Source organism: Arsukibacterium perlucidum DSM 18276 (assembly GCF_000382165.1).
Taxonomy (GTDB): domain Bacteria; phylum Pseudomonadota; class Gammaproteobacteria; order Enterobacterales; family Alteromonadaceae; genus Alishewanella; species Alishewanella perlucidum.
This window is the reverse complement of record NZ_KB907711.1, coordinates 57,672-115,342: the sequence shown is the minus strand read 5'-3', so window position 1 is coordinate 115,342 and position 57,671 is coordinate 57,672. Positions and strand designations below refer to the sequence as shown.

Here is a 57,671-nt window from a genome sequence, read left to right as displayed (position 1 = left end):
TCATACGGGCTGCTGTGCGGCCTTTTTCATCGCTATGCTGAGCAACAGTCGTCAGGGCAGGATAAGCTCGCTCAGCTTCTTCAATACCATCGAAACCAACCAGCTTTAAATCTTCCGGGATCTTTAAACCGAGTTGTCTGGCTACACTCATTGCACCAAGCGCAATCCGGTCGCTCATACACAACAGCAATGTTGGCCTCGGGTGTTGGGTCAGTGCTTCTCGTGCTGCAATTTCTGCATAGTGATGGTTGTTAACCGGTATATGCCAGATTTGCTCGGCACTGAGTTCACGGTTTAAATCAGCAGCGGCCGCCAGATAACCATCAAGTCGACGGCGGGAGATGGCTTCATTTTGATCATACAGCTCGTGGCTTTGCATCCGGCAAACCCGGTTTGAATCAAGTAAGCGCAGGCCCAGTACTGCAACCTTGCCAGCTTGCTGCTGCAGGGCATAGTGGGCAATATCATAAGCGTAGCGATAGTTATCGATGTTAACTGAGCCCATGCCGGTTAAGTTACAATCAACACTAATCATCGGCTTGCCGCTTTGGAAAACGCGCTCCAGTTGTTCGTGATTTTTAGGGCTGCCATAAATAATAAAACCGTCAGGTAGTGCTTCAGCGGTGCTGTGAACCGCTTTGCTGCCCGACAACAGCAGCATATCTTTGCCCTGTTGCTGCAGTACTTCAGCAATGCCTTTGATTAGCTGGTTTGCTACCGGATCACTAATGGAATACTCCAGGGTGTCAGACAATAAAATAGCTATCATGTCTGAGCGACCTGTGCGTAAGCTTCGTGCGGTAGCATTCGGGCCGGTAAAGCCCAATTTTTCGCTTTCTTTTAAAATATGGCGTCTCAGATCAGCAGATAGTTGATCCGGGCGGTTAAATGCATTGGACACGGTAGCAATTGACACACCAAGGTGTTTTGCCAATGACTTAAGCGTAACGTTCGCCATGTATTAACTAATCCTTATGCGAATAGTTCTAATCAATAATTCCACAAGCACTTTAATACAGTTGAACTTAAACGTTAAGGGTTATTGTTGCGAGCGATGGGATAAGGGTTGATAGCAGAAAAAGCGGCTGCTTTTGCAACCGCTATCAGATGATGGCTTAACGTAGTTTAGAACTGATAACGCAAACCAACTGAGGCAGTGCGGCCATTAATAGTGCGCGCCGTGATAATGCCATTTTCTGGAACACTGCCTTGCTCCGCTTCAGTAATACCAATGGTATCAAACAGGTTATTAACGTTCAGAGAAAGGGTCAGGTTTTCTGCCAGTTCATAATTTGCAAAAGCGTTAAGCTGAGTATAACCGCTGAATTTTAAGTCATTATTATCCTGAGCATAAGAATCAGTGGTACCAACCAGGCTAATACCGACCTGAGCGTTATCCATGGTGTAACGTGCCAGTAAGCTATAGATCATATCTGCCTGGCGCCTTGGCGTATTGCCAACGACATCTGGGTTTAACGCATCACTGCTGATTTCAGCGTCAGTAAAGGTTACTGAACCACGGAAATCAAAGTCGCCGATACGGTAGCTACTTTCTAACTCGATACCTTTAGCTTTATAAACCCGGTCGAAAAAGAGCTGAGTTGTAGCTTCAAAGTTTTGCTCATCGGTTTCAGCAAAAAACAAGGTGGCAAACAAGTTAAGGTTGCCATGGCGGCTTTTACTACCAATTTCATATTGTTTTACTTCGTCAATGGCATCTTCACGTGCTACTGAGCCATCAGCATTAACTTTACCAAACAACAGGCGGTCAGCATTAGCGCGGGCGCCTTTACTAATCCGGCCAAACATTGCCCAGTCGCGATTGAACTGGTAATTAGCACCGGCAGAATATGAATTGTAACCCCAGCTGTAATTGACCAGTTGCGGGTTGGCTAAATCAATACCGGATACACTTTGCTCAATTTGACTGATAGCGCCATCGTTGTTCATATCGCGGCTGCTTTGCGAAGCACCGGCATAAGTACCGGTGGCTTTGCCGTTATCCCGTCTTACACTGGCATCAAGTGACCAGTCACCAAACGCCCAGCCAACGTTAATATAGGGCGCTGTTGTACTGTATTGGGTGTCATAGTTACGTTGACAGCAGTTGCCCCAGAAAGGAACGCCATACGCCAGCTGGCCTTGTTCTGAGAAAGCAGTCCCATCCGCGGCGTTAACATTTAATAGTTCAGCATTATTGCCTTTCAGGGCCATCAGGTACGAGTTCCATAGCCATGACATACTGATAGTTTGATCAGCCATGTAATAACCAAAGGTGACATCGACGTCGCCAAAACTTCTTGCCAATTTAAGATCATTTACCATGGAGCCAAAGTCATTGATTTCAACATCAAAGGTATGGATCCGCATAGCGTCTGCTGCCGTGTAGTTCTGGCCAGCCTGGGGGCCTACTGCATAAGTAAGCGTCGAGTTATTTCCGGCAATACTGTCTGCAATGCCCTGCGCGTTGCCCACTTCAGCAGGGAACAGGGTAATGAAATTGCCACTGACATCACTAATTCTGAAACGATTGTCTAAGGTCCAGTTTTCATCTAAATCAAATTGGGCTTCAATTCCAAAACTGTCGACTTTCGGATTCATACCGTTGCGTACATCACCGCGGGAGATTTGATTGTCACCATTTAACCGTACGGTTTGGGTTAAATAAACCGATTGTAAGGTGTCTTTTTGCGCATCATAGCCTGGGACTGAGCTGCCATCGGCATACATTGGCATTGGCATATAACTGGCTGCGCGGTCGTTCAGATGTTTTGCATAAACTCTGACATAGCCAGCGCTGAATTCTTTTGTCACATTGGCTTTGATTTGGTAGCCACGCTCACCCTGATAGCCCGGGTCGCGAACGCCTTCACCCTGACGGACAAAGCCACCAAAATGAAAACGCATGTCATTGTTAATATCACCACCGAACTCAAAGTCAGTTCTGAACTGGTCGTAATTTAGGCCTGAACTGATGGCAATGCTGCCACCCTGGTGTTCGCCGGTTTTGCTGATAAAGTTAATGATACCACCTGGTGAATTACTGGCTGCGGTGCTGGCTGAGCCGCCACGAATTACGTCTAATCTGGCCATGGTGGAATCTGCCCGGACAAAAATGTCTGCATTACCGAAGGCAATATCGCCAAACTGCAACACCGGTAAACCATCTTCCTGTAAGGTTAAAAACTTGGCGCCGCCTGCGGCAACGGGCAGGCCGCGTACAGCAATATTCGCATTACCTTCGCCGCCGGTAGATTCGCTTCTTACACCGGGCAACATCCGGAAGATCTCAGCGGTAGAGCGTGGACTGGAGACATCTATGTCTTCAAATGTCAGAGTGCTGACGGAGACACTTGATTGCATAACCGACTGATTACGTGACACAGCCCCGGTTACTAAAATACGCTCAAAACCAAGACCTGTGCTGGCTGAAGCTTCTGCTGCGACGTCGTTCTCATTGTCAGTTTGCTGTGCAATTGCAGTGGTGCTGCTTATTGCCAGGCTTACGGCCAGTGCCAGGCAGGAACGATTTAAATTTCGTGTTTTCATCTGTTGTTACCCTCGTCAATCCGAATTAATGTCATTTTAAGTCGCTTAATCGTTTAAGCTTGTAGGTCTAGTTAAAGGTCGAATGAACATCGTTAATTTTAATATTACTATAATTGGGCAAAAGCAATTGCGTTGATTGCTAAATATCGTTGGTTTTTTAACGTATTTATGTTTCGAAAGCGCTTAACAGCAGTTACTCGCTACTGTTGTTAATTTCGTCGTTCGAATCATCTTAAACGTTTTACCTCTAAAAATTATCAACGTCAAGTCTGGTTAATAACTAAACAGGTTTATTTCTTGCCAAATGCTTAATTGTTGTGGTTTCACTGTGCTGTTTGCTGCTTTGCTGCGTACAATACCTCCCTTTATCAGCCAAAGGATGCTGTTTTGACTGCTCACTTACCTGAAGAGTTATTACCCGGCCCGAAAGATTTGTGGTTTTTACCGCTGGGTGGTTGTGGCGAAATAGGCATGAATATGAACCTGTACGGCCATGACGGCCGCTGGTTAATGGTCGATTGCGGTGTGACTTTTTACAACCCGCTGCAGCCAACAGCCAGCCCGATAACTGCGGAAGTGCAGGCGGCCGATCCGGCATTTATAGCCAAGCGCAAAGAACTACTGGCTGGCATTATTATCAGCCACGCCCATGAAGACCATATCGGTGCCCTGCCATTTTTGTGGCCTCGTTTTGGCTGCCCGGTATATTGCACACCTTTTGCTGCCGAGATTTTACGTCGGAAAATTGCTAACAGTGGCTTATCGCAGGACATGCCCATTATTGAAATTCTACCCGGTGGTACCTGCAACATTGGCCCTTTTTTAATTAACTGGCTCAATATCACTCATTCCATCCCTGAGCCACAGGCGCTGCTGATTAGTACCGCCGTCGGTAAGGTATTTCATACCGCCGACTGGAAAATAGACAAGACACCAATTACAGGTAAGCCTTTTAAACCACAGGTATTTAAGCGACTGGCCGGGCACAATGTTACTGCTATGGTTTGTGATTCAACCAATGCCTTGAAACCGGGCTTTTCAGAATCTGAAACGGCCTGTTATCAGGGCTTGTATCAGGTTATTCGCAATGAGAAACAACGGGTGGTAGTGTCGGGCTTTAGCAGTAACATTGGCCGGCTGATTAGCCTGGGCCATATTGCCAGGCGCACCGGCCGCTATTTAGCTTTATTTGGCCGGGCCATGGAGAATATGGTGGGCGCTGCCAGGGCTTGTGGATATTGGCCTGACGATATTCCGCTGATTGAACCTTCACATGTTGGCTATTTGCCGGCTAACGAAGTATTGGTGGTAGCGACCGGTAGTCAGGGCGAGCCGCGAGCAGCCCTCAGCCGGCTGGCACAGCATCGGCATCCACACTTACTGCTGGAAGAGAATGATTTGGTGTTGTTTAGCTCGATCCTTATTCCCGGCAATGAAATGCTGGTTGGCAGATTGATTGAGCAGTTGAAGGTGCTTAAAGTGCGCACACTGCAAAGCGCTGATAGCTCAGAGCTCATTCATGTTTCGGGCCACCCGAACCAGGGTGAGCTCGACTTGCTCTACCGCTATGTCAAGCCCGCTCTCGCTATTCCGGTGCATGGCGAAGCTGATCATATGCAGGCCAATGCTCAGGTCGCCCGCCTCGCGGGTGTGCCGCAACAGCTCACTGGTCACAACGGTGACTTATTTGTGCTGGCGCCACAGCCGCGGGTTTGGTCACAAGCGGTTGCAACTGGCAGAATTGCGGTAGAGCATTAGCCAGTCAGCCTGAAATTTAAAATTGTGATGGTAATTCTTTTTGGTTACCTTGAAATACTATTTTGTGTAAGGGATTTACCAGTATGTTTGCCATACCTTCCAGCCCACGGCTGAGTTTTACTTTGTTAACGGAGCAGGATGCAGAGCTGTTATTCGAAGTTGACCAGGACGAAGAGGTTATGCGTTATCTGAATGGCGGTAAACGTACCTCTATGCAGCAAATTACCGAAATATTTCTGCCCCGGATGGCCCAGTATCGCAACCCTGCACGAGGCTTTGGGATTTGGCAGATACGCCGGGTTGAAGATAATACTTATCTGGGGTGGGTGCTGATCCGGCCAATGGGGTTTAATACCGCAACGCCAAGTGAGGATGATGTCGAACTGGGCTGGCGTTTTATGCGGCGATACTGGGGCCAGGGCTATGCCAGCGAGGCGGCCGAAGCTGTTGCTCTTGCAGTAACAGCCAATAATCCTGCTGTTAACTATTTATCGGCTATTGCTATGCCGGATAATGCCGGCTCCATTGGGGTAATGCGTAAATTAGGTATGCAGTTTATCAAGCGTTATTTACATCAGGATGCGCTTGGTGAAGTGGATGCGGTGCTGTATAGGAAGAAAATCAATGAAAATAGCTAAATTTTTACCATGGGTTGGCGCAGCAACCTGCCTGCTTGCGCTGCAGGTAAGTGCCAATACCATTTATCTGGTGCGCCATGCCGAAAAGCAGGATAGTAGCAAAGATCCGGCGTTATCAAAATGCGGCCAGGCAAGAGCTGCCGCCCTTGCGCAGTATTTTAGCGACATTCCACTGCAAGCGGTGTATGCCACGCCTTATCAGCGCACCCAACAAACCGCTGCCGCGGTGGCCAATAGCAAACAACTGCAGGTAATAAGTTACGATCCGGGAAAGCCAGCGAAGTTACAGCAGCAATTGACAGCTTACACTCAGCCGGTATTGATTGTTGGCCATAGCAATACCGTGCCGCAACTGGTGACATTGTTAAGTGGCATTGAGATGGCGCCGTTAACAGAGCAGCAATACAACATGCTATATCAGGTGCAACTGGGCGAGCAGGGTAGCGTTACTCTGCGCCGGCAACCCTTTGTCTGCGGCCAACTTATTGTGAGCAAGCGATAAAGCCTAAAGCTTAACCTGAGCACTTCGATTCTTCTGCTTTAGCACTATTTTTACTTTGCATGTTAAATATGTTTGACATTGAGTTATTTTTGCATATCATTTGGTTTGTTCTGATAGTCATTAAGTTTATATTTAATCAAGGAGAGTGAGATGTCTGAGCGGGAGACGATGCCGTATCGTGAAAAGGTCGCCTGGCTATCAATGCTGGCAATGCTGTTTACCTTTGGCCCTTATTTTACCCTGGTGGCTAGTGGCTATTTTCCGGAAAAGCCGCTGCCTGATCTGCGCCAGCTGGCTGGCTACGCGATAACCGCGGCGGTGCAGGTAACGATTTTAGTTATTGGTCATATTGTATTACGGCGTAACAACCGGCTTGATTCAAAGGTACCAGCTGATGAGCGTGACATTGCAATAAAACAACGCTCGGTGTCTGCTGCCTACTATGTGCTGATAACCGGTATGATCCTGGTGGGGGTTATAATGCCGTTTACCAGCAGTGGCTGGGAAATTGTTAATTCCGCCTTGTTTATGATAGTCCTCGCGGAACTGGTACAGTTTGGGATGGTGGTAGTGGGTTATCGCAGGCAAGCAGCATGACTGGCTCGATAAACAATAACATCAGGTTGCTGCGTTTTTTACAGAGCGAGATGACCCAGGCCGAGCTCGGGCAGCGGGTGGGCGTAACCCGTCAAACCATCGCTGCAATAGAGGCCGGTAAATATTCACCTTCGCTGGAAGTAGCGTTCCGGATTGCCGCCGAATTTAAGCTGCCGCTGGAGCAGGTATTTCAGTGGCAGGAATAACACCAGTCTAAGGAAATAAGGTATGACAGGCACCATCCGGTTAATGCAGGCTGAAGACTTAACCGCAGTCGCATGTTTGCAGGATAGTTGTTATGGCGAGGCATTATTTGAAAGCCATGAGTTGCTGTCGCAACGGTTGCAGCAAGCCCCTGCCAGTTGCTGGCTTATAGAATCAGTCGGCACTGGCATTCAGGCTTATTTGTTTAGCTACCCCTCTGTATCGGGTGCAGTAACACCACTGGCCGCGCCATTTTCCTGCTGCAAAGCACCAGACTGTTTATATTTGCATGATATGGCAGTCAGCCCACAGGCTCGCGGCCTGAAGCTCTCATCGAAACTTCTGCAACAAGCCATTGAGTATGCCGAGCGCCTGGCATTGCCCAGACTGGCGCTGGTAGCAGTACAGGATTCGGTACCTTACTGGCAACGTCAGGGATTTATTGTCGTGTCAGACCTGCCGGTAAAGGCAATTAACGCCCTGGCCAGTTATCAGCCCGGGCAGGCACACTACATGCAACTAAAGTTAGTCTGAAGCAGAGTAACAAGTTAAAAAATAATATCAGCTTAGTTGAGATAGTTCAGGACTGTGATGATTATCACAAAGAGGGATTGCTGGTTGTATAGAATAAGAAGACAAAAATGAATATAAAAGACTTAATGTTAATACCTTAAGTAACACAATAAGTAATAAAAGGGAATTTTGCATTTACTAAGTACTATATTAGGAAAACATATTGCAATTGAGTGCATTGCGGCTAGTTTTAATTATGTGTCCCCTTCGGCTTTAACAGAGGTCAACATGAAACGAAGCAGCAAAATCAGTTTAGTACGTATTGGTGTAACGGTTTTTAGCGTGGCAGTGGTTACACCTTTGCAAGCTGAAATTAGTTATCAGTTTAACGGTTTTGGTACGGTGGCAGTTGGTAAAGTGCTTTCAGGTGACGTAGCTGATCCAGACTTTGTCAGTTACAAATGTCCGTGCTTTATTACCGATTACAATAACGGCGGCATATACCAGAGTAACGATGGCTGGAGTATTCAGGAAGAGAGCCGAATAGGTGCGCAGCTAAACGTCAATTTTACCGACAGGTTGTCGCTGGTAACTCAGGTTATGGCACGTGCGGTTGACAGTGAGTTGAGCCTGGAGTGGGCTTATTTATCTTATGATCTGACGGATAAGTTAACCCTGCAGGCTGGTCGTAAGCGTATTCCCTTGTATTTCTACTCTGAGTTTCAGGATGTTGGCTTTGCTTATATCTGGTTACGACCGCCGCAAACCCTGTATGGCTGGGAAGCCAGTAATTATAACGGTGCTAACCTGCGTTACACTGAAAATTTTTCTGACTGGAGCATGACTGCCAACATCTATGCCGGTAGTGAAACAGTTGATGATGCACCTTACAACTCGCTATACGATTCCGTGCCGCAAGACAGTAGATGGGACAAAATCCGTGGCGTGGACATTGAGCTGAACCGTGATTGGTTTACCGCACGGCTTATTTATATGACATCAGAGAACAGTACTACGGAGCGACCAGACAGCGACGCTTTCTATAGCCCGCCTACAGACCAAACCGTGTTGGGGTTATCTTTAAATGCAGATTTTGGTGATTGGTTTGTGTTGTCAGAAATGAATCTGAACAAACGTGAAGACAAAGCTGATGGTTTAACTATCCGCTCACCGGCATCTATGGTGGGTGCCGGCTACCGATACGGCAAATGGACACCTTTTGTCAGTTGGTCCAGATTCTGGGATAAGTCAAACAATCTTGAGTTATATGAACCAGAGCGTTTTACTGATACGTCTTTCACGCTGCGCTACGATATTAACAACAACAGTTCAATCAAAGCTCAAATTAACCGGCTGCAAGACAAGTCACTGTATAATTTCGTTGGTAACAGCACTGTAGCTGCTATTTCATATGATTTTATTTTTTAACATTAACACCAGGCGGAGAAGAATTATGAAAGCTGTCATTATATTTTGCATGGTGTTAATGGGCTCAGCGCATGCTGACATTGTCATTATCGGCCATTCAAGCAATACCAACAGTGTTAGTGTTGAAGAACTGCAACGGTTGTATACCGGCAAGAGTAGTAGTTTTGCAAACGGTGAATCAGCATTGCCTTTGAATCTTGGTGATGCCAATGCATTACGGACAAGTTTTGACGAAAAGGCTCTGGGCCGCTCATCCAGCCAGATTAAAGCGTATTGGTCAAAATTGGTTTTTACCGGCAAAGGTACGCCTCCGAAAGAGGTCAGTACTGAAGCTGAAATGGTTAAACTGGTTAGCAGTAACCCTAATCTGCTTGGCTATGTAAGTAGTACTGCCGATCTATCCGGCGTAAAAGTGCTGCTGAAAATTGAATAAGCAGGCAATAAAGTAGTGGTAATGAAAACGGGCGCTTTAGTGCGTTTATACCCTGGTACGACGTATTCAGGCGCCGCGTTTTACACAAGCAAACAGCGCATTGCCTGCTGCGTTGTCCCATACTGTTATTCTGTCGTAATCGTGCGCCAGAATATGCACCTCAAAGTACGGGCAGAGCAGTGCTTGTAATTCCGCAAAGCTGATAGCAACCATGGTATGCTGATCCTGCCAGAATTGGGTACCAGCAGCGTTAGTTTTGGCAATACTTAACTTTAACGCCTGTTGCTCACCCCTGCCGCTGTAGTGCCAGGCCGATTCAAATACAAACTGGCTATTATCAAACCAGGTGCTGTGGCGCACTGCCGAACGGTTACATATGGTATCTTTATCCACCGCATTAAATACAAATAGCCCACCTGGAGTAAGCGCAGCGTATACGCTGGCAAAACAGTGTTTCAGCGCGGCAATACTGGCATTGTAATGAATGGAGTATAAAAAGCAGGTAATTAAATCTACCGGCTGTTGCAGCGTAAAGTCAGCCATGTTTTGCAAAATAAAGCTGGCTTGCGGACAACGTGCCCGGGCCAGGTCAAGCATCGGCTGGTGAATATCCAGGCCGCTGCTTTGGTAGCCAAAGTCGATAAAATGCCGGATATGTGGCCCGGTGCCGCAGGCTAAATCAAGATGACTGTGCTTACCGTTGCCCAACATTTTGTTAAGCCGGTGTACACTGCTGCTTTGTGCCAGGTAATTGATATCACAGCACATTAAATCATAGTAGCCTGATAAATCGGTGTACAGAGCATTAGTCGATATCATAGCAGCACATTAGTGGCACGGAATTTTGGTGGCGCATCATATAGCAATTCAGCGGGTTTGCGTAGCTACTTCTTACCTTGTTAATCAAGTATGATGCGACTTTGCAGCCGCAGCCTCAGGTTAGTATGCATCGACTTATTATTCTGAAAATGAACACGTCTAACGCTAAACGAGGACAAGATTTTGCTAAAAACGTCTGAAAGCACCGCAGCAGTACTGCCGTGGCTGGCTGGTTTTTTAACGCCTTATCGCTGGCGGGTAGCCGCTGCTATGTTGTTTTTGCTGATTGGCGCTCTGGCCTGGCTGGCGCTGGGGCAGGGCGTGCGTTTACTGGTTGATGAAGGGTTTGTCAGCGGCAACAGGGCTCGCTTAAATTCTATTATTCTGCTGATTTTACTGATCACCTGCGTCAGCGCCACAGCGGTATTCTGCCGCTTTTATCTGATGACCTGGCTGGGCGAGCGGGTCAGTGCTGATATTCGTAACCATGTTTACCGGCATATGCTGAGGCTAGCGCCGGCCTTTTATAGCGAAACACGCACCGGTGAGGTGATTTCCCGTTTTACTGCTGATACTACGGTACTGCAAACCGTGGTCGGTTCCAGTTTTTCGATGGCATTGCGATCCGGGGTTACCGCTATCGGCGGCTTACTGATGATGGCCTTTACCAGCCTGAAAATGACCGGGTTAGTGATGATTGCTGTGCCGCTGGTATTGGTACCCATTTTGGTATTGGGCCGCAAAGTACGACTGATGGCCCGGGCCAGTCAGGACCGGCTGGCCGTTATTGGTGCCCATGTGGATGAAAGCCTGCATGAAATTCACACCGTGCAGGCTTATGGCCATGAAGCACTGGACCAGCAATTATTTGCCGGCAAAATTGAGCAGGTTATGGCGGCGGCAAAGCAACGTATTTTTTATCGGGCGCTGCTAATTGGTTTGGTAATGCTGCTCAGTATCAGCGCTGTCACCCTAGTTGGTTGGGCGGGTGCGCTGGATGTGCTGGCAGGCCGGATAAGTGCCGGCGAGCTGACGGCCTTTTTATTTTATGCTGTGGTGGTCGCGGGAGCGGTTGCTACCATCAGTGAAGTTATTGGCGAAATTCAGCGGGCGGCTGGCGCAACCGAGCGCCTTATTGAATTATCCAATATGCCGGTAGAGATAACCGCCCCGGTTACACCGGCGCAGTTAACTGAGCCGGTGGCCGGTAGCCTGCTATTTGATGATGTGAGTTTTTACTATCCGCAACAACCTGACAAACCAATATTGCAGCAGCTTAGGCTGCATATCAACGCGGCTGAGCGGGTGGCGTTGGTGGGGCCAAGTGGCGCCGGTAAAACTACCATCTTTCAGTTATTGCAGCGCTTTTACAATTTACCGACGGGCAGAATTTTACTCGATGGCATCGATATCAGTACCTTTGATCCTGCGACGTTGCGGTCGCAGTTCGCGCTGGTACCGCAGGATGCGGTGATTTTTGCCAATAGTGTACTGGAAAACGTGCGGTATGGCCGGCCTGATGCCAGTGAACAAGAGGTAATTGCTGCCTGTAAAGCTGCCGAAGCTGATGAGTTTATTCAGCAGCTGGCAGAAGGTTATCAAAGCCAGCTCGGTGAACGTGGGGTGCGGTTATCCGGTGGCCAGAAGCAGCGGATTGCCATAGCACGGGCGATTCTGGCTGATCGGCCGGTGTTATTGCTGGATGAGGCTACCAGTGCGCTGGATGCCGCCAGTGAACACTATGTAAAACAGGCGCTGGAGCATTTAATGCAGGGCAAAACCACCCTGATCATTGCCCACCGGCTTAGTACTGTGCTGCATGCCGACCGTATACTGGTGCTGGATAAAGGCCAGCTGATTGCGTCAGGTACACATAGCGAGCTGATGCAAAGCTGTGCGCTTTATCAGCAGCTTGCGAAGTTACAGTTTTTAAATGCCGATAGTGCGGATTAAAGGCTACTGCAGCACAGCTTCGTAAATCAGGGTCATAATGGTGCCATAGCGGCCTGTTTCAAAACTATCGCCCGCGAATTCATAGCTGGTGCCACTGTCGGTAATGGGGCTATGCTTTTTGTTAGTCAGCAGCACCACCATTAAATTATGCGCCGGATCGATCAGGGTGGCCGTGCCGGTCCAGCCGGTATGGCCATAGGCATAATTACTGGCATAAGCGCCAAAATGCCAGCTTAAATCGCCGCCGGCGGCGGTACGCCAACCCATGCCAAAGCGATGATCATAACCTGATGGCCGGGTAAATTGTTGCACCACTGCCGGGCTGAAAAAGCGCTGCCAGCCATAACCGCCTTGCTGGGCAACCACACTCATAAGTACCGCCAGATCGCGGGCACTGGCGAACAGGCCGGCATGGCCGGCTACCCCTTGCAACGCATGAAACGCTTTTTCATCGTGGACCTGGCCGCGCAGCACACCCTGCCGGTTAGCCGGAAAACTGACCCGGCCCCCGCGGCTGTTGCCATCAAGTTCAGTGGCAGCAATCCGGCCCGGTGCTACACCTTGTTGCAGTGGATTAAACATCAGATTATTTAAGCCAAGTGGCCGGTAAAACTGCTTTTCCAGGTATTGATCCAATGGCATGGCAGTCAGGCGTTCAATCAGCAGGCCCAGCAGCATAAAGTTTACATCGCTATAGCGTGCTGTTGTCGCGCGGTCACCGCTAAATGGCACCTGGCTAAGCAACAACTGGTCGGTATAGGCCTTATTAAGGGAGTAAAACAACGGGCCATTGCTGTTGTCAGGGCGATGAAAATGCACTTCTGGTGCATAGCCACTGGTGTGATAAAGCAAATCGCTGACCAGGCGTAGCTCGCGGCCATCAGCCAGATACTCAGGCAAATAATCGGTCAGTGGCCGGTTTATATCCAGCATGCCGCTGCTGACCAGCTGCATCGCCGCATAGGTTGTTGCATACATTTTGGTATTAGAGGCAATATCAAATAAGGTGCTGGTTTGCATTGGTTCTGGTTTAGCCAGCTCGCTGCCGTTTGTCTGATAACGCAGAGCATAACCATAAGCGGTTTCTTTAATGATCCGGCCATCTTTCACCACCAATAACACGGCGCCCGGAAAACCAGCGGCAACTTCTTCAGCGATTAGCTGATCAACTTTACTGAACTTCCGGGTATGTTTGGTGGTTTGCTGCGCTTGTTGCTTAAGTTCGGGGTAGGGTACTGCAATGGTCAGCCGGGCTGTCGCTGGCTGTAATGATACTAACTGTAACTGGTTACTATCGTTGCGGGTATAGGGCGAAATGTCAATTTTAAAAGGTTGGCCATGCGCTGGCCGCTGCAGACGGAGCGGCTGGCCGTTGATCGCTATCGTTGCTGCCTCTGCCTGTTGCAGGTCAATTAACAGAATGCCCTGGCCCTGCCAGCTGCTAAACAAGCGCCGGTTATTGACACCTTGCCGGCTACTACGCTGCTCTGGCCACTGCACAAAGTGCTGGCCAGCTTGCTCTGCCATCGCCAGTTGCTCGGCAGCAGTTAACAGTTGTGCCGGCGGATAATGCACTGCGAAAGGCGCAGTTGCACAGCTGGTCAGTGTCAGTAACATCAGGAGGAAAATAAACCGCATCTGAGTACCTTGACGGCGGTGGGCCGCAAACATGTTATCTGTTCAGAATGGATTCACTATACCAAGTTAGTGTAAAAACCCGAAATCTTGTTGTTTAAGTTATTCCTGCAATAGTTAATACTGTGTAATATTCGTAACCGTTCTGGAAAAGCGAATTTGCCAGCAGTATGAGGGATTATGAAAGTTGGATTAGGATACAGTAATTGTGACGATGCCTTTGCTGCGGGTAAACAAGCCGCGCAAAGTGCTTTGGCGCAAGCAGCTTTTGCCGAGGCAGATTTGGTACTGGCGTTTTGCAGTGGCGCCCTGGATCATCAGGCTTTTTACCGCGGCCTGCGTGCAGTGCTGGGACAGGATGTCAATATATTTGGTGGCTCTGCTATCGGTGTTATCACCAACTGGCATTTGTCCTATCAGGGCAATCCGGCTGCTGTTGCGGTATTAAAGTTCCAGGATAATTATTGTCAGATGGCAGTAGCCACTGGCTTATTTAACAGCCCGTTTAATGCCGGTGAGCAATTAGCTGCAGCGCTACCGGTGATGCCTGACGCCAGTTTGTTATTATTGCTTTACGATTCCATTAAGTTTTCCGGCTCAGCAAATGTGGCGCCGGTAATGAATCCCTCTGCACCACTGTTAAGGGGCTTAGAGCTGAATTTAAAAGCGGCAGTGCCGATTGCCGGTGCCGGCTTGCTTGGCGATCATGGCTTTGGTCATACCCAGCAATTCTGTGGTAAAAGCATTGCTCAGCAAAGTGCCAGCGCACTGGTGTTTGGTGGCAATTTACGCTGTTACATTGGGGTCATGCATGGTTGTCAGCCATTAAGCAGTCAGCGCTACACCATAACCGGTATTTTCGGTCAGTTTTTATATACGCTTGATGGCAAACCAGCCGTGCAGGTTATTGATCAGGCTTATGGCAATAGCAACTGGCGAAGTCGTTCACCGGTAAGCCAGCTTTGTCTGGGGATCCCAAACAATACAGCAGGTATATCGGTTGAGCACGATTTCAGTAATCGCCTGGTCAGCGGCGTATTACCTAATGACGAAGGCATTATTTTATTTGAGCCCGATCTGCACGAGGGCATGCAAATTCAGTTAATGCGCCGCAGTCCGGCCCTGAGCAGAGCGTCTGCCAGAACCAGCACAGAAGCGTTGCTCAAACAAATAAAACAGGAAGGCAGGCAACCGTTGTTTGCGCTTTATATGGATTGCGCTGGCCGCATCGCCCGCTTTGATCCGGCCTCGGCAAATGAGCCTGATCAGGAAGACGCCAGGGAAGTGCAGCGCTTATTAAATGAAGCCAGAATTCCGTTGCTGGGGTTTTATTGCGGGGTAGAAATTGCGCCCCAGGCTGGCAAAAGCCGGGGCTTAGACTGGAGTGGCGTGCTGGTTATCTTAACCAGATAGCGCTTTTTATGTCGGCGTATTACCAGCGAACCGCTGGCGCAAATAGCGGATTATATCGTCTGATTCATATAGCCATTGCCCGGTACGTTCAGGAGCAGTTTCAGAGGTGGTCGCGGTAATCCGCAGGCAGGGTACTTTCACCCGGCCTCCGCCATTTTGCAGGTCGTTCCTGTGCGATGCGTTGTGCCGGGCGTCGCGTTTTTCTATATCAAGCCCCAGCCGGGCCATTTCTTTACGTACTTTTATACAAAACGGGCAGGCTGAAAACTGATATAACGCCAATTGCTGGCAAGCGGCATTAACCTCAGCCTGTTGCTCCGGGCTTCGTATCATAGCTTTGGGAGTGGTCAGCCATTCTGTCAGTAGCATAAAAGGGGTTAAAATCAGCCGGATTAAACGAAAAAATAAACGGATAAACAAACGCATTGCTCTCTCTGCAGGTTAGTAAATTTGCCCGGACAGTGTACCATTATCCTGTTACAGCAGCCTAGCTGCCGACATATTAAGCAGTGATACTAATGCCAGCGGCCGCTTAGCCGAAATTATTGTGCTCGATCAGTTTTCCCGCAATATTTTTCGTGATACTGCAGCGGCCTTTGCGCAGGATGCTATGGCGTTAGCATTAGCGCAGGAAGCTGTAGCTGCCGGAGCGCTAAAGCAACTAACGGCAGATCAACGCAGCTTCTTGCTATTACCTTATATGCATAGTGAGTCGAAGGTTATCCATACTCTGGCCGAACAGCTTTACCGGGAACATGCGCCGGATAGCAATTACTAGTTTGAGCTAAAGCATAAACAGATTATTGTTCGTTTTGGCCGCTATCCGCATCGTAATGCCATTTTGGGCAGAGCATCAACCAACGAAGAACTTGAATTTTTAAAGCAGCCCGGCTCCGGCTTTTAGCCGGCAGCAATGGGCCCGGGCCTGGTGTTAGCACTAAAGTGTTATGGTTGAAATTTAAGCAGCTGTCTATGTTGTCGGTGACCTAACCAAGGAGTTACTGATGACAACAATAAAAAAAATCTTACTGTTACTGAGCGCCGGTGTGGCGCTGATGTTAGCTGCCAAAGTGCAAGCCTGTGTTGATGCCGTCGTGCTGGTGCATGGCAATACAGCCAGCCCGAGTAGCTGGAACAATACCTACAATTATTTGCGCAGCAAAGGTTACCAGGCAGCCGACATTTACCGGCCAAACTGGGGTTCAAAAACCTGTGCCGCCTGCAATGATCACAACGGCAGTGAGGAAACACCGGTGCGCAATGCCATCATTTCGGCCCTTAATAACTCTTGCACCGGTAAAATTGATGTTATTGGCCACTCAATGGGCGCAACCCTGGCTGCACAGCAAATAGACAAGCTGGGTGTTGCTTCACAGGTTGATGCTTTTGTTGGCGTTGCGGGTGCTTTTCGGGGCTTGTTAAGCTGTGGTGTATATCCGTTTAATGTCTGGAATTCTACCTGCGGCAGTGCAGGTCTGTCTGTTTCCAGCCCATTTTTAGACAGTATTTACGGGGTGCGGTTTGGTCAGCGGGTTTATTCAATTAAAAGCAATATTGATCAAGTGGTATGTTCCAGCGGCAGCTGTCTGGTCTATGGCGTGCACAGCAGCCGTATCTGGGGTGAAAACGCCACTTATACCTTCGCTTTAGGCCATTTTGGTCTGCAAACGGATACTGCAGCGCAACAGTACAACTTAATTAAATAACCCCATTCAAGCAGCATCCAGAGATAACAGGCTTTGCGACAGCAAAGCCTGTTTTTGCAACTATGTTGTATATGGTTTATCTCAGTTGAACGTCAATTTTCCGGGGACGCGGTTTTGGCTTTACTTTTTGCTGCTGCCGATATGTTGGCATTGTACTGTGCGATAGCCTCGTTAAGTTTTGTCATAAATTCCGGATTTTCGACAAGATAGGCTTTGCTGATGTAAATGCCATAGGGCAGTTGAATATGTTTATGGATTTTGTAGCGGGTTTTATCCAGCTGGTTGTTGTTGATTACCGTGGTTGCGGTTAAAGCAGGTAGCATAATGGCATCGACCCGGCCGTGGTTCAGCAGGTTAAACAACCCTCTGATATCACTGGTTCCCGGGGTGATCTGATATGCCTGCAGCGCTAACCAGCGATAAATATTGCTGTTCATTTGTGCAGAGACGACAGCGGTTTGTTTAAACTGTTCGCTATCCGGCTTAATATCTTGCCGATTTGTCAGCCACACCCAGGCCCAGTCGGTAAAAAATAATGGAGCAGAATACTCGGCAAGCGCACTGCGCTCCGGGCTTTCGGTTGCCAGTAGTAAGGCATCAAGCAGGTTATTTTCCATATCAATTAACGAGCGACCAAAGTGCTGCACCGCCTCTGCGCGGTAGGCAACGCCGAGCTCAGCCATAATGCTATCAAAGGCCTCAAAACCTTCGCCTGCAATTTTTTTGTCCTGTACGTAAGTATAAGGCGGGTAATCGGGCACGGCGATACGCAGGGTTTGTGCTTTAATATCGCCACTAAACCCGAGTATCCACATGCTGGCTAACAGCAAATACTTCGCACCTTTATTTGTGCGGGTAACAATTCCGGTGGTTTGCATAATGCCCCACTCTAATTTAAGGACTGGCCAATTAACGAAAGTACGTTTTGATGGCAAAACCGAATGACATCATATAAAAAGTATAGCGCCTTCTTTAGATTTTATTAATCAAATATTATACACAGCGAATCATTGTTAATCAGCCCGCCGATGGGCTGCCAGATAATCCAGCTCCGGGCCGACAGGTACCACCTGGCTTGGGTTGATCATGGTGTGACTGAAGTAATAGTGGCGTTTAATATGATAAAAATTCACAGTATCTGCCACGCCGGGCCATTGATATAACTCTCGGGTAAAGCCAAAGAGATTTGGATAGTCTGCCAGTCGCTGTTTATTGCACTTAAAGTGGCCATGATACACGGCGTCAAAGCGGATCAAAGTAGTAAACAGCCGCCAGTCTGCCTCGGTAATTAACTCTCCGGTTAAGTAGCGGTTTTTACTTAGAATCGACTCAACCTTATCAAGTGCCGCAAATAATTGCTGATAGGCTTGCTCGTAAGCATGCTGTTTGGTAGCGAAACCACAACGGTACACACCGTTATTGATGTTGTGGTAAACCAGTTCGTTAACCTCATTAATTTGTGGTTGTAAATCTGCCGGGTAAAAATCGTCGTTATTGCCGGTAAGCTTATTAAACGCCGTGTTAAGCATCCGGATAATATCTGCCGATTCATTGCTGACAATCCGGTTTTGCTGCTTATCCCATAACAGTGGTACGGTAACCCTACCGCTGTAGTCAGCCTGATGGCGGGTATAAAGCTGATGCAAGTAGGCAGCGTCAAACAAACTGTCCCCAGAGCTGTGGTTATTTTTATCGAACTCCCAGCCATGCTCCAGCATATCCGGGCTCACCACCGACACACTGATATACTCTGTCAGGTCTTTCAGTTGTAAAAAAATCAGGGTGCGGTGCGCCCAGGGGCAGGCCAGTGAGACATACAAATGATAGCGACCTTTCTCTGCTTTAAAACCGGCTTCACCGGTTGGCCCGGCATTACCATCGGCGGTTATCCAGTTACGTAGTTGGGCATTTTCGCGTTTAAATTCACCATCGTTACTGTCGGTGTCGTACCATTTATCCTGCCAGTTACCTTTAACCAGTAAACCCATGTCAGACTCCTGTTGAAGTATTGAATATTATTCACACTGTAGCCAACTGTGCCGGTAACGGCTATCTGATAATAGTGGCAGGTTTGTTCGACAAATTAGAACAGAATGCAGGAAGCCGCTGCTACCAGCGGCTTTGCAGTTGCTTGTCAGTACGCTAAGCTGGAGTATTTTATACTCAGGCCAGATGATGCAAACCGCTATGCAGCAAACTATAACCAGAGCTATACCGAAAGCTATGCAAAAAGCTATGCAAAAAATTATGCAGAGAATACCCCGGATAATTGCGCTTGGCATGCTACCCCTGACAACTACTGTCCAAGCCTATTCGGGTTGGTACGGCCCGGAACCTTTCAGATTGCAGCAATTGCAGGGCCGGGATTTCGATTACAATCTGGAAAGTTTTTTGCAGCGTCTGAGTTTCAGCCCGGTGCCAATGCAACCTTTTGCCCCGTTATGGCAGCAGGATGGTTGGTATGGCACCGGCGGCAGTACCCGCAGCCGCGAATTTTTTGTCCATTCGGTTTTGCAGAAAACAGTCGATTTTGACATGCCGGCCTTTGCCGGTGTCAGGTTTAGCCGGGCAGAAGATTTAGACGGACGTTATGACCGCCAGTTAATTGGTATGGGCTATCGCAGCCAGAATCACGCTACCGAATACAGCCTGTGGGGCGATGTGCAAGGGGCGAAAGACCAGCTGGATTTACAGCTGGAAATAAATCAGCCCTTTGCTGATGGCAGTTGGCTGAAATCAGCTGTGGTTTTTACCGACGTGGTTTATAACAGTAAAACCTACACCGGAAACAGTTATCAGACTAACCCCGTTACCCTTTATGCCAGTGGTGGCTGGCAGTTAGGCCAGCAACAGCTGTATGGCTTTACTAATCTGAATTTAAAAACTGAATTTAACGATGCAGAGCGGCAGTTGGCTTACAGCAACGAGCAATACGCTGTCGGCCTGGGCTGGAACCGGCAGTTGCGTAACGATGTTGAGTTGACAGTTCAGGGGCAGGGCCAATACGCAGAGCGCCAGCAGCAGGCTTTGGCTGGCAATGCTGAGATGCAAACGATGCAACGTCGCTATTATCAGCTGAATGCTGAGTTACGTCATTATCAGCCAACAGGCTTAGATTACTGGTACGGTGTGCATGCACTTAGTCTGAATGAGCGGGACAGCCGCTTTGCCAATGGCGCAGCGCCAGCGGAGTACCGGCGAGAACTTTACACCTACGCCGGCTTGCACTGGCAATACAGCCGCAGAATAAGTTTGCGGCCCACCTTGTATCTGGGTTACGCCTCGGCAAGGGGACAATTGCAACGTTTTACTGATCAGCCGTTAATTGACAGTGGCGTATTAGCTAAATTCAACCCTAACCTGACCGTGCTGCTAAAAGAAAGTACCGGCGCCCGGATGGTTATTAATCTTGGTGTTAAACTGCACAGTCTGCAATTTGGCGGCGGTAACGTTCAGCTGGAAATCCCGTTCTGATATAGTAAGCGGCACGAACAGAACAAAAACTAAAATATAAAAGAGTAGCCACAGTGACAGAATTAACTACCTCATACCCGATTGGCAAGCCAGGGCAGCCCTGGGGCAGTACCGAAAAAGCCCAGTGGCTGGCCAGCCAGCACATTCAACGTAGTTTTCAGCAGCAGGTGCTGGAGCGCCTGGAACAGGTCGCCCCCGGTTTTTCGCGTCAGCAATATGCTGAGCTTGACTACCGCCAGTATGGCGCCAGCTGTTATCCGCTTTATGCCTTTAGTAATGGTAACGACCCGGATAAACCGACCGTAATCGTTACCGGTGGCGTACACGGTTATGAAACCAGCGGGGTGCAGGGCGCTATCCGGTTTTTGCAAACTGCCGCCAGCCAGTATAGTACGCACTTTAATCTGCTGGTGCTGCCTTGTATCAGCCCCTGGGGCTACGAGACCATTAACCGCTGGAACCCATTAGCGCTGGATCCGAACCGCAACTTCACTGCCGACAGTCCGGCAGCAGAGGCAGTGGCTGTGGTCAGTTTTTTACAGCAGCTGCAGCAGCCAATACTGGCCCATATCGATTTACATGAGACCACAAACTCGGATAACAGCGAATTCCGGCCGGCAAAAGCAGCGCGCGATGGCGAGATTAATACCAACTGGGATATTCCCGATGGCTTTTATTTAGTCGGCGACAGCGCCAAACCGGTGGCTGATTTTCAAAAGGCGATTAATCAGGCTGTCAGCCAGGTTACTCAGATAGCGCCGGCAGACAGCAACGGCTGCCTGATTGGTGAGCCAATCAGCCAGCCGGGGGTGGTGAACTACCCGAAAAAAGCCTTAGGCTTATGCGGCGGCATTACCGATGCGCGTTATGTCACCACTACTGAGGTGTATCCGGATAGCCCTAATGCCAGCCCGGAGCAATGTATTGAGGCCCAGGTAACGGCGATAGTGGCAGCACTGGATTATTTAAAAGCGAACGGCTATTAATATTGCTATATCAGAGCATGGTGAATAAAGCTTGCTATACTGATTTGGCGTTTTTTATTCTGGCTTAATATTTTGGTTTAAAGCATTAAGCTACCTTAGTTAATTAAACCAAGATCTGCATGCATTGCGGGTGTTGTCTGGTTTTCCGGTTTCTACAAGGAAGACAGCATGGGCAACCCGGTTATTATTCTGCATGGCTGGAGCGACAACAGTCGCTCCTTTACCGCTATCAGTAAATTTATCAAACAATTACCTAATAAAAAAACCGTGCATCTACACCTGGGCGACTGGCTGTCGATGCACGACGATGTCACCTATACCGATTTAGCTACCGCAATGCAGCGTGCCTGGCATGAGATGGGCTTGCCCACCGCTGATCGCAGTATCGACTTAGTAGTGCACAGCACCGGCGCACTGGTAGCCAGGCAGTGGCTTACCCAGTTTTACAGTGCCAGCCACAACCCGGTCAAACGTTTTGTGATGATGGCGCCGGCTAATTTTGGTTCGCATTTAGCTCATAAGGGCCGCAGCTTTTTTGGCCGGGCCGTTAAAGGCTGGGGCCAGCCTGGCTTTCAGACCGGCACCCAAATCTTAAAAGGCCTGGAGCTAGCCTCACCCTATAGCCAGCAACTGGCCTTTCAGGATTTATTCGGCGAGGAAAGCTGGTATGGCGCCGGCAAAATTCTGGCCACAGTGATGACCGGCAATACCGGTTATTCCGGGATAAGTGCTATTGCCAACGAGCCAGGATCTGACGGCACGGTGCGGATCAGTGGTGCTAACCTCAATTGCAGCCGGATAGAGCTGGCACTGGATGAACAGCAATGCGTTTTGCCGGGCAGTTTGCGCTACAGCACGAGTAAAGGCGATATTGCGCTGGCGATTCTGGATAAAGAAAACCACAGCACTCTGGTATTTAAAGACAAAGGGCCCGTAAACCCGCTTACCGAAACTATTCTGGCGAAGGCCCTGCAGGTAGAAGATACCGATTATCAAAGCCTTGGTGACAGCTTCGGCTGGCAGCAACAGATTATTTCGCTTGACCCGGGCGCAGCAGAGCGCAGCCCGCAGCGCAGCCAGGTAATTTGTCAGCTAACCGATCACCTGGCCAACAGCGTGCAGGATTATTTTGTTGAGTTTTACCGCACCGGTAAAAAAGACGAGAAATTTGAGCAGCAGCTGTATCAGCAGTTTTTATGTGGGGTGCATGCTTACAGTGACAATGGTGCTTATCGTACTTTGTACTTTGACCTGGCCAGCCTGACTGCGCTGCGCCAGCGTTATCAACTGGACAAGTTGTATCTTAGCTTTAATGCCGAACCGCATTATAAGCCACCTCGCCAGCCGGTCGGTTATGCCGGCGTTGCCGCCACCGCTACTGCTGGTTTAAAGCTGGAGCCGGAAAATATCGATTGGGTATTTATACCGCACCAGACGGTATTGCTGCAGGTGGTGATGCAGCGCAGTATTGATGCCAGTGTGTTTAAACTGGGCCGCTGAGCACTAAGCAGGCAACGAAACATGCAATTGCAGCGGCAATTTACTGCCAGCCCAGAGCTTTAATTTGCTGCTGTAATTGCGGATCAGCGCTGTTAACTAATGCGTTTGCCCCGGTAACGGTTAATACAGGAGCCTGTTTTGCCGCAGTTTGGCTACCCAATTCTGCCAGACCAACATAACCTGCTGGTGAGGCAGGAAAATCTGCGATTAGCTGCCGGTATTGCTGCTCAGCACTTGCCAGCTCGCCACGTTCGGCCAGTTTAAAGGCCAGATTGTATTGGTGGGTGATGGCTATCGGGTCGAGTTTATAAGCCTGCTGCAGTGCCTGCCAGGCATCCTGACTGCGGCCCAGTTGCTCCAGTGCCGCAAAACGCCACAAGTGAGCGCTGGCTAAACTGGGGTTCAGGCTTAGCGCTTTATTTAGCGCCGGCAGGGCCGCGTCTGTTTCACCCTCTAAATAAAATAACAGCAGGCCACGCACCGCATGGGCTTCTGCCAGTTCCGGCGCGCGCACCAGGGCTTTGGCTAAATGTTGTTCGGCCAGGGTAGCGGCAATATCGGCTTTTAAAATACCAAAGCCGGCGCTGCCCTCGGCCAGTAAAATAATGGTGTCGGCCAGCGCAACATAAGCCATCACATACTCCGGGTCCAGTGCTATGGCCTGCTCAAATAAGCGGCGGGCTTCTTTAATAGATTTGGTAGTATGCAGCCGGTATTGCTCGCGGCCGCGCAGGTACATCAGGTAAGCATCACTGCTGGTGGTATTATTTAAATTATTCAGGCCGTCAGCTGCCAGATAGCGTTCCTGCAGCAGGTTAACAACAGCCCGGGCAATTTCGGTTTCAATGGCAAAAACATCGGTTAGTTGCCTTGAAAAGCTCTGGGTCCACAGGGTCATACCGTCATTGGCGTTAATCAGCTCTACCCGCAGCCGCAGCTGGTTGCCACTTTTATGAATGCTGCCACTGAGTAAGGTTTCTACCTGCAGCCGTTTAGCAATATCAACCGGCAGTAAATTCTGGCCGGCCAGATTAAACCCCGCGCTGGCCGGAGTAACCTGCAGGCCGGATACCTGACCAAGCAGGTTGGTCAGCTCTTCGGTAACCCCGGTAGCCAGATAATGCTGGTCGTTATCTGGGCTTTGATCCCGAAATGGTAATACCGCAATGGAAGAGGCTTTGACACTGCTGATCAGGCCCTCGTTGCGTTTAACATAATCGGTGCGGGCACTATTAAAGTAGTGATAGCCCAGCATAATGGAGCCGGCAAATACCACGGCAAAACCCAGCCACCATTTCAGGCCCAGTGGTTTTGGCGTTTCAGTGGTGTCTACTTCAGTAACTCTGATGCCTTGTGGCGTGATATCAAAATACCATGAAAGGTAAAATACCACCGGGAAACAGGCGAACAAAAAGATAGTAAGGCTGGTGGCCACCAGCGGGCTTAAGTTTAGTAAGGGGGTTACCACGGCAATAATTTGCAGTAGCAGCCAGATCACACCCAAAAAAGGAATAAGAGTTTGAATGACTTTACGCCGGCGTAACTCCGATAAAAACCGCATTACTACTTTCACTATTGTCTCCCTGACTGTGCCTGCTGCGCTGCTAATGGTTTAGTGTATTAAATTAATATAATTTAGCAGCTTAAGCCTAGCAGGCGTTGAACTTTTAACCAGGCAAACATGTTGAAAGTTAGTGTTACTGTCCTGCTGGCGCCGGTTAAATGATAAAACTAAGGTCAACACGCCCTAACGTGTTTCAAAATATTTCCAACAGGATGACTCGGCCGGCTTAAACACTTAAGATGACCTTGTAAACAAAATGACAACAAGAATAAAATCTGGAGAATATGATTTGAAATTATCTAAAATAGTGCTGGCGATGGGGCTGGTAGCCGGGATCAGCGCCTGTAGTCAGCAACCTGCAGCGCCACAATTGCCAAAAGGCGTAACCCTGATTACTGAACATGTTCAGCAAAAAGACGGGGTGTCGATACCTTATAAAAAATATCAGCTGGCCAACGGCTTAACGGTTATTGTCCATGAAGATCATTCTGATCCGCTGGTCCATGTCGATGTAACTTACCACGTAGGTTCTGCCCGGGAAGAGCTGGGTAAATCGGGGTTTGCCCACTTTTTTGAACATATGATGTTTCAGGGTTCTGAAAACGTTGCTGACGAAGAACATTTCCGGATTGTTACTGAGGCCGGCGGCACCTTAAACGGCACCACAAATTCTGACCGAACCAATTATTTTCAGACCGTACCCTCTAACCAGCTGGAAAAAATGCTGTGGTTAGAAGCAGATCGGATGGGCTTCCTGCTGGACGCGGTAACGGAAGAAAAGTTTGAAGTACAACGTGAAACGGTGAAGAACGAACGTGGCCAGCGGGTCGACAACCGGCCTTATGGCCGGTTAGGTGAGCGCGTGTCACAAGCTTTATACCCGGTGGGCCACCCTTATTCATGGCCGGTTATTGGTTATATGGATGACTTAAACCGGGCTAACGTCAATGACGTTAAAGCCTTCTTTTTGCGCTGGTATGGCCCGAATAACGCCACCGTGACCATAGGTGGTGCGGTAACGGCGAATGAAGTACTGCCGTTAGTTGAACAGTATTTTGGCTCTATTCCCCGTGGTCCTGAAGTAACAGCTGCGCCAAAACAGCCAGTTTCACTGGATAATAACCGTTATATTTCGATGGAAGATAACGTTCATTTGCCGCTGATTTACATGTCGTATCCGACGGTATATCTGCGCCATCAGGATGAAGCGGCGCTTGATGTGCTGGCGGAAATTCTTGGTGGTGGTAAAAACTCTATTTTCTATAAAAATCTGGTGAAAACTCAGATAGCGGTGCAAGCCAATGTGAATCACCCTTGTGCAGAACTGGCCTGTACCTTTAATTTACTGGCGCTGCCCCATCCGGCATCAGGTAAAAACCTGGCTGATATTGAAGCGTTGCTACGCGAAAGCCTGGCCGAGTTTGAGCAGCGTGGGGTCAATGACGACGACTTGTTAAAAGTAAAAGCGCAAATGGAGGCTAATACAATTTATGGCCTGCAAAGTGTGTCTGGCAAAGTAAGCCAGTTGGCCATTAACGAAACGCTGACCGGTAACCCGGACAACCTGCAATACGACTTAAACCGGGTTAACACGGTAACCAAAGAAGATGTAATGCGGGTTTATAATACTTACCTCAAAGGTAAGGGCTCGGTCGTGATGTCAGTGGTGCCGCGCGGCAAACTGGATTTAATTGCTGCAGCTGATAATTTCAGCCCAACAGTGCTGGATTTTGGGGGCCCGTCACAAACCAGCGCTGAAGATTTGCAGGTTCGCCGGGCAACGGATAACTTCGATCGCAGTGTCGAGCCGCAAGCCGGTGTTAACCCGGCTGTTACGGTACCGGCTTACTGGCAGAGCAGCCTGGCCAACGGCATAAATGTATTGGGTGCAGCAAGCGATGAAACGCCTACCACTGCCATGCTGTTAAAGCTTAATAGTGGCCTGTACTTCGAAAGCCCGGATAAAACCGGTTTAAGCAGTATGTTAACTGCGATGCTGAATGAAGATACCAGCAACTTTACCGGCGAAGAAATTGCGCTGGAACTGGAGAAACTGGGCAGCTATATCAGCATCAGCGCCGGTGACGAACATATTCAGCTGTATGTATTAAGCCTGAGCAAGAATCTTGATAAGACCATTGATTTACTAATGGAGAAGATGTTGCGGCCGGCCTTTAACGAGGATGATTTTAACCGGCTGAAGCAACAGCGTTTGCAGGGCATTCAGCAATCAGAGAAAAATGCCGGCTATCTGGCCAGTAACGCCTTTCGTAAGCTGATGTATGGTGACAGTATTTTAGGCCAGCCTGGCGGCGGTACTTTGGCCAGTGTCACTAACCTGAGCCTGGACGATGTGAAAGCCTATTACCAAAGCCACTTTAAACCCGATGGAGGCCAGTTAATTGTGGTATCTGACTTAGCGAAAGAGCAGCTGCAGCAGGCTATTACGCCCCTTACTCAGTTTACCGGCAAAGCGCCGGCGGTAGATTTACAGGTGCCGGCAGATACCAGCCGTGGCTCGGTAATTTATCTGGTGCATAAAGATGACTCGCCCCAGTCGGAAATCCGGATTGGCAAGCGCAGCTTAGCTGAGGACATTACCGGGGAGTACTTTAAAACCGGCCTGGCTAACTTTACCATTGGTGGTAATTTTAACAGCCGGATCAACCTTAACTTGCGTGAAGATAAGGGCTACACCTATGGTGCCCGTACTGGTTTCAATGCTGACGGTTATACCGGGGTGTTTATTGCCTCGGCTGCAGTAAGGGCTGATGCCACTGCTGCCTCGGTAAAAGAATTTATCGATGAGCTTAACCGCTTTAGTGCCGATGGCGTAACTGAGCCGGAGCTGGCGTTTATGCGCCGGGCACTGAATCAGCGTGATGCGTTAAAATATGAAACGCCTAATGCCAAGCTGGGCTTTTTAGCGCAGATCCTGGAGCATGACCTGGCGCCAACCTTTGTGGATGAACGCAATGCTATTATTGCCAACATTAGCCAGCAGGAGATAAACCAGCTGGCCAGGCAACACTTTGATCCCAAAGATATGGTGATAGTGGTAGTGGGCGATTCTGCCGTGCTGCGCCCTGAGTTGGAAGCGCTGGGCTATCCGGTGGAAGATTTATCGTTGTAAGCTAATTTAGCTGCCAAAACGCCACCTGCGGGTGGCGTTTTTATTACTGCATTTTTATTATGGTATGGTGCAGGGGTATTGCTGGTATTTTGCGGGCTAAGCCCCTAAAGTGGCAAAAAAGTCTGCTTAAAACAGCGTAATCGATTTAACTATTGTCTTCACAACGGATTAGCTATGCAATATTCAGTACTTGGCAGCAGCAACATTGAGGTATCCCGGGTTTGTCTGGGAACCATGACCTGGGGTACCCAGAATACTCAGCAAGACGCTGACAGCCAGCTGGCGTATGCGCTGGCGCAGGGTGTTAATTTTATCGATACCGCAGAAATGTATTCAGTGCCGCCAACGGCCGAATCTTATGGTGCGACAGAACGAATAATAGGTAACTGGCTTAGCCGCAACAGTGGCCAAAGATCAAACATTATTCTGGCCAGCAAAATGGCGGGTAGTGGCTTATCGTATATTCGTGGCGGCGGCATAATGACGCCGGCAACCTTAAAGCAGGCGGTGGATCAGTCGTTAACGCGGTTGCAAACAGATTATCTGGATTTATACCAGTTGCACTGGCCAAACCGGGTATCGCCACACTTTGGCAGGCATAGTGTGAGCCGTGTTGGCTTTGCAGAGGTTAATTCTGCCGAACAAACAGAGCAAATCCTCGGTTTATTGCAGGCGTTGGATAGCTGTGTTAAGGCGGGCAAAATCCGCTTTTGTGGCTTATCTAATGAAACGCCCTGGGGCATCAGCCAGTATCTTAAGCTCAGTGCTGAACATAACTTACCGCGCATGGTCTCTATCCAGAACGAATTCAGCCTTCTGCATACCAAAGACTGGCCTTATTTAATTGAACAATGCTGGCATGAAAATATCGCTTACCTGCCCTGGTCACCGCTGGCTGGCGGGGCGTTAAGTGGTAAATATCTGCATGGCGCAAGGCCAGAGGGTAGCCGCTGGAGTATGCTACAGCGCAATGGTTTGTTTCGCGACACGCCGCAGTCTGCGCAAGCGATAGCGGCCTTTACTGAGTTAGCTGCCAGCCATCAGCTTAACCCCGCTGCGCTGGCGTTAGCCTGGGTAAATCAGGTAGAGGGTGTTACCTCCACCATTATCGGCGCCACCACTATGCCGCAGCTGCAGCAGAATATTGCAGCCTTTAGTTTGAAGATCAGCGCAGCGCTAAGCGAGGATCTCAACCAGTATTTACGGCAACATCCACTACCATTTTAAGTGCGGACTAAATAACTAAATTCTGTGCTTTGATTACTTGTGAAGTTGTAGCCTAGCCATTAAGCTCATTAAAAAGCTAAACCGTTTCTTCAGATAAGTAGTGGAATCAGAACGCCATGCAGCAAATGATCGAGCAAGCAACCAATTTACCCAGTATTCCGGAAGTGGTGCAAAAGCTGATCGCCAGTATGAACGACGACGATGTGTCGACTGACAAACTGGCTACTATTATCACCAGCGATCAGGCCATTACCGCCAAGGTATTGCGCCTGGCAAATTCGGCGCGCTATGGTCGCCAGCGCAAAGTAGGTTCGGTTAAAGATGCGCTGGTAGTATTAGGGCGGGATGCACTGCGCACCCTGGTGTTATCTATTGGTTTAGTCTCCAGTTTTAAAGCACCTGCTACCTTCGATTTAAACGCCTTTTGGCGTCGTTCATTTATGCTGGCCAACCGGGCAAAATGGTTGGCTAAATTAAATAAAGCCGACCCGGAAGTCGCCTATACCTGTGGCTTGCTGCATGGCATTGGTGAGTATCTTATTCATATCATTGAACCCGAGCTTGCTAAAACCATCGACGAGCAGGTAGAGGGTGGAGCAGCCCGGCGCAAAACCCAGCTCGAATTATTCGGCTTTGATTACACCATGGCCGGCAGTGAACTGGCAAAATACTGGAAGTTTCCGGACGATATCGCCGATGCTATTTTGTGGCAGCAACAACCCGCCGGCAGTGGCACCTTGCTGCCTTATGCCACGTTACTCTATCTGGCCCGCTATATGATTCATTACCGGGAGCATGTCAGCGAAGGTAATTTTGACGAGTTGCCGGTGAAGTTAATTCATGCTGCACATATGAATTTAGATGACACTTACGCCAGCATGCGCGACTTTACCGAAGAGGAAAGCGATATAAGTGCGATGTTGCAGTAGCAGCGCCATTTAGCAGGCAAGCCCACCACCTGACATGTATATTTCGGTAAGATTTGATAATTGCAAATGTCAGGTTTGGGCGAAGCGGAAACAAAGGCATCCGAATGAGCCGGATTGTTAGCTGTTTTCAAGCATGTACACGCGAAGCTGCCGCTCCTCTCGCATGACATAGAGAACGAGAACCCGCTGCCCATCCTCACGATAAAAAATACGACACGGTGTAACCACTACCTCCCTGTATACCGAATCAGGGAGCTCTGGAGGGATCCGCCCGGATTTAGGGAATTTTTCCAAATGCCCGATCTTATCGAAAACTTCCTGGATCAGCTGACTTGCGGCAACAGGCTTGTCCAAAGCAATGTACTCAGCGATGGCATCCAGTTCTTGAAGGGCGGGCTCGGTCCAGATTACTTCAGCCATTTACTCATTTTCTCTCTGGCCTCACTTTGGCTATACGTTCTGCCATCCAGTACCGCAAGCTCTCCCCGGGAGAGCCCTTCAAGCAGCGCAAGTCGACGCTGCATAAATTCGTAATCCTGCACATCTACAAGGTATGCAGATGGCTGACCATGCTCCGTGATCAAGACCGGCTCTTTGGTATGATGCAAGTCTGCCAGGATTTTTGTAGCTTGGCGCTTGAGGTTTGTAACAAGCTCAACTTTCATAGATTCACCCCAGTCTAAACTTTAAGTGGCACTATAGTATCACTTGACGGGTAAGGCAATGGTAACCAGGGCATAGCACATGGGTGGCGAGCCGCGCAGCGGGATGACGTCGCAGCCAGCGTTTTTTGCTGGCGATAATATTTGTTTGTTGGTTTTTACAACTTACGATACTGATAACTTACTTTTAAATCAGCACTTTTTCTACCATTAGGATTTATAGTCCGAGCTTTATAAAGATCAGAGACACTGATAACAAGCTCGTTGTCATTAACCCAATATACCTCAAGCCCTGTTTCTTCGGGACGACCCGCAAAGGTAAATAAGTTTTCAGCACGCAGTTTCGGATTGTTACTTTTTACATCAACACTACCAAAAAAGTCTGTCGTAGCCCCACCGCAATCGCCGATGCTTATTTCTGCTACTTGCTCACCATTTGGTGACGAAACCGCATTTACAACGGTATGGTGACAGAGCGTTTGACAACTCTTGAGAATAAGGAATAAAACCCCCCAGCAAACCAATAAAATCCAAAAAGAATAACCGCCAATATTAAACAATGTTTTTTTAATTGTAGATTGCATCAACTAACCCTATAAAACTAACGCCCGCAACACACGCTAGCAACTTGTTGCGAGTCGCGCTGAACACGCGTTGTGCTGGCATGTGTTAGCTAGCCAACACACCTAAAATCCAATCTTTGTAGACAGATAACCTTACTTGGTACGCGGTAGTGCCATACAGACCACCTTTGAATGTAGAAAGGTCACCTTGCCAATACTGCCAACTTGATAATCCAGCAAGATAAGGCTCACCATCAAGGAAAATAACGGATGCACCTCCGCTGTCACCAGAGCCGTGAATGCCTTCAAGCGGCAATGAATCAGGCGGTGAATCAAACTTATACGTCAGCCAATTACCCTTTGCACCATCAATTTTGTTATGAAAGGAATGCATTTTACGTAGAGGTTTAGTACTCAAGTCCTCACCAATTAAACCGTTTCCTGTGGCTCCCCGACCAAACACAGTGACAGTTTGCCCCACTTCATTGTCTTCCTGATAAATTTCCACCGGAGTGATACTACTGACTGGTAATGAAAGCTTGATTAACGCGATATCACTCCTTGCAGCAAAGAAAGCCATTAATCGTGCAGCATCTCCCTTAAACAAAGATTCGTCTGGCTCGATATAATCAGGATGTTTGGTTACTGATTCAATTGTGTAACTTTCACCACCAATTTTTATGCTTTTACCTGTGTAGTCATAAAAAATGACATGTGCTGCTGTAACAATCCATTGAGGTGCAATCAGCACACCATGCCCCTCGTGAGGCATATCAATCAAATACTCCGGTACATTTTTAACCAAATATTGTTCTTGAGGAATATCGTGTCGCTTTACAACTGCGTTGCAGTAATTCGGTAATAGTAGGCTCACTATAAAAAATAAATTCCAGAACTTCATGCTATGTCCATTGTTTAATCAAAAAGCTAACGCCCCAAATGAGCGTGCAAATCCGGACTGCGGGTTGAAAGCGCAGTCCGCGCAGTTTGCTTGCGACAAGATGCTCCTGCTATCCAAGAGCTAATTCGGCAATACAATCGTCTGGATTGAACGGACAAGCGTATGCGACCAGACTCCATCCATATTGCCATTGGTCAAATAGACGATCACGTAATGATCATCAAGATTGTCATCGAACAAGATCCGCGCCCGAACTTTGGTCCCCCCATCATGACCAACTTCGAGCCAACGTCCCCACTCACTGTAATCCAAACCGTGTGCAAAAAAGCCCGTAGCGCCGTTTGCAAGTTTATAGGGCTGCCATAGCCGCAGTAGTTCTGACTTTGCAACGAATCGCCCTTGGGCTAATGCGGACATAAATTTGCCTAAATCATCCAGAGTCATGTACGCGCCGACATGTGCGATGCTGTAATCTGGCCACGAGATGGCCAGATCAGGCATAATCTGGCCTGTTCCCACCCGATAGCTTTTCACAAGGCGAGCCTTGGGTACATCAGCAAGGTTGAGCCACGTCTCCTGAAGGTTCAACGGTTTTATGATTCGCTGGTGCAACAGCTCGCGGTAAGGTGTGCGTGTGATAGCCTCCAGTACAGCAGCAATCACCAGATTGTTGGTATTGGTATAGCTCGTCCGCTCACCCGGCTCTGATATAAGTGCGACTTTGTCTAACTTTGCAAATACGGCAGCTAGACTGGCTGGAAACGGACGCGAAAAATCATTACTGTCAAAATACTCAGGAATGCCTGAAGCATGATTCAGAAACTGCTCGATACGTATACTGCGCCAGGAAGGCGGTAAATTGTCGACGTATTGTGAAGCAGGAGCAGAAAAATCAAGTTTTCCTTCTTCCTGTAACTGCATAGCGAGCGTGATAGTAAACAACTTAGTGACAGAGTAGACGGGAAAGGCAGTCGTCGGCGTGACCGGTACGCCGTCTTTGATGGCAGTCGTACCGATGGCATTTCGGTACAAGATATCGCTATTGTGCATCACCAACAGGGCCTGACCGGGAATTCCGTGTTTTTGTGCATTTGCTAACAATTGAGCATCAAGTGCAGCATGGTTAACGATCACAGACTTCTGAGTACAAGCTGTACAAAGAGGTAACAAACAGAGTAAAGCAAACATACTAAATTTGGTCATTTAACATCCATATCTTAAGAGTCCATCGCAGTTACACCGCACCTGCATTTGCTAGCTAACGCCCAAATTTAGCGCGGAAAGCCGCGCGGCGGGTTTACGTCGCAGCCAGCACTGTTCGCAGGCGATAACATTTGTTTGTTATATTTCAAATCTACGGAGCTCAAACTCAAAATCATCGTCAACCTTGATACGCTTTACCAGACTTGCTCTATCAGGCCGATATTTTCTCCAATCCCATTCGCCATCTAAGAGTACGATATTAACTAGTCCAAATTTTTCCATATCAGCTTTAGAGTAATCGTAACCAACAGCTCCTTTGCCAAACAAGCCCAGAGTGAAGTCCAAGAAATTAAATTTAGACTGGCCGTAAGTAGTTAGTAAGTTGTCGACTGCGATATCCGCGTAAAAATCAGTTTCCTTCTGACGCATTAAAGTGATGTGTGTATTGAACGTTTCTCGGTGCTCATGATCAACATGCCAATTGGATTGCCAAGCGCTGCCATGCCATATCAGAATCGAGTCTTTTCTTAAGTACTTCGTATTGGCAGCTGGTAATACATAGTTAGCACAAGAAGAAGCGCATACTCTTATGACCTCAACATCCAAATTATTATCTCTGACCCATTGACCTAAATTCATTCCCGCACCAATCTCACCGCCTTGGCTCGAAATAAGCAGTCGGTTTGGCTTGAATTCAGCAGCCCTATACGATGAAAAAATCACATCATTTGATGCTTCAGTTATTTCACCTTGATAAATCAGATTTCCATCTTCTATACCAACAAAAGATTCAGAATTATGGCTGCTTTCACTAACGTCTTTTAAACTGGTGCAGCCAACAACCAGAAAAGAAAAAACTAAAACTAAAACTAAATGCTTCACCAACCCTCCTTGAAATATAACGCAGCCAGCAGCGGCCGAAAAGCCGCGCAGCGGGTTTGAGGTCCAGGCCACGCAGTGGCCGTTGCTGACTGGCCTTGTTAGGCATTTGCCCTCTTACTGCTGCGAACCAAGAAGTAAAAACACACGGCCAACAAAAGATAACGTGGAAGCGTTGTTATGATGTTATTGAGCATCTGAGGCTGTGATTGTGCAACAAAATACAGTTGCAATAGCACCAGAGGCGCGAGCAACAACGCATAAAAAGTGAAATCTGGCTTGCTGATTACCAGCTTACTGGCAAAAGCTACCACTAAAAATGCTGCTGCCAGCGGCACCGCGATGGTGAACAAGTCGACCAGAGTGAACGCAAGTAAGCCTGATACTTGTGCAACAGGTTTTAGAATGTCAGCTGGTATGGCTACCGCAGCACCAATACCTGCAATAGCAATTGACGCATAAGCCAGCGCAATACCTAAAATGACTGCGATTACTCGATTTTTAATTTGATCCATCTACTTACTCCTTGTTTGCCTAACGCCCAAATTTAGCGCGGAAAGCCGCGCAGCGGGTTGACGTCGCAGCCAGCGCTTTTTGCTGGCGATAATATTTTTTTGTTATGTTCACTTGCTATTTGAAATGCACCCATGCAAAAAGCTTTAAAAAAATACAATTAGTTAATCCAGCAAAAGCCTATCCTGAAAAGGTTTGGCTGACTAACTTTGAAAAATTTTCTTTCTGGTAATCTTCCATTGATGCGTAAAATGCAACACACCCAAGTACTAAAACCAAAGCAGTGTATGCAGCTGTTTTTCTTAAATTTTTACTCATATGTAACTCCTTGATTATGATTTGAGGTGAACATAACGCCCAAATTTAGCGCGGAAAGCCGCGCAGCGGGTTGACGTCGCAGCCAGCGCTTTTTGCTGGCGATAATATTTGATTGTTATGCCGTGATGCTGAATCTAACAAAGCTGAGATAAAATACTCGGCATTATCAACACCAATGAAAATTGAATTAACCGACCCCAACGGCTCTGAAAGTTCAATTCTGATATTTGGATTACCTGAGTAATTGTAACGCTTTACAAATTTCGAGCGAGGAACAAACTCGTTATTTCTTTCAATTTTAACAATGTTCTCTAACGGTATTACCAGCGGATGATAAAGCCCATAACGAACAAATAACTTATTACAAACTAAAGAAATTGGCCTTCTCGAAAGTGCCCGATACTCTGCAATAAAAAATACCAAACTAAAAATCGTGAGTAATGTGACAACATTTGCAGCAAGAGGTGACCAGATAAAGTGCAACACCAGATGCATAATTGGCATTTCAAATGCAATGAGGAAGATGAAACCTAGCAAGTTACTTTTTGCGCCATCTTTCTGATGATAGGTAAAGTGTTGCTCACCTCTGAAATGTTTTGGTTTGATGCGATTTGCAAAAAAAGCAAATGTCCACATCCTCGTTTCAAAAGTCAATAAAGACGCAACAGGACTTTCACCCAAGTATTTTTTTATTGGCTTTTCTATCGAAAGATCGGGATCTTCACTCTTACCGATGGCTGCTTTAATCGCAAGATACACTGTTAAAATTGCAACAAGTTCAAACAACAGAATAACAGCCAAGACAAAATAGCGACCATTTTCAAGATAATGCCAGATTAGTTTACTTTGCTCAGGAATAATGTAACTACCGATCAGAACAGCTAAGCAGCCTAAAACAACAGCTTTTAACAAGCCTTCTTTTTTATTTTTAGCACAGACGAAACAGATTATCGGTAGTACTATTAATGCATCCAAAAGAAACAGCCATTCAAAGTTCGCGCTGCCATAGTCATTTAGCTTGCTGTTAGATTGGTAATAAAAACCCCACCCTATCGAAATACAGACAAGAAATAAAAACGGAAGTTTTGATCTTATCGAATCATTCATTGATATCTCCGAACGGCATAACGCTTATTCGACGGAAAATTCCGTAATTAAATGCGGATTGTTCCGTCTTTGTAAATATGATGTGGCAGACATTACAACGTAACCGGCTTATTTACAATGATTTATGGGGACATGCAATATTAATAATCAAGACAAATACGGAAACTTCGGTCTAACGCTGAGTGCGGGCTTGCCGATATATCTAGCTTGAGCAATAGAGGATAGAACTTCTGAAATAGCGTTGTATCCGGCATGCTGAGATAACGGCTGCAACACCCGCCTTGGCTCGCCACAGCAATTAATTCGGACATCCTGTCCTTCGCAAGCCAGCAAAGCTGTTCAAATACGTTCCCGACGTATTTGTCATTCGCTCACGCTTACTCAGACACTCTGTGGTGACCAAAACGGGGTTCCAGCTGTTATCTATCTGACATGTTGGGAGCGATTTAGCTTACAGATAGCCTAAGCAGCACATACATCACTAAGTGACTGACAGTGACGACCAGGGTTAAGGCATGGCGCAGGCCCTGATAAGACTTGATGTAATGCTGATTAATGCCCGAGCTGAATTCGGTTATGCGCAGCAGCACAAATAGCAGGGCCTGTAGCAGTAAGAAATAACCAGGAGTAAGTGCCAGGCCGATAATACTTATTACCGGAAAGCTCACCGCCAGCACAGCAAGTTTGCTGGTTTTGGCAGGGTTTTGCTGTTGATGCAGCACCGGCCACAGCACACCCGCCATAAAGCCTAAAATCAGCGCACTGTATAACTGATACAGCAGCAGTAACGGTGTGCTGCCAACCTGCCACTGCAGATGATAAGCCAGTGGCAGTAAGGCAAAAGGCAGTAAGCCGGCGTAGCCCAGGGTGTTAATCAGTTTCATGCTCTGTCCTTAGCTATTGTGGTCGATGACTTGATTATTTGAGTCGCCCGGTCCGGCATATAGCAGTTCAAGCCGCTCCTGCTCGGTTAAAATACCGGTGAGAATGGTACGGCGGCGCAATTTGCGCATCCGCTCGCCCTCGTCCAGCAGTTCGCGCCGGAACATTTCGGGCTGCTCAATACAATCAAGTATACTGTGCCAGTGAATATAGCCGCTGTGCCTTAGCTGACCAGCCTGATAGCGTTGCTCCAGCCGCTGGTAAATAGCGGGCAACAGCGCCGGATTGGCCAGCAGCTTATCTACCATCGCCTGATGCAGTCGTAAAATCTGCTTATCGGTTGCATCATGCTGTTTGCTAACAGGGCGGTTACGCCCTGGCCGGCGTGGTCTCACAAGGCGCAGTTACCATCAGAGCAATTTGCCCGGCTGCGCGCCCAAAGCCGGTAAGCTTTGCCGGCTAGCCAGTAACAGGGAGCGAAGCGCAGAAATGCCACCAGCTTGCGGTAACCTGCCAGATGCCAGTAATGCAGGCTGGCGTCGATACCAATAATAAAATGATCCTGATCCCACAAATGAATTTGCTGCATCATGGCGCCTTTACTTACCCCGGCAAAGCCGTTAAAGCCAGCTGCACTGATATCGACCAGCTGCAGATGCGGGCTTAGTTTTGGCGCCAGGGCGCTGATTTCGCGTTGGCACAGCTTACAGCTGCCATCATAAAACAGTTTTTTCATCAGTCGTTTCAGTTCGCCACCATGGCACCAGTTACGGTGCCGGCGGGTTTTAGATCAATGTTAGTTACGCAACAGCTCATCGACACTGCCCTGGGCCAGCGGGTGATATCCCGGCCGGGCTTGTTGGTAAACTGCCCGGGCAAACGCCAGGCCTTCTGGCGTGCTGGCCAGTTGTTTATATAGCGGAATAATCAGTTTCCGCCGGCCAATGCCGATTAAGTATTGCTCCAGCTGCGGTAACACCTGCTGATAGCCGGTTTTCAGCGCCAGTAAATACCAGGCATGCGCAATTTCGCTGTTAGTTGAAGTCGTCAGGCCAAAGCTGTTATCGAGCGCTGCCATTTGTTCAGGGCTGATGCTTAGCGGCAGGTTGTTGATGAAATACAGCCACTCGTGCACGGTCCAGCTGGCGGTGGGCAGGCTGCTAAGTTCACTGTTGCCGGCCAGCCAGTTGCTGGCATGCTGTTGCACCTGAGTAAACGCATCTGATTGCGGCTCAGGCGTGCCCGCTGGCAAACCGGGCTGGTAAATCCAGGCTTTGGCTTGCTCAAGCGACACCACCCCCGGGTATTGTTGCAGCAGGTTTTTATCTAAGTAGTTAACAAAGGTTGCGGTGTCGATGCTTTTAAACGCATAGTCAGCAAAGTACTGCCGCAGGAACCGGTCGAACTTATCGCGGCCGAATTGTTGTTCCAGATCCATTAAAAACAGCTGGCCTTTGGTATAAGGCACACCGCTGAAAGCATCGTCCGGATCGCGGCCCTGCAGGTCAATATGCAAAATACTGTCATTGGCACTGAGTACTTGCAGTTCATCTTTGAGCGCCTGCACCGATAAAGCCTGCTCCATTACCGCACGATCGCTACCAAACACCTGCTCCATAATCCGGTTTTCAACATAGGAGGTAAAGCCCTCGTTTAACCATAGATCGCGCCAGGTGGCGTTAGTCACCAGATTGCCAGACCAGGAATGGGCCAGCTCGTGGGCGATCAGATTAACCAGGCTGCCATCACCCGCTACCACAGTAGGGGTAATAAAACTCAGCACCGGGTTTTCCATACCGCCAAACGGAAAACTGGGTGGTAAAATCAGTAAATCGTAACGGCCCCAGCGGTATTCACCATAAAGCTGTTCGGTGGCGTCGATCATGGCCTGGGTGCTGGCAAATTCGTTAGCAGATGCCTCAAGAATATAGGGCTCAGCGTAGACACCGGTTTGCTCACTCATTGCTTTAAATTGCAGATCGCCGGCGGCAATCGCAATTAAATAAGCCGGTATCGGTTGTGGCATATAAAACTGATAATCACCATCACGCGCTGTGGCCGGGTCGTTCGGGGCACTCATTACTACCAGCACCTGGTCGGTGGTCTGAATGCGGGCGCTGTAGCTCATCCGTACGGCCGGTGTGTCCTGAACCGGGATCCAGCTGCGGCCATGAATGGCCTGATTCTGACTAAACATAAAAGGCGTGGTTTTACCGGCAGTTTGCTCGGGGTTCAACCACTGCAAGCCTGATGCTTCAGGCGCTGAGCTGTAATGAATACGTAGCATTTGTGGCTGAAACGCCGGGCTGATAGTCAGTTTGCTGCCCAGTACCGCATCTCGTGCCGCCAGCTTAAATGGCACTGTTTGCCAGCTGCCGTCTTGCTGTTTGCCATACACCCGCTCGATGGTTAAATCGCGGGTATCCAGGTAAACCTCGGTTGCATCTTGCACCAGCCAGTTCAACTGTAAATCAGCGAAACCGCTTAAGGTTTTTTGCTGAAAATCCATGGCCAAATCAAGGTGCAGGTGACTGACCGTTACCTGCTGATAATTAGCGTAAGTGTAACTATCGCCGCCGGCAGCGGCGCTGGGAGATGCCATGCCGGCCAGCAGCAGGGCGTAAATCAGGAGCAGACGGTTAAGCATAGTTTTCCTTAAATAGGGGGGATGCTTAGCAGTGTAATGCTAAAGCACGGCCAGGCAAAGTTTAGTGCGCTCTGCTGCCTAAAGGGGAACAGTGAAACCTTTGTTTTACTTAGCGGCATAATCCCAGTTTATTAAAGGTGGCCAGTGCTGCCTTTAACCGTTTCAGACTGCTGATTTGCTCAGCCAGTTGCAAAGCGCGGTCGAGAATCTGTTTTTTATCCACTGGCTGGGCCTTAGCGTATGGCGCTGTTGGACTTTATAGCCTTAAGTATAGTGCGTTAGCGGCTTGCCAACGGCTAAAAGAACCCTTGTTATTGCAAAAGGCTTTGGGTATGTTGGCGCTATTGTGTCTTTGCCTAGTGTTGTTATGTCTGATTTCTCTGCTATTAAATTAACTGAATACAGCCACGGTGCGGGTTGTGGCTGCAAAATCTCGCCGCAAGTGCTCGATACCATGCTTAAAACTAAGATCAATTTCACAGATCCTAAGCTGCTGGTGGGTAATAGCAATAAGGACGATGCGGCAGCCTATGATCTTGGTGATGGCAGTGCACTGCTCAGTACCACCGACTTTTTTATGCCTATTGTCGACGATGCCTTTGATTTTGGTCGAATTGCGGCGTGCAACGCCATCAGCGACATTTATGCGATGGGAGGCAAGCCACTGCTGGCGATTGCCATTTTAGGCTGGCCCGTTAATAAATTACCGGCAGAATTGGCGCAACAAGTGTTAGAAGGGGCGCGTCATATTTGTCAGCAAGCCGGAATTATGCTGGCCGGTGGGCACAGTATCGACGCGCCGGAACCGATGTTCGGCCTGGCGGTAAGCGGCAGGGTTGCTATCAGCCATTTAAAACGCAACGATCAGGCGCAGGCCGGCGATCGCCTGTATTTAACCAAGCCACTGGGCGTAGGTATTTTAACTACAGCCCAGAAGCAGAAAAAACTGCAGCCTGAACATGCCACTCTGGCGTCTGATGTTATGGTGCAGTTAAATCGCATCGGCGCAGATCTGGCTAAGCTGGATGGCATTCATGCTATGACCGATGTAACGGGGTTCGGGCTGCTGGGACATCTGCTGGAAATGTGTGAGGGCAGTAAGCTGAATGCCATTTTGCACAGTGCGCAGATACCAGTACTGCCAAGTGTAATGGACTATATCGCTCAGGGTTGTGTGCCGGGCGGCAGTGGTCGTAATTTTGCCAGCTACGGCGCTAAAGTATCGCCGCTGTCTGCTGAACAGCAGGCGTTGTTATGCGATCCGCAAACCAGTGGCGGGCTGTTGCTGGCGGTCAGCCCGGCGGCAGAGGCTGCCGTGATTAAACTGGCCTTAGAATACGATCTGATTTTACAACCTATTGGTGAGCTACAGGCGCCGGGTGTTGGCCACCGCATTGCTGTGCAGTAATGCCATGGCACAGACTATTTTAAGTTGTAATATTTAATGAATTTACCGCAACAAGATAATTACTCAGATATTTTGCGTCTGCAAATACCGCTGCTGGATGTGCGGGCGCCGCTGGAGTTTAGCCGCGGTGCTTTCGCTGGCAGCTGCAATCTACCGCTAATGAACGATGCAGAGCGCGCTGAAGTGGGGCGTTGCTATAAGCAGCAGGGCTCACAGGCGGCAATTAAGCTGGGACATCAGCTGGTACAGGCTGAAACCAAAACGGCCAGAGTGCTGGCCTGGCACAATTTTGCTCTGGCGCAGCCGCATGGCATGTTGTATTGCGCCCGGGGTGGCTTACGTTCCCAGATTGCCCAGCAGTGGCTGGCCGAAAGCGGTGTGGAGTACCCACGGGTGGCCGGCGGCTTTAAAGCTCTGCGCCAGGCAGCAATTACAGCGATTGAGCAAGCCAGTTCCTTGCCTGTGCTTATGCTGGCAGGGCCGACTGGCAGTGGCAAAACCCGGCTGTTAGGTACACTTAACGCCGTCGATCTGGAAGCGCTGGCCAATCATCGCGGCTCAGCCTTTGGCCGGAAACTGGCCGCGCAACCGTCACAAATCTGCTTTGAAAACGACCTGGCGAGTGCGTTGTTGCGAGTACAGGCTGCTGAGCCGCCTTATTTACTGCTGGAAGATGAAAGCCTGCTTATTGGTCAGCGCAGTATTCCGCACAAGCTGTTCCAGACCATGCAACGCAGCCCGTTAATCCTGCTGGACGAGCCGCTATCCTCACGGATTGAGGTGATCGTGCAGGATTATATCGTCGATTTACTGCAAGAGGCTGTGGCCGCTGATGTCGATAATGGTTTTACTGTGTTCAGTAATATGTTGCAACAGGCGATGGCGCGGATCCGCAAAAGGCTGGGGGGGGCGCTTTACAGCGAACTAAACGCCATGCTTTGCCAGGCTTTAGACGTACAACAACACAGCGGTGATATCAGTTTACACCGCCACTGGATAGCACGGCTGTTAAGTGATTACTACGACCCGATGTATCAGTATCAACTTAAAAAGCGCGAGCTGCCGGTACTATTGCAAGGCAGTGCCGGCGAGCTTCGTCAGTGGTGGCAATCGCAAGTAACCGCCCGTTAGCATTAACTGCGGGCAAAGCGGCCCAGTTGCTGCTGAGTGCGGGCGGTGCCGCTAAGTAAGTCTTTCGCTGCCTGATCAATAGATGCCATCTGGGTGTGAGCATCACTGGTCACTTTTTCTATCGCGCTTAAATGTTGGTGAGTTTGTTGATAGCGCTGTTCCAGTTGCAGCACGGTCTGGCTGATATTCTGAATGCCACTTTTGGCTTGTTGCAGTTCCTGCTGTAATTGACCAAACTCGCTGCTGGTGTCGGCAATTTGCTGTTGTGCCTGCTGCGCCTGCTGGTTCAGGCTTTGCGATTCGGTGCGGGTTTCACCTACCAGCTGTTCCATTTCATTTAAAAAACCAGAAATTTGTTTAGTAGCGTCATTTACCTTGGCTGCCAGGGTGCGAACTTCATCAGCAACCACCGCAAAACCGCGGCCGGCATCACCGGCGCGGGCGGCTTCAATGGCGGCGTTTAATGCCAACAGGTTGGTTTGGTCGGAAAAGGTTTCTACCATCACCAGAATTTGCCGCACGTTTTCCGAGTTTTTATGCAAGCCGTTGATAGTCGTGCCAAAGGTATCTAATAACTTAACGATGCCGGATAACTGGCTGCTTAACTGCTGCATCTGGCCGCTGGCCACTTTGGCTTTATCGACGGCATGGCCGGATACCGCACTGACCTCATCGCCATGCTGGACAATTTCGGCCAGATTATCCAGTACCTGATCGCTTTCCCGCCGAATTTGGCCACTACGTTTTTCGGTATCCTGCAAATGTTGGCGGGTGCTTTTAACTGCAGAGGAAACCTGCTCGTTTACCTGATGGGTTTCGCGGGCCTGCTGGTGAATATCACCCAACAACACGCCCAGCTGGCCGACAAACTGGTTGTACTCTTCCGATAAGGTCCGGAATTCGTCAAAGGTAAACGCCGGCAGGCGCAGGTTTAAATCGGTGCCTTTACGGTTAGTGTCATGCAATGCGGCTACCAGAGTTTTTACCGGCCGCACAAATAAATGATGCATATAGCCAATGGTAAAAATAAAGGCACTTAGCCCCAGAATCAGTAATGTCCACCAGCTGCCGGTAGCACCGCCTGCCGGATACGCCATATATAAGGCAAGCAGGAAGAAAATAGCTAAAAAGCTGATATTGCCAATGATTTTTCGGCTTAAGGTGCCAAAAAACGTGCGTTCTATAAATAGATAAAGGGAGGAAAAGCTGCTCATAAGGTTGTAAACCCTGCCAGATTAAACTGAGTAAAATCAGCATAACACAGCATTTAGCAGCTCGCGAGCTTGTTGCTTAGTGCCGGTTTGATTACTCGGTTGGCCTGGCCTGTTTATAAGGAATCGCTTTTATCCGATATGCATTCTGGCTTATACCTGGATTATCTATTTCAATAACAGCCTCCTTACCTACAGCAACCTGAAGAGTGGGAGAGGCCACTGTGACGGATTCGTTATTTATATTTTCTACCAGTTCCAGCTCCAGCAAAATGACGTCACCAAGATCTGTCGCTTTATAATTGAATGAAAAGCTATCATTAAATTTGAAAGATACTTTTTCTGCAAATTCTGACCAAATCTCTAATTGAGCTGAGTGCCTGTCTTCGGTGCGGTATTCTCCTGAGGCTTCTCTGTTGTATAAAATATCTATGTCAAACGCTAATAACGAACCTATTTCTTCCGGGTTTGCATGCGCTGGTTTGTTATCTATGTCAGGAATTGCTGTAGCAAGTGTGTTCCATGAAATAGCGGTGGTCATTGCAAAGATTGATAGTGCAAAAAGCAGTTTGTTGCTGAAGTTCATTTTTCGGTTTTCCTTTAAGAACTTAATTCTGGAGGTAGTTGATGTTTCAATAGATACAATATTTGCAGCTAACTGACTGGTTTTGTGTAAACCAATAAATAAGGTTAAAGATGATAGATCTTTGATATATTTATCTTTGCCATATTTTTTACTGGCTTCTTCATCGCAGAGTGCTTCGATATAAAAGCGATTCAAATCTACCATTTTGCCAACCAGTGGGTTCCACCAGAAAAGGCATGAGCAAAACTCCAAAATTAAAAGCCGCAGATTGTCGTTTCGTTTTAAGTGCTGCTTTTCGTGAGCAATAATGAGATCAATAAGGCTCTTTTCTTGTATTTTATCTGAGATGACAATGATTGGATTCAGCACTCCCAGTAAATATCCGCCCAGATGATATTTTGTAGAAAAAACGGGGATCTCATGCTGCTTAGTAAGACTATGCAAAGGCATCAGAGCGTTGCTTGAAAACAGTTTCCTTTTCCAGTTATGTAATCTGAGTAGTCGATACGTGAAAATAATTAACCCAAGAAAAATCAGTATTTTAAACGTCATTTTAACTATGAAATCTATATTTACTTGCTTAGAAGAAATGTCAGCGGCAGTAGCGGCCAAAGCGCTATTTGTAAATGAAACGATAATTGGTTCGGCTAATACTGAACCAGGGATAAGGCCCGAAATAAGGCTATAAGGAATAAACCATACCAGAATAGCGAATAACGACATGAGGTAATTGGCTGTTGCTGATAGCTTTACAAATTTCATTAATGAAATTGCACTGATAAATATTAAAATATTGACTAAAAAGTAGCTCCACATCTACTTGAGTTCCTTCTTCTTTTCTCTTAATACCGACTCCAGGTACTCTATGTCTTTAATGCTTAGTTGTTCTTGCTCAATAATGTGCGCAACCAAAGGCCTGCTTTTCCCCAGGAAAACTCTATTAATAAATTCTTTGATAAGTGGAGTGCGAACATTTTGCTTTTCCATCACGGGAAGATAAAAAATAATCCTGCCCTCAGAACGACTGCGAGCGACCGCTGCTTTTTTTTCTAATCTATCGATAATTGTTTTTACTGTTGAGTACTTTACCGCTCTTTTTTTTTCAATAATTTTATGAATTTCAGGTGCGCTTGCTTCCTTCAATTGCCAGAATATTTGCATTACTTCCAGTTCGAAATCAGACAGAGACATATTAACCATACAGTAAGTCTACGGGTGTAGAGATGCTAGTCTACAATTGTAGAGAATGCAATAGTCAAAATCAGCTGGCGCTGTAATCGCTGCAATATTGAGCTTTTTCTTGCCTTTTAGAAAATATCTATTAAAGTGATATCAAAATAATATCACAATGAGTGGAGTTGGCTATGTTAAAGGAACGAATGATTAACAGTAAAGATGGCTTTGGCATGATTGCCGTATTGTTGGTGCTGCAACTGCTGATGGTGGCCGCAGTAATAGTAATACCCGGTGTTGTGAAAGCGATATTTCTGCTGGCTGCGATTGTGGTGTTGGTGTGCTGGTTTGGTTTTTATATGGTGCACCCGAATCAGTCGGCGGTACTGCAGCTATTTGGCCGCTATGTTGGCACCGATTTAAATAACGGTTTGCGCTGGTCTAACCCGTTATATAGCAAGCAGAAAGTGTCGCTTAGGGTGCGTAACTTTGAAAGCAGCAAAATGAAGGTGAACGACAGTGCCGGTAACCCGGTGGAAATTGCTGCTGTGGTAGTCTGGAAAGTGGTTGATAGCGCCGAAGCGGTATTTGAAGTGGACAACTACGAGAATTTCGTCAGTATTCAGAGCGAGTCGGCAATCCGCCATTTAGCCTCCAGTTATGCTTATGACGCTGGTAATGATGACGATATCAGTCTGCGGAGCAGCACTGATGACATAACTGAGCTTCTGAAAAATGAAATTCAGGCCCGCTTAAATAAAGCCGGGGTACAGGTACTGGAAGCGCGGATCAGCCACCTGGCTTACGCGCCGGAAATTGCCAGTGCCATGCTGCAGCGCCAGCAGGCGGCTGCGATAGTCGCAGCACGCCGGCAAATTGTAGAAGGTGCGGTAGGTATGGTGGAATCGGCACTGGAGCAGTTATCTGCCCGTAACGTGGTAGAGCTGGATGACGAGCGCAAAGCCGCCATGGTAGGTAATTTACTGGTGGTATTATGTGGCGATCATCATGTGCAGCCGGTATTAAATACCGGTAGCTTATACCAGTAGGGGCGCTTGTGACAAAAGCAGCGGCAAAAAAAGCCTTCGCCCTCCGCTTAGACGACAAACTGCTCAGCGCCTTGCAGCGCTGGGCAGATGATGAGTTTCGCAGCGTTAATGGTCAGATTGAATACCTGCTGCACGATGCCCTGCGCAAAGCCGGGCGGCTGCCAGCGAAAAAGCCTGATGTTGCTGACAACGGCGCTGACGGATAACCAGAATAGTCTGCAGCAACATGCCGTACTATCAGCTATGCTTAATTACTGATGAAAAGTATCTGCTCGAAAGTATCTGCTCGAAAGTATCTGATTGAAAATTGTTGGTACAGATAAACCTTCAGCGTTTGTCTGGCAGGATGACCACTTTTTTCGTTGCAGCTAACCCAAAGGAACTGACTATGCACACCTATCGTAACATCACCACCGGTAAATTATGGCTGCCATTAATGTTGGGGGCCTCATTAGTCTTGCTAGCCGGTTGCGACCGGGCAGGACAAAGCACTGGCTCTGCCGCCGACAGTAGCGCTGCGGATAGCGCTGCAACCGGCGAGCAAACCGGGCCAGATAAGCCATTGGGACAGGTAATGGAGTTTGACGGCTACACTATGCGGGCCAGTATCAGTCGGGCTGACGTGTTAAGCGATACGATGGCCAGGCAGTATGGTATTGCAGCTAACCCAGGTCTTGCTTTGCTGAATCTGGTTATCCAGGATAATAACGAGGCCCGCCAGGACGCTACCGTTGAGGCGACAGTGAGCGTACAGCATGAAAACCTGCTTGGCCAAACCCAGGTAGTTGATATGCGGGCAGTGGAGGCCGATGGCTATATCTCCTATGTTGGTACGCTGGATGCCAGCTCGCAGCGAAATTTCCAACTCACTATCAATGCTCAGCCAACCGGCACCGAGCAACCGCTGGAAATGAACTTTACAGTGCAACTCGACTGGTAGAAACCCGTGATTAAGCTGCATGTCAGTAAATAATTGATCTTAAACAGCCCAAGGCTGCGCGCTAACTGCTAAGGTATGTTGGTATGCGTGAACAAAGACTGATTATGCCAGATGTCGAACCGCCGTTGTGGCATCAGCAGGATGCCAATACCCTGTGTCGCCGCTTTACCGTGCAGCAAAAACAAGGGCTGACTGCAGCGCAGGTAGCACAGGCGCGCGAGCAGTACGGTGCCAATATATTGCCAGCCAAAAAACCGCTAGCTGCCTGGCGGCGTTTGCTGCGCCAATTTAATAATTTACTGATTTATGTATTGCTGGTGGCCGCCGTGCTGGCCGGGTTGCTGGCTGAATATCTGGATGCTGCGGTAATTCTGGCGGTGGTTGTGGTTAATGCCACTATCGGTTTTGTGCAGGAAGGCCAGGCCGAGAAAGCCTTGCATGCCATCGGCGCTATGCTGTCGAGCAAGGCCCGGGTATTGCGAAGCGGGGTGACCGAGCTGCTGCCAGCCAGCGAGCTGGTGCCGGGTGATATCGTTATTTTAGAAGCAGGCGACAAGGTGCCGGCCGATATGCGGCTGTTGCAGGTGTTTAACTTGCAGGTACAGGAAGCGGCGCTGACCGGCGAGTCGGTAGCGGTGGCAAAACACAGTGCGGCAATGGCTGGCAGCGTGGTACTGGCCGACCGGCGCAATATGGCTTACAGCGGCACTCTGGTAAGCCAGGGCCGGGCGGTGGCGCTGGTGGTGGCCACGGGCACTGCGACCGAACTGGGCCGGATTAACCAGATGCTAAGCAGTGTGGCCCCCCTGACCACCCCTTTGGTAAAGCAAATTTCAAAATTCGCCCGTTACCAGACGCTGATTGTGTTGCTAATGGCGATACTGGTATTTGTGCTGGGTTACCTGCGTGACTATTCATTAAATTACCTGTTTATGGCGGTGGTCAGTCTGGTGGTTGCGGCTATTCCGGAAGGGTTGCCGACTATTCTAACGGTAGCGCTGGCCATTGGCGTAACCCGGATGGCCAAACGTAATGCCATTATTCGCCGTTTACCTGCCGTAGAAACGCTGGGGGCGGTATCGGTTATTTGTTCTGATAAAACCGGCACCCTAACTTTAAATGAAATGATGGTGAGCCAGATAGTGTTACCAGGGCAGCGCCTTAGCGTTAGCGGCAGTGGTTATAGCCCGGCCGGCACTGTTGGTGATGAAGATCCGGAGGCAACTGACGACGACATCAACAGCAGTAACAAGCAACTAAGCTGGCTGTGCCGGGCGGCATTGTTATGTAACGACGCGCGGCTGACAGAACGCGATAACAGCTGGCATATTCAGGGCGACCCTATGGAAGCTGCGCTACTGGTGCTGGCAGAAAAAGCCGGGCTGGAGCGGGTACAGCAAGTAGCTCAGTTTCCAAGACATGATGAAATTCCGTTTGATGCGGCGCACAAATATATGGCGACTTTGCACAGTGATCATCAGGGCCGCGGTTACATCCTGCTTAAAGGCGCGCCGGAAGCGGTGCTGGCACTGTGCAGCAGCGTATATGTCAGCGACACAGAGGCTGGCGCAGCCCTTGATATTACTGATTGGCAACAACAGGTAGAACATATTGCCCGGGATGGCCAGCGGGTACTGGCATTAGCAATAAAATGCTTAGACACCCAGCAAACCGTGTTAAATCAGCAGGATCTGGAAACGGGTGTTCAGCTGTTAGGGCTGGTCGGCTTAATCGACCCGCCGCGGCCGGAAGCGATCAGTGCTATTGCCAGCTGTCAGCAGGCCGGGATCCGGGTGAAAATGATCACCGGTGATCATGCTGCCACCGCGGCAGCAATCGCTGCCCAGCTCGGGCTGGCAAACAGCGATATCGTTATAACCGGTGCTGAGCTGGATAAGCTTGACGATAAGCAACTGGCAGATCGTATTGCCAAGACCGCAGTATTTGCCCGTGCTACTCCAGAGCACAAGCTGCGGTTGGTGACGGCGCTGCAACTGCAGGGGGAAGTGGTGGCGATGACGGGCGACGGGGTGAATGACGCGCCAGCGCTAAAACGGGCCAATGTTGGCATTGCTATGGGCCAGGGAGGTACAGAAGCGGCGCGCGAGGCCAGTGAGATGGTATTAATGGATGATAATTTCGCTACCATTGCCAGGGCGGTAGCAGCCGGGCGTAATGTTTATGACAACCTGAAAAAGGCGATCGCCTTTATTCTGCCGGTAAACGGTGGCGAATCGCTGGCGATAATCCTGGCACTGTTGCTGGCGGTAACCCTGCCTATTATGCCGCTGCAAATTTTATGGGTGAATATGGTCAGTTCTATTGGTTTGGCGCTGGCACTGGCGTTTGAGCCGCCTGAGCATAACCTGATGCAGCGCCCGCCCAGACAAATTGATGAGGCGCTGGTATCCAGATTTGTGCTGTGGCGGGTGTTACTGGTGTCGGTGCTGTTTACCACTGGTATCTTTGCGGTATTTAACTGGGCTATTGCTCAGCAACTTAGTGTCGATTATGCCCGCACCATGGCGGTTAATACGCTGGTCGCTATGGAAGTATGGTACCTGTTCAGTGTCCGCTATATGCAGGGGCCATCGTTGTCACTGCAGGGCATTAAGGGCACTAAACCGGTATTAATGGCAGTAACTCTGGTATTTGGTTTGCAGCTGCTGTTTACCTATCAGCCGCATTTGCAGCAACTGTTCAATACTGAGCCGTTGCAGTTTAAGCATGGTTTAATTTGTGTGGCGGTGGGGGTAGTGATATTTGCTCTGCTTGAGCTGGAGAAATGGTTTAAGTTAAGGCGAACTCGTCGCCAGCAGCTTAGTTAGCAATATAGGTTATGCTGTTTTAGCCAGAAACAAGACATAAAAAAACCGCTGCGCGGCAGCGGCTTTTAAACATATTTTATCAGTATGCAGGTATGTTTTTGAGTAATTGCCGTCTGTACATGGTTATTAGTAACAACATCAGCCACAACAGCGACAGACTGCCGCCACCAGAATCGGCTGGTACCGGAGTGGCTGGAGGAGTTATCTTATCGCTTACATTGGGATTAGTGCCTTTCTGGTATTCCTGCAGTGCCGTGAAGCCATCATTATCCATATCAGAGTCGGTATCGCTGGCATTAAGTGGATTAAGGCCGTAATGTACTTCCCAGCCATCAGGCATGCCATCGTCATCAGTGTCTGCATTATTAGGATTAGTGCCAGCTTGAAACTCCTGCAAGTTGGTTAAACCATCATTGTCGTTGTCGGTGTCGGCATCGCTGGCGTCAAGCGGATTAAGGCCGTAATGTACTTCCCAGCCATCGGGCATGCCATCGCCATCAGTGTCAGCACTATTAGGGTGAGTGCCAGCCTGAAACTCCTGCAAGTTGGTTAAACCATCATTGTCGTTGTCGGTGTCGGCATCGCTGGCATTAAGTGGATTAAGGCCGTACTGTGCTTCCCAGCCATCAGGCATGCCATCGTTATCATTATCAGCATCATCAATATTCGGGGTACCATCACCGTCAACGTCACCATCTCCGGCGTCGGCTCCAAGCATAAACAGGCCATTTAATGTTTGTGAATATTCTTCATTGTAACCATAAATAATACGGACTGAAGCGACATGTTTACCAAAAAACATAGGCAGGCTAAAGCTTGCCTGCATTTCGTTACTTAGATCTTCTGATTTGATTAGCTCAATATATTCATCTGTACCAAGCTGCATTTGAGCGCGCAGGTTGTAGGCATGGTTTGGTGCATCAATAACCAGAAGAGAGTCAAGACGATTGACGATTTGATCATCAACATTATTGCCCGCTTTAATCACACTTACCCGATTGATGGCATCAATAAAGATGTTATTGGTATCCACTTTTTCGGCGTTTAACGATGAGCGGTACACCGCACCTTGCAACCAGTTATTAAAGCTGATTGACAAGGTTGGCAGCGAGCAAGGTAATTCAGGTATTGCTATCACTACGCCTGGCTCTGGATAAACATTGTATTGTTCAACCATCTCTAGTTCACATAACCAGCTAAACTGCATTGCAGTCGGCGCACGACCATAGCTGTTCAGATTTATGTCATGTACCACAGACCACTCTGGCATATATTGAGTATCTTCTACCTGTAAACTTCCGTTCTGAAAATAAACAGTACCACTAAAAAAAGTGCCGCTGTGACCTAAGTCAATATCGTCTGATAAGTATGAGAATCGAGAGTTAAGCATGCGGCTATCTGCTGATATGCCCGAACCCTCGGTCGGCCTTAACAATGGGGATGTTATCAGATTATCGTGCCATACTTCTTTTGGTTCAGCTAACCCAACACTGAAGCGGTTGTGGATGGCAAGCTCGGGGATTACTGATACCATTACGGCGGATGCTTCCGATTCTTTGATATCAATAATTCCGCCGCCACCGCTGTTAATGTTGTAATAATAAACAGACTGATTACCCTCCACTTCATAGTCTGGGAGCAATACTTCTATATTACGTAATGCGTCTAAGCTGGCGGTAATACTATGTAAACCAGGTGAGAAGCTGTCTATATTTTTTTGAATACTCAGCACCCGTAATTGGTCTTCGCGTTCTGCATGGTTTGGCAGGAAACCATAGGTTGAGTAGTCTGCATGGGTAATTTCGCTTTGGCTAGAGAAGCCGATGTATACTTTTGGAAACCCAAATGAGAAAAAGCCATAACTGCCAATATCCCCGAAATAAACGTTGCCATCGGTACTGTTTGACAGATTAAGGTCATCAGAACCTAATTCCAAACCGTTTGCATCCAATAGCTTGTCAAACCCTATAAACGTATCAATTGCATTAAGGGTAAAACTTACATCTGTATCGAATGCCGGGTCAATTTTTCTGATGTCAAAAGCAAATACGGTAGTATTTTCCGGCAAGGCAAAAGCTGGAAACTTTGTCTGCTCAAGCCAATCATAATTTAGCACCGCAGTGAGCATGCTTTGCGGTACTTTTATTGTGCGTCGGGTATTGGCAGTTAGCTGAAAATTCCGATTAAAACTAAAGTCATCTGAATATAGCCATAAGTATCCGCCGGCAGCTTCATCCATATGCAGAGTCATTTCCATTGCGTTTTCTAATGTAACGGGTACTGTCAGGGCGTGTTGCATTGACCGTACAATTAATCGCTCAGTAAATACGAAAGCGCCATTCTCAGGGTAGACAACAGATTGTGGATCCGTTGCATCCAAGGTGATATTAATAATCAATGAGCCATTGGCCGGGATAATATAATCGTTGTCTGGCCAGCTTATTGTCACATTTTGCGGCATGGTGGCGGCAAAGTTATCGCTTAATTCCAGGCTGATCGGCTGATCCTGACTGCTGATGTTGTAAAGCGTTAAAGGCAGTGTGCTCTGCCAATGTTGTGCTTGAGTATCAATTTGCCCAAAAGCAAGGATGCCATCCTTACTATACATTGTTGCCTGGCTCGCAGCTTCAATGTCAAGCCGGCCTGCGCCCTGTTCATAAGGTAATAACCCCAGATCAACACTGCCTGCCATTAGCATACCGCGGACGTCGGCGACGCTGGCAGTTGGATACAACTGTTTTAATAAGGCTGCCGCTCCTGCAACATGGGGGCTGGCCATACTGGTGCCGTCCAGTGATGAGGTGTTGTGATTAAGATAGGGCGCTACAATATTGCTGCCTGGTGCAGAAATATCTGGCTTTAGGGCCGCGCCGCGAGCAGATTCACCTTTCGAACTGAAGTAAGACAAATCATCAGATTTGGTGGTAGATGCTACGGTAATGGCATCTGCGGCCGATGCAGGTGAGCTGGTAGCGATATCGCCAAAGCCGGCGTTATTTCCTGCCGCAACAACAACAATAATGCCTGCTGCTACCGCGGCATTGGTCGCTCGGCTTAGTGGATCATTGGCGTCCCCCGTGCCACCCAGACTCATGTTGATTACATCAATAGCATCGTCTGTGTTTGGATCGCCATCCGGATCTAAAGCATATTCTAACGCAGCAATAATTGTCGTATCGAATCCTGAACCATCATCGGACAACACTTTATAAGCATGCAGATTAACGTTTGGAGCGACACCGCTATAGTTGTCTGTCTGTGCCGCAATGATCCCTGCAACGTGTGTGCCATGGCCGTCGCCGTCCATAGGATCATTATCCTGATTGTGAAAGTCGTAACCAGCAACGACTTTACACCCTGCGCCAAAACAGCCCCCCAAGGCTGGATGTGTATAATCAATTCCAGTGTCTAATACCGCTACGTTGATACCATGACCTGTCACACTGAGTGAATTCTTGTCCCGTAATGACCAGACAGCGGGGGCGTTGACCATCGCCACACTTTCAGTGAGCGATTTGTATACTATTTTTTGTGCTGAAACACGTTTTACTTCTGGTATCTGACGCAATTTATCAATGTGTTGTGCATCGATATCTATGATCAGTGCGTTCAGCAATTTACTATGTTTTTTATGCACTTTGGCTGAATTGGCAACATTACGAATTGCTGACCATGCGGAATGCTGCTCTTCAACCAATTTTCTTGTGTATCGGCTTGATTCAACCACAATCTGCTGCTGTCTGAAGCTCGATGACATGTTGGCCTGAGAAAGCGAGCTGATAGTGTGTTTAAACGTCTTGAGATGCGGAACAAGCGGGGCATTATGAAGTTCAACAATCACTCGTTGTTGCCCTTTCTGCATGTGTTGTACATTGATCATATCGCCGTATTGCTGGCTAGACACAACAAGCTTATCCGAATCTGCTTCAAAGGGTAAAACATTACCATTAGGTAGGATGATCTTATTGTCTCTAAGCACAACCTTGCTGGAGGCGTATGTGGCGCAGCTAAAACAGGTCAGTAAGGCGAGCGCAATGACGATACGCATTTAACATCCTTGTAGGTAGAATAGGTCGAAGCGGAGTGTATAAATTGTTGATCTTCCGGTCAATCAGTTAGTGAAAGCTATTTGCAACCTTTTTTAAATTTTATTTACATAACCTTAAATGATTACGCTGGCTCTTCTCGAATCAAAGCACGCATTCCATGTTGTTGTCAGCAAAAAAAACCGCTGCAACGCAGCGGTGTTTAAGGCTGAAAATTACAAACCGAGCTTAGTCGGCATCGCCGGTGCGGTGCTGTGATCAGCCGGCGGGTTGGCTTTCAGCTCGCTTAGGGTGTGCTCTATGGCGCGCTGCAGCTGGACATCGATGCCTTTATTAACCGCTATCGGGTCCAGTTCCACTTCAATATCCGGTGCTACGCCTTCGTTCTCTACCCGCCATTCGCCATCCGGGGTATAGAAGCGGAAGAACGGTACTACGTGAAAACCACCATCAATCATTGGCGGGTTGGTAGCAATACCAATTAAGCCACCCCAGGTGCGGGTGCCGATGGTTTTACCTAAGCCAAGGCGTTTAAATGACCAGGGCAGGAAGTCACCGCCTGAACCGGCGTCCTGATCAATCAGCATGGTTTTCGGGCCGTAAATGCCGGCACCCGGCGTGGTGAAAATCAGGCCATCGCGGTCTTTCCAGCCGGATAAAAACGGCCGGGCCAGAATTTCGGTGATGTAATTCGCTGCCTGGCCACCACCGTTTTTGCGCTCATCAAGAATAACCGCCGGTTTATCGGTCTGGGCAAAGAACATCCGGTTAAAGAAGTAAAAGCCACCATCGGCGGTATTCGGCAGGTACACATAGGCAACCTTGCCATCGGTTTTAGCTGCGACCAGTTTGCGGTTGTGCTCTACCCAATGCCATAAGCGCAGCTGATTTTCACTGGCTACCGGCTCTACGGTAATATTGCGGCGGTTTTTGCCGCGGGCATCATCGGCAATCGTCAGTACTGTCTGCTTACCCTGGGTGTTATCCAATAGCGCAAATACATTGTCGCTGGCGCTTAGCTCGCGGCCATTAACCGCCAGTAAGTAGTCGCCGGCTTCGGCACTGGCGCCGGGCACATTAAGCGGTGCTTTTAAGAACGGGCTCCAGCGATCGCCCTGGTACACTGTTTTAAACTGATATTTGCCATTACTGATGGCAAAATCAGCACCTAACAAACCGACTTTACTGCTGCCTTCCTGATGCACATCGCCACCACCAATCCGGTTGTGGCCAACCTGCAGTTCAGCAATCATTTGCACCAGTACGTCGTTTAAATCTTCCCGGCGCTGCACGTGAGCCAGCATTGGCTGATATTTATCATAAATAGCCTGCCAGTTAATGCCATGCATATTGGCATCGTAAAAATACTCTTGCTGCATGCGCCAGGCATCATCAAAAATCTGCTGCCATTCTTTGGCCGGGTCAACAAAGCTGCGTACTTCGGCCAGTGCTACCGGTTTCGCTTCCGGTTTGGCTTTGGCATCACCGACTTCCAGTTTATTTGGCATGCTGATCATTAAGATCTTTTTGCCATCACTGCTTAAGTTGTAGCTGGCAAGATCCTGCTTAACGCTTTCGGCTTTTTTCTCTGTAAAATCGAAGCGGTACAGGGTGGCGCTATTGCGACCATCAGTGCCCGGCAGTTCGTTGCTGCTACCCGGCTGAGTCCGCTCCAGATAAAACAGCGCACCATCGTCGGCCACTGTTAAATTATCGTAGTTGCGCTCAGCCACCGGAATCGCCACTATCCGATCCTGCAGGCCATTAAGATCAAGCTTTACCGGTTTTACTGCCGGTTTATCGTCATCTTTGCCTTTTTTATCATCTTTCTTGTCATCTTTAGCCGGCGCTGGTTTTTTCGGTTCATCGCCGGTTTTCGGTAGCAACGGTGATTTACCATCACTGGCCAGCACATAAGCATATATGGCTTTGCGCACCGGGCGTTCGCGGGTGGATAAATCGAGGCCTACCTGCGACGGGCCGGTATTAACTGATGCGGTAAAGTATAAGTAATCCTGGGTGAATACCGGATTGTCAGCTTCACTCATACCGTCGGTGATCTGGCTGGTTTTATTACTTTGAAAATCGAACAATTTGATTTGGCTGAAATAGTTTTCGCCCGATACGGTGTAAGCCAGATAACGGCTGTCTGGCGAAAATGAAACGTTAAAATTGGTCCGCCGTAATGAGGTATCAAGCTGCTGGCTGAGCTTGGTTTTCAGGTTAAACGCATACAGGTTTAAATGATTGTCGTGATAGACAATCAGGTTACCATCAGGCGAGAAACTGAGCAGATTAAAATAGCCGCTGTCAGATAATGCAAACACTTCAGGTTTGCTTAAACCGTCCTGATTTTCTAATACTAACTGGTGCTTATTGCCGGCATCAGAAATATAAGCCACTTTGCTGCCATCCGGGCTCCATAAACCGTCAAATTCACGCACGCCGCTGCTTTGGGTCAGGTTGCGGCTGCTGCCATCTTTTACCGGCACGGTGAAAATATCACCCCTGGCACTTACCACCACCCGCTGGCCGGTAGCAGACAACCTGGCGCTGGTTAAGGTTTTACTGGCATCTTTCCACTGCGGCCGTTTCTGGGCCGACTGAGTAGTGATATTAATGGTAATTGGCTGGCTCTGGCCACTGTTAACATCAAACTGATGTAAAAAGCCGCCGGCTTCATACACTATGCTGTTGCCATGGCCGGCGGCGCTGCGCAGGTCCCAGTCTTTGCTGGTCGTCAGCTGAGTAACTTGTTTATCGCGATATTGAAACAGGTTTACTGCAGTGTTATCCCGGTCGGATAAAAAATACACCGTATCGCCGAGCCAGAACGGGTTAAATTCATTGGCATTAGGGTGGGGGATTTTCTCCAGCTGCTGTTTTTCCAGGTCGATAATCCAGACCGGCGGCGTGCTGCCGCCGCGGTGTAAACGCCAGCCACTGGCGCCACTGTACGCCATATTATTGGGGCGATATGCCAGTTTTTTGCCATCATCTGATAGCTCGCCTTCAAAGGCAACGGCTTCCATCAGCTTGCTGGGGTAACCACCATCAACACTTACTTTATAAAGCTGATTACTGCGGCTGTTGGCAATTTCCCGGTTTGAGGCAAACAGCACGCTTTTGCCATCCGGGCTCCAGCCATTAACAGTATCGGCACCAGGGTGAAAGGTCAGCCGGGTGGCCGGGCCGCCCGTTGCCGGCATAACATAAACATCGGTATTGTTATCGTAGCTGGCAGAGAAGGCCAGCCAGTTGCCGTCGGGCGAGAACTTTGGGGCAAACTCACTGGCCGGGTGGCTGGTAAGCTGGCGTGGGTTCTGGCCATTACGATCGGTTAACCAGATATCACCGCCATAAACAAAAGCCAGATGATTAGCGGAAATATCAGGTTGCTGTAATAAGCGGGTCTGGCCGCCAGCGCTGCTGGCCTGAATAGTGTAAGCACTAAGCCCCATGCTGATGCAGCACAACAGTGCCAGTTTGTTAGTTTTAAACATAAGTGTCCCTTGGTTTTTAGCAGGATTTTTTTATTGACGCTTTTTATTAACAGGGTTTAAGTAATAGCACAGCAGGACAGCAAGGTTTGCAAAAAACTGTAAGCAGAGTTTTCTGTGCGACTAATGCATTGCATAAGCAAAGCAAAAGCCGCACAGCGTT

The 57,671-nt window shown here is 48.5% G+C and carries 49 protein-coding genes and 1 pseudogene (1 of these 50 only partly in view); 24 read left to right on the top strand and 26 right to left on the bottom strand.

Annotation, left to right across the window (positions count from 1 at the left end):
- Both H141_RS0110120 and H141_RS0110115 read right to left on the bottom strand, forming a co-directional pair.
- On the bottom strand, positions 1-958 hold the 5' portion of the coding sequence (locus H141_RS0110120) for a LacI family DNA-binding transcriptional regulator (RefSeq protein ID WP_019676149.1). 68 nt of this gene lie to the left of the window's left edge; only the first 958 of its 1,026 coding nucleotides appear in the window; the start codon lies at positions 956-958; the stop codon falls past the left edge of the window.
- 167 nt (positions 959-1,125) lie between these two features.
- Entirely contained in the window at positions 1,126-3,549 is a 2,424-nt protein-coding gene (locus H141_RS0110115; protein ID WP_019676148.1) for a TonB-dependent receptor domain-containing protein, read from the bottom strand.
- Between the two features lie 387 nt (positions 3,550-3,936).
- Here H141_RS0110115 and H141_RS0110105 point away from each other — a divergent pair, with 387 nt between their 5' ends.
- From H141_RS0110105 to H141_RS0110070, 8 genes are all read left to right on the top strand, one after another.
- Positions 3,937-5,307, top strand: a complete 1,371-nt coding sequence (locus H141_RS0110105; protein ID WP_019676146.1) for a ribonuclease J — start codon at positions 3,937-3,939, stop codon at positions 5,305-5,307.
- Positions 5,308-5,390: 83 nt separating this feature from the next.
- Positions 5,391-5,945 carry a GNAT family N-acetyltransferase gene (locus tag H141_RS0110100; RefSeq protein ID WP_019676145.1) on the top strand — a complete coding sequence of 185 codons (555 nt, stop codon included), beginning with the start codon at positions 5,391-5,393 and terminating at the stop codon, positions 5,943-5,945.
- Positions 5,932-6,447, top strand: a complete 516-nt coding sequence (locus H141_RS0110095; RefSeq protein ID WP_019676144.1) for a SixA phosphatase family protein — start codon at positions 5,932-5,934, stop codon at positions 6,445-6,447. Before H141_RS0110100 ends, H141_RS0110095 begins: the two co-directional genes overlap by 14 nt.
- A 150-nt stretch (positions 6,448-6,597) precedes the next feature.
- Complete coding sequence (locus H141_RS0110090; RefSeq protein WP_019676143.1) at positions 6,598-7,044, top strand: hypothetical protein; 447 nt, start codon at positions 6,598-6,600, stop codon at positions 7,042-7,044.
- Positions 7,041-7,250 carry a helix-turn-helix transcriptional regulator gene (locus H141_RS0110085; RefSeq protein ID WP_019676142.1) on the top strand — a complete coding sequence of 70 codons (210 nt, stop codon included), beginning with the start codon at positions 7,041-7,043 and terminating at the stop codon, positions 7,248-7,250. The genes H141_RS0110090 and H141_RS0110085 overlap by 4 nt, the downstream gene beginning before the upstream one ends.
- Positions 7,251-7,272: 22 nt before the next feature.
- A complete protein-coding gene (locus H141_RS0110080) occupies positions 7,273-7,782 on the top strand; it encodes a GNAT family N-acetyltransferase (protein WP_019676141.1) in 510 nt (169 codons plus the stop codon).
- A 267-nt stretch (positions 7,783-8,049) separates the two neighbouring features.
- Entirely contained in the window at positions 8,050-9,189 is a 1,140-nt protein-coding gene (locus tag H141_RS0110075; RefSeq protein ID WP_019676140.1) for a porin, read from the top strand.
- Positions 9,190-9,214: 25 nt separating this feature from the next.
- A complete protein-coding gene (locus H141_RS0110070; RefSeq protein WP_019676139.1) occupies positions 9,215-9,622 on the top strand; it encodes a type 2 periplasmic-binding domain-containing protein in 408 nt (135 codons plus the stop codon).
- Between the two features lie 66 nt (positions 9,623-9,688).
- Here H141_RS0110070 and H141_RS0110065 read toward each other — a convergent pair whose 3' ends face one another.
- Positions 9,689-10,441: a class I SAM-dependent DNA methyltransferase gene (locus H141_RS0110065; RefSeq protein WP_019676138.1), complete on the bottom strand. Its 753-nt coding sequence runs from the start codon at positions 10,439-10,441 to the stop codon at positions 9,689-9,691.
- A 183-nt stretch (positions 10,442-10,624) separates the two neighbouring features.
- On the opposite strand from H141_RS0110065, the gene H141_RS0110060 reads away from it, so the two are divergent.
- Positions 10,625-12,394, top strand: coding sequence for an ABC transporter transmembrane domain-containing protein (locus tag H141_RS0110060; RefSeq protein WP_019676137.1), 1,770 nt, complete (start codon positions 10,625-10,627; stop codon positions 12,392-12,394).
- 3 nt (positions 12,395-12,397) lie between these two features.
- Here the strand turns inward: H141_RS0110060 and pbp4b are convergent, their stop codons facing one another.
- Positions 12,398-14,032 (bottom strand): penicillin binding protein PBP4B, encoded by a 1,635-nt coding sequence (gene pbp4b / locus H141_RS0110055; RefSeq protein ID WP_019676136.1) that lies wholly within the window; start codon positions 14,030-14,032, stop codon positions 12,398-12,400.
- A 177-nt stretch (positions 14,033-14,209) separates the two neighbouring features.
- Between pbp4b and H141_RS0110050 the strand changes: the two genes are divergently transcribed.
- On the top strand, positions 14,210-15,442 hold the full coding sequence (locus H141_RS0110050) for an FIST signal transduction protein (protein WP_019676135.1): 1,233 nt from the start codon (positions 14,210-14,212) through the stop codon (positions 15,440-15,442).
- A gap of 6 nt (positions 15,443-15,448) precedes the next feature.
- Here H141_RS0110050 and H141_RS0110045 read toward each other — a convergent pair whose 3' ends face one another.
- Positions 15,449-15,868, bottom strand: a complete 420-nt coding sequence (locus tag H141_RS0110045; protein ID WP_019676134.1) for a glutaredoxin family protein — start codon at positions 15,866-15,868, stop codon at positions 15,449-15,451.
- Positions 15,869-15,890: 22 nt separating this feature from the next.
- On the opposite strand from H141_RS0110045, the pseudogene H141_RS21870 reads away from it, so the two are divergent.
- Positions 15,891-16,346: pseudogene (locus H141_RS21870) on the top strand (DUF924 family protein).
- 100 nt (positions 16,347-16,446) lie between these two features.
- The gene (locus tag H141_RS0110035; RefSeq protein WP_019676131.1) at positions 16,447-17,148 is read left to right on the top strand and encodes an alpha/beta fold hydrolase; all 702 of its coding nucleotides are present in this window, start codon (positions 16,447-16,449) and stop codon (positions 17,146-17,148) included.
- A gap of 92 nt (positions 17,149-17,240) precedes the next feature.
- On the opposite strand, the gene H141_RS20080 is transcribed toward H141_RS0110035, so the two are convergent.
- Both H141_RS20080 and H141_RS0110025 read right to left on the bottom strand, forming a co-directional pair.
- A complete protein-coding gene (locus tag H141_RS20080) occupies positions 17,241-18,026 on the bottom strand; it encodes a substrate-binding periplasmic protein (protein ID WP_019676130.1) in 786 nt (261 codons plus the stop codon).
- A gap of 135 nt (positions 18,027-18,161) precedes the next feature.
- Entirely contained in the window at positions 18,162-19,136 is a 975-nt protein-coding gene (locus H141_RS0110025; RefSeq protein ID WP_019676129.1) for a glutathione S-transferase family protein, read from the bottom strand.
- 259 nt (positions 19,137-19,395) lie between these two features.
- Between H141_RS0110025 and H141_RS0110015 the strand changes: the two genes are divergently transcribed.
- The 3 genes from H141_RS0110015 (at position 19,396) to H141_RS0110005 (ending at position 23,108) form a co-directional block, all read left to right on the top strand.
- Entirely contained in the window at positions 19,396-20,622 is a 1,227-nt protein-coding gene (locus H141_RS0110015) for a hypothetical protein (protein ID WP_051090398.1), read from the top strand.
- Positions 20,623-20,675: 53 nt separating this feature from the next.
- Positions 20,676-21,608 carry a M14 family metallopeptidase gene (locus tag H141_RS0110010; RefSeq protein ID WP_019676127.1) on the top strand — a complete coding sequence of 311 codons (933 nt, stop codon included), beginning with the start codon at positions 20,676-20,678 and terminating at the stop codon, positions 21,606-21,608.
- A gap of 168 nt (positions 21,609-21,776) precedes the next feature.
- Complete coding sequence (locus H141_RS0110005) at positions 21,777-23,108, top strand: esterase/lipase family protein (RefSeq protein ID WP_019676126.1); 1,332 nt, start codon at positions 21,777-21,779, stop codon at positions 23,106-23,108.
- 40 nt (positions 23,109-23,148) lie between these two features.
- Here the strand turns inward: H141_RS0110005 and H141_RS20075 are convergent, their stop codons facing one another.
- Positions 23,149-24,681, bottom strand: coding sequence for a tetratricopeptide repeat protein (locus H141_RS20075; protein ID WP_157610839.1), 1,533 nt, complete (start codon positions 24,679-24,681; stop codon positions 23,149-23,151).
- A gap of 280 nt (positions 24,682-24,961) precedes the next feature.
- On the opposite strand from H141_RS20075, the gene H141_RS0109995 reads away from it, so the two are divergent.
- From H141_RS0109995 to H141_RS20070, 3 genes are all read left to right on the top strand, one after another.
- Positions 24,962-27,805, top strand: a complete 2,844-nt coding sequence (locus tag H141_RS0109995; RefSeq protein ID WP_019676124.1) for a M16 family metallopeptidase — start codon at positions 24,962-24,964, stop codon at positions 27,803-27,805.
- A gap of 174 nt (positions 27,806-27,979) precedes the next feature.
- Complete coding sequence (locus tag H141_RS0109990) at positions 27,980-29,032, top strand: aldo/keto reductase (protein WP_019676123.1); 1,053 nt, start codon at positions 27,980-27,982, stop codon at positions 29,030-29,032.
- A gap of 116 nt (positions 29,033-29,148) precedes the next feature.
- Complete coding sequence (locus H141_RS20070) at positions 29,149-29,961, top strand: HDOD domain-containing protein (protein WP_019676122.1); 813 nt, start codon at positions 29,149-29,151, stop codon at positions 29,959-29,961.
- 117 nt (positions 29,962-30,078) lie between these two features.
- Here H141_RS20070 and H141_RS0109980 read toward each other — a convergent pair whose 3' ends face one another.
- From H141_RS0109980 to H141_RS0109910, 13 genes are all read right to left on the bottom strand, one after another.
- Positions 30,079-30,381 (bottom strand): type II toxin-antitoxin system RelE/ParE family toxin, encoded by a 303-nt coding sequence (locus H141_RS0109980; protein WP_019676121.1) that lies wholly within the window; start codon positions 30,379-30,381, stop codon positions 30,079-30,081.
- Positions 30,369-30,626: a type II toxin-antitoxin system Phd/YefM family antitoxin gene (locus H141_RS0109975; protein ID WP_019676120.1), complete on the bottom strand. Its 258-nt coding sequence runs from the start codon at positions 30,624-30,626 to the stop codon at positions 30,369-30,371. Before H141_RS0109975 ends, H141_RS0109980 begins: the two co-directional genes overlap by 13 nt.
- Before the next feature lie 155 nt (positions 30,627-30,781).
- Positions 30,782-31,207, bottom strand: coding sequence for a hypothetical protein (locus H141_RS0109970; protein WP_019676119.1), 426 nt, complete (start codon positions 31,205-31,207; stop codon positions 30,782-30,784).
- An 85-nt stretch (positions 31,208-31,292) separates the two neighbouring features.
- Positions 31,293-32,087, bottom strand: a complete 795-nt coding sequence (locus H141_RS0109965; protein WP_019676118.1) for a trypsin-like serine protease — start codon at positions 32,085-32,087, stop codon at positions 31,293-31,295.
- A gap of 120 nt (positions 32,088-32,207) precedes the next feature.
- Positions 32,208-33,290, bottom strand: a complete 1,083-nt coding sequence (locus tag H141_RS0109960; protein ID WP_019676117.1) for a serine hydrolase domain-containing protein — start codon at positions 33,288-33,290, stop codon at positions 32,208-32,210.
- Positions 33,291-33,428: 138 nt separating this feature from the next.
- Positions 33,429-34,172 (bottom strand): hypothetical protein, encoded by a 744-nt coding sequence (locus H141_RS0109955; RefSeq protein ID WP_205620369.1) that lies wholly within the window; start codon positions 34,170-34,172, stop codon positions 33,429-33,431.
- Between the two features lie 98 nt (positions 34,173-34,270).
- Positions 34,271-34,684, bottom strand: a complete 414-nt coding sequence (locus H141_RS0109945; protein ID WP_019676114.1) for a hypothetical protein — start codon at positions 34,682-34,684, stop codon at positions 34,271-34,273.
- 178 nt (positions 34,685-34,862) lie between these two features.
- Positions 34,863-35,000 carry a hypothetical protein gene (locus tag H141_RS21430; protein WP_019676112.1) on the bottom strand — a complete coding sequence of 46 codons (138 nt, stop codon included), beginning with the start codon at positions 34,998-35,000 and terminating at the stop codon, positions 34,863-34,865.
- A 45-nt stretch (positions 35,001-35,045) separates the two neighbouring features.
- Positions 35,046-36,107 carry a hypothetical protein gene (locus H141_RS0109930; RefSeq protein WP_019676111.1) on the bottom strand — a complete coding sequence of 354 codons (1,062 nt, stop codon included), beginning with the start codon at positions 36,105-36,107 and terminating at the stop codon, positions 35,046-35,048.
- A 446-nt stretch (positions 36,108-36,553) separates the two neighbouring features.
- Positions 36,554-36,991: a DUF3429 family protein gene (locus H141_RS0109925; RefSeq protein WP_019676110.1), complete on the bottom strand. Its 438-nt coding sequence runs from the start codon at positions 36,989-36,991 to the stop codon at positions 36,554-36,556.
- Between the two features lie 9 nt (positions 36,992-37,000).
- Positions 37,001-37,384, bottom strand: a complete 384-nt coding sequence (locus H141_RS20065; RefSeq protein WP_019676109.1) for a hypothetical protein — start codon at positions 37,382-37,384, stop codon at positions 37,001-37,003.
- Positions 37,381-37,725: a thiol-disulfide oxidoreductase DCC family protein gene (locus H141_RS0109915; protein ID WP_019676108.1), complete on the bottom strand. Its 345-nt coding sequence runs from the start codon at positions 37,723-37,725 to the stop codon at positions 37,381-37,383. The genes H141_RS20065 and H141_RS0109915 overlap by 4 nt, the downstream gene beginning before the upstream one ends.
- Positions 37,726-37,785: 60 nt before the next feature.
- Positions 37,786-39,636 (bottom strand): M1 family metallopeptidase, encoded by a 1,851-nt coding sequence (locus tag H141_RS0109910; protein WP_019676107.1) that lies wholly within the window; start codon positions 39,634-39,636, stop codon positions 37,786-37,788.
- A gap of 367 nt (positions 39,637-40,003) precedes the next feature.
- Between H141_RS0109910 and selD the strand changes: the two genes are divergently transcribed.
- Together selD and mnmH are read left to right on the top strand one after the other, a co-directional pair.
- The gene (gene selD / locus H141_RS0109900; RefSeq protein WP_019676105.1) at positions 40,004-41,044 is read left to right on the top strand and encodes a selenide, water dikinase SelD; all 1,041 of its coding nucleotides are present in this window, start codon (positions 40,004-40,006) and stop codon (positions 41,042-41,044) included.
- Positions 41,045-41,080: 36 nt separating this feature from the next.
- A complete protein-coding gene (mnmH, locus tag H141_RS0109895) occupies positions 41,081-42,175 on the top strand; it encodes a tRNA 2-selenouridine(34) synthase MnmH (protein ID WP_019676104.1) in 1,095 nt (364 codons plus the stop codon).
- A gap of 2 nt (positions 42,176-42,177) precedes the next feature.
- Here the strand turns inward: mnmH and H141_RS0109890 are convergent, their stop codons facing one another.
- From H141_RS0109890 to H141_RS0109880, 3 genes are all read right to left on the bottom strand, one after another.
- A complete protein-coding gene (locus H141_RS0109890) occupies positions 42,178-43,389 on the bottom strand; it encodes a methyl-accepting chemotaxis protein (protein ID WP_019676103.1) in 1,212 nt (403 codons plus the stop codon).
- Positions 43,390-43,480: 91 nt separating this feature from the next.
- Positions 43,481-44,788: a M56 family metallopeptidase gene (locus H141_RS0109885; protein ID WP_019676102.1), complete on the bottom strand. Its 1,308-nt coding sequence runs from the start codon at positions 44,786-44,788 to the stop codon at positions 43,481-43,483.
- Positions 44,789-45,163, bottom strand: a complete 375-nt coding sequence (locus H141_RS0109880; RefSeq protein WP_026349368.1) for a BlaI/MecI/CopY family transcriptional regulator — start codon at positions 45,161-45,163, stop codon at positions 44,789-44,791.
- Between the two features lie 173 nt (positions 45,164-45,336).
- Between H141_RS0109880 and H141_RS0109875 the strand changes: the two genes are divergently transcribed.
- The 4 genes from H141_RS0109875 (at position 45,337) to H141_RS0109860 (ending at position 49,962) form a co-directional block, all read left to right on the top strand.
- Entirely contained in the window at positions 45,337-46,194 is an 858-nt protein-coding gene (locus H141_RS0109875; protein WP_033425461.1) for an SPFH domain-containing protein, read from the top strand.
- Positions 46,195-46,202: 8 nt separating this feature from the next.
- Positions 46,203-46,400, top strand: a complete 198-nt coding sequence (locus H141_RS0109870) for a type II toxin-antitoxin system antitoxin (protein ID WP_019676099.1) — start codon at positions 46,203-46,205, stop codon at positions 46,398-46,400.
- A gap of 182 nt (positions 46,401-46,582) precedes the next feature.
- Entirely contained in the window at positions 46,583-47,134 is a 552-nt protein-coding gene (locus H141_RS0109865) for a DUF4426 domain-containing protein (RefSeq protein WP_019676098.1), read from the top strand.
- A gap of 83 nt (positions 47,135-47,217) precedes the next feature.
- Positions 47,218-49,962 carry a cation-translocating P-type ATPase gene (locus H141_RS0109860; protein ID WP_019676097.1) on the top strand — a complete coding sequence of 915 codons (2,745 nt, stop codon included), beginning with the start codon at positions 47,218-47,220 and terminating at the stop codon, positions 49,960-49,962.
- A 79-nt stretch (positions 49,963-50,041) separates the two neighbouring features.
- On the opposite strand, the gene H141_RS0109855 is transcribed toward H141_RS0109860, so the two are convergent.
- Positions 50,042-54,010 carry a S8 family peptidase gene (locus tag H141_RS0109855; protein ID WP_019676096.1) on the bottom strand — a complete coding sequence of 1,323 codons (3,969 nt, stop codon included), beginning with the start codon at positions 54,008-54,010 and terminating at the stop codon, positions 50,042-50,044.
- Between the two features lie 213 nt (positions 54,011-54,223).
- Positions 54,224-57,511 carry a S41 family peptidase gene (locus H141_RS0109850; RefSeq protein WP_019676095.1) on the bottom strand — a complete coding sequence of 1,096 codons (3,288 nt, stop codon included), beginning with the start codon at positions 57,509-57,511 and terminating at the stop codon, positions 54,224-54,226.
- Positions 57,512-57,671: the final 160 nt, after the last annotated feature.

What these genes read in the sequence shown, in the direction of transcription:
- H141_RS0109890 (WP_019676103.1), bottom strand. Translation starts at nt 43,389, where the DNA reads ATGAGCAGCTTTTCCTCCCTTTATCTATTTATAGAACGCACGTTTTTT.
- H141_RS0109865 (WP_019676098.1), top strand. Translation starts at nt 46,583, where the DNA reads ATGCACACCTATCGTAACATCACCACCGGTAAATTATGGCTGCCATTA.
- H141_RS0110115 (WP_019676148.1), bottom strand. Translation starts at nt 3,549, where the DNA reads ATGAAAACACGAAATTTAAATCGTTCCTGCCTGGCACTGGCCGTAAGC.
- H141_RS0109925 (WP_019676110.1), bottom strand. Translation starts at nt 36,991, where the DNA reads ATGAAACTGATTAACACCCTGGGCTACGCCGGCTTACTGCCTTTTGCC.
- H141_RS0110045 (WP_019676134.1), bottom strand. Translation starts at nt 15,868, where the DNA reads ATGCGTTTGTTTATCCGTTTATTTTTTCGTTTAATCCGGCTGATTTTA.
- H141_RS0110080 (WP_019676141.1), top strand. Translation starts at nt 7,273, where the DNA reads ATGACAGGCACCATCCGGTTAATGCAGGCTGAAGACTTAACCGCAGTC.
- H141_RS0110005 (WP_019676126.1), top strand. Translation starts at nt 21,777, where the DNA reads ATGGGCAACCCGGTTATTATTCTGCATGGCTGGAGCGACAACAGTCGC.
- pbp4b (WP_019676136.1), bottom strand. Translation starts at nt 14,032, where the DNA reads ATGCGGTTTATTTTCCTCCTGATGTTACTGACACTGACCAGCTGTGCA.
- H141_RS0109980 (WP_019676121.1), bottom strand. Translation starts at nt 30,381, where the DNA reads ATGGCTGAAGTAATCTGGACCGAGCCCGCCCTTCAAGAACTGGATGCC.
- H141_RS0110025 (WP_019676129.1), bottom strand. Translation starts at nt 19,136, where the DNA reads ATGGGTTTACTGGTTAAAGGTAACTGGCAGGATAAATGGTACGACACC.
- H141_RS0110065 (WP_019676138.1), bottom strand. Translation starts at nt 10,441, where the DNA reads ATGATATCGACTAATGCTCTGTACACCGATTTATCAGGCTACTATGAT.
- H141_RS0110050 (WP_019676135.1), top strand. Translation starts at nt 14,210, where the DNA reads ATGAAAGTTGGATTAGGATACAGTAATTGTGACGATGCCTTTGCTGCG.
- H141_RS0109915 (WP_019676108.1), bottom strand. Translation starts at nt 37,725, where the DNA reads ATGAAAAAACTGTTTTATGATGGCAGCTGTAAGCTGTGCCAACGCGAA.
- H141_RS0110035 (WP_019676131.1), top strand. Translation starts at nt 16,447, where the DNA reads ATGACAACAATAAAAAAAATCTTACTGTTACTGAGCGCCGGTGTGGCG.
- H141_RS0109965 (WP_019676118.1), bottom strand. Translation starts at nt 32,087, where the DNA reads ATGAAGTTCTGGAATTTATTTTTTATAGTGAGCCTACTATTACCGAAT.
- H141_RS0109975 (WP_019676120.1), bottom strand. Translation starts at nt 30,626, where the DNA reads ATGAAAGTTGAGCTTGTTACAAACCTCAAGCGCCAAGCTACAAAAATC.
- H141_RS0110090 (WP_019676143.1), top strand. Translation starts at nt 6,598, where the DNA reads ATGTCTGAGCGGGAGACGATGCCGTATCGTGAAAAGGTCGCCTGGCTA.
- H141_RS0110075 (WP_019676140.1), top strand. Translation starts at nt 8,050, where the DNA reads ATGAAACGAAGCAGCAAAATCAGTTTAGTACGTATTGGTGTAACGGTT.
- H141_RS0109960 (WP_019676117.1), bottom strand. Translation starts at nt 33,290, where the DNA reads ATGACCAAATTTAGTATGTTTGCTTTACTCTGTTTGTTACCTCTTTGT.
- H141_RS0109910 (WP_019676107.1), bottom strand. Translation starts at nt 39,636, where the DNA reads ATGCTTAACCGTCTGCTCCTGATTTACGCCCTGCTGCTGGCCGGCATG.
- H141_RS0109990 (WP_019676123.1), top strand. Translation starts at nt 27,980, where the DNA reads ATGCAATATTCAGTACTTGGCAGCAGCAACATTGAGGTATCCCGGGTT.
- H141_RS0110100 (WP_019676145.1), top strand. Translation starts at nt 5,391, where the DNA reads ATGTTTGCCATACCTTCCAGCCCACGGCTGAGTTTTACTTTGTTAACG.
- H141_RS20080 (WP_019676130.1), bottom strand. Translation starts at nt 18,026, where the DNA reads ATGCAAACCACCGGAATTGTTACCCGCACAAATAAAGGTGCGAAGTAT.
- H141_RS0109860 (WP_019676097.1), top strand. Translation starts at nt 47,218, where the DNA reads ATGCGTGAACAAAGACTGATTATGCCAGATGTCGAACCGCCGTTGTGG.
- H141_RS0110085 (WP_019676142.1), top strand. Translation starts at nt 7,041, where the DNA reads ATGACTGGCTCGATAAACAATAACATCAGGTTGCTGCGTTTTTTACAG.
- H141_RS0110070 (WP_019676139.1), top strand. Translation starts at nt 9,215, where the DNA reads ATGAAAGCTGTCATTATATTTTGCATGGTGTTAATGGGCTCAGCGCAT.
- H141_RS0109945 (WP_019676114.1), bottom strand. Translation starts at nt 34,684, where the DNA reads ATGGATCAAATTAAAAATCGAGTAATCGCAGTCATTTTAGGTATTGCG.
- selD (WP_019676105.1), top strand. Translation starts at nt 40,004, where the DNA reads ATGTCTGATTTCTCTGCTATTAAATTAACTGAATACAGCCACGGTGCG.
- H141_RS20070 (WP_019676122.1), top strand. Translation starts at nt 29,149, where the DNA reads ATGCAGCAAATGATCGAGCAAGCAACCAATTTACCCAGTATTCCGGAA.
- mnmH (WP_019676104.1), top strand. Translation starts at nt 41,081, where the DNA reads ATGAATTTACCGCAACAAGATAATTACTCAGATATTTTGCGTCTGCAA.
- H141_RS0109970 (WP_019676119.1), bottom strand. Translation starts at nt 31,207, where the DNA reads ATGCAATCTACAATTAAAAAAACATTGTTTAATATTGGCGGTTATTCT.
- H141_RS0110015 (WP_051090398.1), top strand. Translation starts at nt 19,396, where the DNA reads ATGCAGAGAATACCCCGGATAATTGCGCTTGGCATGCTACCCCTGACA.
- H141_RS0109850 (WP_019676095.1), bottom strand. Translation starts at nt 57,511, where the DNA reads ATGTTTAAAACTAACAAACTGGCACTGTTGTGCTGCATCAGCATGGGG.
- H141_RS0109880 (WP_026349368.1), bottom strand. Translation starts at nt 45,163, where the DNA reads ATGTCTCTGTCTGATTTCGAACTGGAAGTAATGCAAATATTCTGGCAA.
- H141_RS0109855 (WP_019676096.1), bottom strand. Translation starts at nt 54,010, where the DNA reads ATGCGTATCGTCATTGCGCTCGCCTTACTGACCTGTTTTAGCTGCGCC.
- H141_RS21430 (WP_019676112.1), bottom strand. Translation starts at nt 35,000, where the DNA reads ATGAGTAAAAATTTAAGAAAAACAGCTGCATACACTGCTTTGGTTTTA.
- H141_RS0110095 (WP_019676144.1), top strand. Translation starts at nt 5,932, where the DNA reads ATGAAAATAGCTAAATTTTTACCATGGGTTGGCGCAGCAACCTGCCTG.
- H141_RS0109875 (WP_033425461.1), top strand. Translation starts at nt 45,337, where the DNA reads ATGTTAAAGGAACGAATGATTAACAGTAAAGATGGCTTTGGCATGATT.
- H141_RS0109885 (WP_019676102.1), bottom strand. Translation starts at nt 44,788, where the DNA reads ATGTGGAGCTACTTTTTAGTCAATATTTTAATATTTATCAGTGCAATT.
- H141_RS0109930 (WP_019676111.1), bottom strand. Translation starts at nt 36,107, where the DNA reads ATGAATGATTCGATAAGATCAAAACTTCCGTTTTTATTTCTTGTCTGT.